The 57671-nt window shown below is 60.5% G+C and carries 49 protein-coding genes and 2 tRNA genes (2 of these 51 only partly in view); 12 read left to right on the plus strand and 39 right to left on the minus strand.

Going from position 1 to position 57671, the window contains the following annotated elements:
- Both BFQ03_RS08550 and BFQ03_RS08555 read left to right on the plus strand, forming a co-directional pair.
- Positions 1-561, plus strand: partial view of a HupE/UreJ family protein gene (locus tag BFQ03_RS08550; protein ID WP_065942869.1) — the 3' portion only. Its footprint begins 12 nt before the window's first position; only the last 561 of its 573 coding nucleotides appear in the window; the start codon falls outside the window, past its left edge; its stop codon occupies positions 559-561.
- Between the two features lie 137 nt (positions 562-698).
- Positions 699-1820 carry an AGE family epimerase/isomerase gene (locus BFQ03_RS08555; RefSeq protein ID WP_032862399.1) on the plus strand — a complete coding sequence of 374 codons (1122 nt, stop codon included), beginning with the start codon at positions 699-701 and terminating at the stop codon, positions 1818-1820.
- A 110-nt stretch (positions 1821-1930) separates the two neighbouring features.
- On the opposite strand, the gene BFQ03_RS08560 is transcribed toward BFQ03_RS08555, so the two are convergent.
- From BFQ03_RS08560 to BFQ03_RS08600, 9 genes are all read right to left on the minus strand, one after another.
- A complete protein-coding gene (locus tag BFQ03_RS08560) occupies positions 1931-2836 on the minus strand; it encodes a cation diffusion facilitator family transporter (RefSeq protein WP_065942870.1) in 906 nt (301 codons plus the stop codon).
- A gap of 185 nt (positions 2837-3021) precedes the next feature.
- Positions 3022-3786 (minus strand): SDR family oxidoreductase, encoded by a 765-nt coding sequence (locus BFQ03_RS08565; RefSeq protein WP_032862006.1) that lies wholly within the window; start codon positions 3784-3786, stop codon positions 3022-3024.
- An 803-nt stretch (positions 3787-4589) separates the two neighbouring features.
- On the minus strand, positions 4590-5306 hold the full coding sequence (locus tag BFQ03_RS08570) for an ABC transporter ATP-binding protein (RefSeq protein WP_032862008.1): 717 nt from the start codon (positions 5304-5306) through the stop codon (positions 4590-4592).
- Positions 5303-6178, minus strand: coding sequence for an ABC transporter ATP-binding protein (locus BFQ03_RS08575; protein WP_029300504.1), 876 nt, complete (start codon positions 6176-6178; stop codon positions 5303-5305). Before BFQ03_RS08575 ends, BFQ03_RS08570 begins: the two co-directional genes overlap by 4 nt.
- On the minus strand, positions 6175-7452 hold the full coding sequence (gene livM, locus BFQ03_RS08580; protein ID WP_032862010.1) for a high-affinity branched-chain amino acid ABC transporter permease LivM: 1278 nt from the start codon (positions 7450-7452) through the stop codon (positions 6175-6177). The genes BFQ03_RS08575 and livM overlap by 4 nt, the downstream gene beginning before the upstream one ends.
- A 2-nt stretch (positions 7453-7454) precedes the next feature.
- Entirely contained in the window at positions 7455-8369 is a 915-nt protein-coding gene (locus tag BFQ03_RS08585) for an ABC transporter permease subunit (RefSeq protein ID WP_029300506.1), read from the minus strand.
- Positions 8370-8572: 203 nt separating this feature from the next.
- Entirely contained in the window at positions 8573-9709 is a 1137-nt protein-coding gene (locus BFQ03_RS08590) for a branched-chain amino acid ABC transporter substrate-binding protein (protein ID WP_032862014.1), read from the minus strand.
- Positions 9710-10097: 388 nt separating this feature from the next.
- Complete coding sequence (locus BFQ03_RS08595) at positions 10098-11381, minus strand: L-pipecolate oxidase (protein WP_065942871.1); 1284 nt, start codon at positions 11379-11381, stop codon at positions 10098-10100.
- A gap of 152 nt (positions 11382-11533) precedes the next feature.
- On the minus strand, positions 11534-13024 hold the full coding sequence (locus tag BFQ03_RS08600; protein ID WP_032862018.1) for an L-piperidine-6-carboxylate dehydrogenase: 1491 nt from the start codon (positions 13022-13024) through the stop codon (positions 11534-11536).
- A gap of 150 nt (positions 13025-13174) precedes the next feature.
- Between BFQ03_RS08600 and BFQ03_RS08605 the strand changes: the two genes are divergently transcribed.
- The 3 genes from BFQ03_RS08605 to nadE all read left to right on the plus strand — a co-directional run bounded on the left by BFQ03_RS08605 (position 13175) and on the right by nadE (position 16229).
- Entirely contained in the window at positions 13175-14065 is an 891-nt protein-coding gene (locus BFQ03_RS08605) for a LysR family transcriptional regulator (RefSeq protein ID WP_032862020.1), read from the plus strand.
- A 118-nt stretch (positions 14066-14183) separates the two neighbouring features.
- Positions 14184-15398, plus strand: a complete 1215-nt coding sequence (pncB, locus tag BFQ03_RS08610; RefSeq protein ID WP_029300515.1) for a nicotinate phosphoribosyltransferase — start codon at positions 14184-14186, stop codon at positions 15396-15398.
- A gap of 3 nt (positions 15399-15401) precedes the next feature.
- A complete protein-coding gene (gene nadE / locus BFQ03_RS08615) occupies positions 15402-16229 on the plus strand; it encodes an ammonia-dependent NAD(+) synthetase (RefSeq protein WP_032862022.1) in 828 nt (275 codons plus the stop codon).
- A gap of 133 nt (positions 16230-16362) precedes the next feature.
- On the opposite strand, the gene azu is transcribed toward nadE, so the two are convergent.
- Entirely contained in the window at positions 16363-16809 is a 447-nt protein-coding gene (azu, locus tag BFQ03_RS08620; protein ID WP_032862023.1) for an azurin, read from the minus strand.
- 382 nt (positions 16810-17191) lie between these two features.
- On the opposite strand from azu, the gene BFQ03_RS08625 reads away from it, so the two are divergent.
- A complete protein-coding gene (locus BFQ03_RS08625) occupies positions 17192-17374 on the plus strand; it encodes a hypothetical protein (RefSeq protein ID WP_032862024.1) in 183 nt (60 codons plus the stop codon).
- A gap of 99 nt (positions 17375-17473) precedes the next feature.
- Here the strand turns inward: BFQ03_RS08625 and BFQ03_RS08630 are convergent, their stop codons facing one another.
- From BFQ03_RS08630 to BFQ03_RS08650, 5 genes are all read right to left on the minus strand, one after another.
- A complete protein-coding gene (locus BFQ03_RS08630) occupies positions 17474-18364 on the minus strand; it encodes a transglutaminase family protein (RefSeq protein ID WP_032862025.1) in 891 nt (296 codons plus the stop codon).
- Complete coding sequence (locus BFQ03_RS08635; protein ID WP_065942872.1) at positions 18364-20850, minus strand: circularly permuted type 2 ATP-grasp protein; 2487 nt, start codon at positions 20848-20850, stop codon at positions 18364-18366. The genes BFQ03_RS08630 and BFQ03_RS08635 overlap by 1 nt, the downstream gene beginning before the upstream one ends.
- Positions 20851-20947: 97 nt before the next feature.
- A complete protein-coding gene (locus tag BFQ03_RS08640) occupies positions 20948-24232 on the minus strand; it encodes a transglutaminase family protein (protein WP_065942873.1) in 3285 nt (1094 codons plus the stop codon).
- Positions 24233-24433: 201 nt separating this feature from the next.
- Positions 24434-24907, minus strand: a complete 474-nt coding sequence (locus tag BFQ03_RS08645) for a hypothetical protein (RefSeq protein ID WP_065942874.1) — start codon at positions 24905-24907, stop codon at positions 24434-24436.
- A complete protein-coding gene (locus BFQ03_RS08650; RefSeq protein ID WP_065942875.1) occupies positions 24904-25818 on the minus strand; it encodes an Ssp4 family T6SS effector in 915 nt (304 codons plus the stop codon). The genes BFQ03_RS08645 and BFQ03_RS08650 overlap by 4 nt, the downstream gene beginning before the upstream one ends.
- A 181-nt stretch (positions 25819-25999) precedes the next feature.
- Between BFQ03_RS08650 and BFQ03_RS08655 the strand changes: the two genes are divergently transcribed.
- Complete coding sequence (locus BFQ03_RS08655) at positions 26000-26488, plus strand: Hcp family type VI secretion system effector (RefSeq protein ID WP_032862028.1); 489 nt, start codon at positions 26000-26002, stop codon at positions 26486-26488.
- Positions 26489-26529: 41 nt separating this feature from the next.
- Here BFQ03_RS08655 and BFQ03_RS08660 read toward each other — a convergent pair whose 3' ends face one another.
- The 11 genes from BFQ03_RS08660 to rnr all read right to left on the minus strand — a co-directional run bounded on the left by BFQ03_RS08660 (position 26530) and on the right by rnr (position 38363).
- The gene (locus BFQ03_RS08660; RefSeq protein ID WP_032862030.1) at positions 26530-26979 is read right to left on the minus strand and encodes a hypothetical protein; all 450 of its coding nucleotides are present in this window, start codon (positions 26977-26979) and stop codon (positions 26530-26532) included.
- Positions 26980-27048: 69 nt separating this feature from the next.
- The gene (locus BFQ03_RS08665; protein ID WP_032862032.1) at positions 27049-27489 is read right to left on the minus strand and encodes a hypothetical protein; all 441 of its coding nucleotides are present in this window, start codon (positions 27487-27489) and stop codon (positions 27049-27051) included.
- Complete coding sequence (locus BFQ03_RS08670; RefSeq protein WP_032862033.1) at positions 27489-28406, minus strand: Ssp4 family T6SS effector; 918 nt, start codon at positions 28404-28406, stop codon at positions 27489-27491. The genes BFQ03_RS08665 and BFQ03_RS08670 overlap by 1 nt, the downstream gene beginning before the upstream one ends.
- A 250-nt stretch (positions 28407-28656) precedes the next feature.
- The gene (locus tag BFQ03_RS08675) at positions 28657-30960 is read right to left on the minus strand and encodes a YgiQ family radical SAM protein (RefSeq protein WP_032862035.1); all 2304 of its coding nucleotides are present in this window, start codon (positions 30958-30960) and stop codon (positions 28657-28659) included.
- Positions 30961-31091: 131 nt separating this feature from the next.
- Positions 31092-32486 carry a replicative DNA helicase gene (dnaB, locus tag BFQ03_RS08680; RefSeq protein ID WP_032862036.1) on the minus strand — a complete coding sequence of 465 codons (1395 nt, stop codon included), beginning with the start codon at positions 32484-32486 and terminating at the stop codon, positions 31092-31094.
- Positions 32487-32595: 109 nt separating this feature from the next.
- Positions 32596-33042, minus strand: coding sequence for a 50S ribosomal protein L9 (rplI, locus tag BFQ03_RS08685; RefSeq protein WP_003171376.1), 447 nt, complete (start codon positions 33040-33042; stop codon positions 32596-32598).
- Between the two features lie 18 nt (positions 33043-33060).
- The gene (locus tag BFQ03_RS08690; RefSeq protein ID WP_032862038.1) at positions 33061-33954 is read right to left on the minus strand and encodes a YybS family protein; all 894 of its coding nucleotides are present in this window, start codon (positions 33952-33954) and stop codon (positions 33061-33063) included.
- Between the two features lie 36 nt (positions 33955-33990).
- Entirely contained in the window at positions 33991-34221 is a 231-nt protein-coding gene (rpsR, locus tag BFQ03_RS08695) for a 30S ribosomal protein S18 (RefSeq protein WP_003171373.1), read from the minus strand.
- Between the two features lie 29 nt (positions 34222-34250).
- A complete protein-coding gene (gene rpsF, locus BFQ03_RS08700) occupies positions 34251-34673 on the minus strand; it encodes a 30S ribosomal protein S6 (protein WP_003217491.1) in 423 nt (140 codons plus the stop codon).
- A 307-nt stretch (positions 34674-34980) separates the two neighbouring features.
- Positions 34981-35736: a 23S rRNA (guanosine(2251)-2'-O)-methyltransferase RlmB gene (gene rlmB / locus BFQ03_RS08705; protein WP_032862039.1), complete on the minus strand. Its 756-nt coding sequence runs from the start codon at positions 35734-35736 to the stop codon at positions 34981-34983.
- Positions 35733-38363: a ribonuclease R gene (gene rnr / locus BFQ03_RS08710; RefSeq protein ID WP_032862040.1), complete on the minus strand. Its 2631-nt coding sequence runs from the start codon at positions 38361-38363 to the stop codon at positions 35733-35735. Before rnr ends, rlmB begins: the two co-directional genes overlap by 4 nt.
- Before the next feature lie 224 nt (positions 38364-38587).
- Between rnr and BFQ03_RS08715 the strand changes: the two genes are divergently transcribed.
- The 4 genes from BFQ03_RS08715 to BFQ03_RS08730 all read left to right on the plus strand — a co-directional run bounded on the left by BFQ03_RS08715 (position 38588) and on the right by BFQ03_RS08730 (position 41672).
- Positions 38588-38674: transfer RNA gene (locus BFQ03_RS08715), tRNA-Leu, on the plus strand.
- A gap of 177 nt (positions 38675-38851) precedes the next feature.
- Positions 38852-38938: transfer RNA gene (locus BFQ03_RS08720), tRNA-Leu, on the plus strand.
- A gap of 143 nt (positions 38939-39081) precedes the next feature.
- The gene (locus BFQ03_RS08725; RefSeq protein ID WP_032862041.1) at positions 39082-40107 is read left to right on the plus strand and encodes an extracellular solute-binding protein; all 1026 of its coding nucleotides are present in this window, start codon (positions 39082-39084) and stop codon (positions 40105-40107) included.
- Positions 40107-41672, plus strand: coding sequence for an ABC transporter permease (locus tag BFQ03_RS08730; RefSeq protein ID WP_032862042.1), 1566 nt, complete (start codon positions 40107-40109; stop codon positions 41670-41672). Before BFQ03_RS08725 ends, BFQ03_RS08730 begins: the two co-directional genes overlap by 1 nt.
- Before the next feature lie 90 nt (positions 41673-41762).
- On the opposite strand, the gene BFQ03_RS08735 is transcribed toward BFQ03_RS08730, so the two are convergent.
- The 12 genes from BFQ03_RS08735 to BFQ03_RS08790 all read right to left on the minus strand — a co-directional run bounded on the left by BFQ03_RS08735 (position 41763) and on the right by BFQ03_RS08790 (position 56114).
- On the minus strand, positions 41763-43697 hold the full coding sequence (locus BFQ03_RS08735; protein ID WP_065942876.1) for a methyl-accepting chemotaxis protein: 1935 nt from the start codon (positions 43695-43697) through the stop codon (positions 41763-41765).
- A 139-nt stretch (positions 43698-43836) separates the two neighbouring features.
- Entirely contained in the window at positions 43837-45126 is a 1290-nt protein-coding gene (locus tag BFQ03_RS08740; RefSeq protein WP_032862045.1) for an adenylosuccinate synthase, read from the minus strand.
- Between the two features lie 54 nt (positions 45127-45180).
- Positions 45181-46368, minus strand: a complete 1188-nt coding sequence (locus tag BFQ03_RS08745) for an ATP phosphoribosyltransferase regulatory subunit (RefSeq protein ID WP_065942877.1) — start codon at positions 46366-46368, stop codon at positions 45181-45183.
- Positions 46369-46664: 296 nt separating this feature from the next.
- Positions 46665-47531: a protease modulator HflC gene (gene hflC, locus BFQ03_RS08750; protein WP_017849753.1), complete on the minus strand. Its 867-nt coding sequence runs from the start codon at positions 47529-47531 to the stop codon at positions 46665-46667.
- A complete protein-coding gene (gene hflK / locus BFQ03_RS08755) occupies positions 47531-48709 on the minus strand; it encodes an FtsH protease activity modulator HflK (protein ID WP_032862048.1) in 1179 nt (392 codons plus the stop codon). Before hflK ends, hflC begins: the two co-directional genes overlap by 1 nt.
- Positions 48710-48805: 96 nt before the next feature.
- Positions 48806-50107 (minus strand): ribosome rescue GTPase HflX, encoded by a 1302-nt coding sequence (hflX, locus tag BFQ03_RS08760; protein ID WP_029299582.1) that lies wholly within the window; start codon positions 50105-50107, stop codon positions 48806-48808.
- 12 nt (positions 50108-50119) lie between these two features.
- Positions 50120-50380: an RNA chaperone Hfq gene (hfq, locus tag BFQ03_RS08765; protein ID WP_010221594.1), complete on the minus strand. Its 261-nt coding sequence runs from the start codon at positions 50378-50380 to the stop codon at positions 50120-50122.
- Positions 50381-50475: 95 nt separating this feature from the next.
- A complete protein-coding gene (gene miaA / locus BFQ03_RS08770) occupies positions 50476-51447 on the minus strand; it encodes a tRNA (adenosine(37)-N6)-dimethylallyltransferase MiaA (RefSeq protein WP_065942878.1) in 972 nt (323 codons plus the stop codon).
- Positions 51447-53345 carry a DNA mismatch repair endonuclease MutL gene (gene mutL, locus BFQ03_RS08775; protein ID WP_175403888.1) on the minus strand — a complete coding sequence of 633 codons (1899 nt, stop codon included), beginning with the start codon at positions 53343-53345 and terminating at the stop codon, positions 51447-51449. Before mutL ends, miaA begins: the two co-directional genes overlap by 1 nt.
- 14 nt (positions 53346-53359) lie before the next feature.
- Positions 53360-54781 carry an N-acetylmuramoyl-L-alanine amidase gene (locus BFQ03_RS08780; protein WP_032862336.1) on the minus strand — a complete coding sequence of 474 codons (1422 nt, stop codon included), beginning with the start codon at positions 54779-54781 and terminating at the stop codon, positions 53360-53362.
- A gap of 17 nt (positions 54782-54798) precedes the next feature.
- Positions 54799-55266: a tRNA (adenosine(37)-N6)-threonylcarbamoyltransferase complex ATPase subunit type 1 TsaE gene (gene tsaE, locus BFQ03_RS08785; RefSeq protein ID WP_065942880.1), complete on the minus strand. Its 468-nt coding sequence runs from the start codon at positions 55264-55266 to the stop codon at positions 54799-54801.
- Positions 55254-56114 carry an NAD(P)H-hydrate dehydratase gene (locus BFQ03_RS08790; protein WP_065942881.1) on the minus strand — a complete coding sequence of 287 codons (861 nt, stop codon included), beginning with the start codon at positions 56112-56114 and terminating at the stop codon, positions 55254-55256. The genes tsaE and BFQ03_RS08790 overlap by 13 nt, the downstream gene beginning before the upstream one ends.
- Positions 56115-56177: 63 nt before the next feature.
- On the opposite strand from BFQ03_RS08790, the gene queG reads away from it, so the two are divergent.
- Positions 56178-57257 carry a tRNA epoxyqueuosine(34) reductase QueG gene (queG, locus tag BFQ03_RS08795; protein WP_032862054.1) on the plus strand — a complete coding sequence of 360 codons (1080 nt, stop codon included), beginning with the start codon at positions 56178-56180 and terminating at the stop codon, positions 57255-57257.
- Here queG and BFQ03_RS08800 read toward each other — a convergent pair.
- Positions 57239-57671: the 3' portion of a trimeric intracellular cation channel family protein gene (locus BFQ03_RS08800; protein ID WP_169851492.1), read on the minus strand. 182 nt of this gene lie beyond the right edge of the window; 433 of the gene's 615 nt are visible here — the last part of the coding sequence; the start codon falls outside the window, past its right edge — the gene reads right to left on this strand; its stop codon occupies positions 57239-57241. The genes queG and BFQ03_RS08800 overlap by 19 nt on opposite strands.

Genomic DNA, 57671 nt, shown 5'->3' on the forward strand with positions numbered 1-57671 from the left:
AAACTGTTTGCCACCCTCGCCCTGCTACTGGTCCCGGCCCTGGCCTTTGCCCATCCGGGTCACGGCGACAATGGTCTGGTAGCCGGCATCAGCCATCCCCTCGGCGGTCTCGACCATTTGCTGGCGATGCTGGCCGTCGGCCTGTGGGCGGCGCAGCAACAAGGCGCGGCGCGCTGGGCCCTGCCTTGCACCTTTGTCGGCACCATGCTGCTCGGTGGCGTGCTCGGTTTTGAAGGGTTGGCCTTGCCGGCCCTGGAAAGCGGGATTGCCGCGTCGGTACTGGCCCTGGGCCTGGCGGTGGCTTTGGCGATTCGTCCGCCGGTGGCGGTGGCGGTAGCTGCAACAGCCGTGTTTGCCCTGTTCCACGGCGTGGCTCACGGCCTGGAACTGCCGGATATGACCAGCCCGTGGGCGTATGCAGCCGGGTTCGTGGGGGCGACGGCTGTGCTGCACGCGGCGGGTTATGCAGTGGTGCGCTTTCTGCCGGCTGCGGCGGCGCCGCTGGTGCGGGTGGCAGGGGCCGCTTCGGCGGCGACTGGGGGTTGGTTGCTCGTCGGGTGACGAGAGCAGCAAGCTTCAAGCGTTCAGCGGCAAGTAAAGAGCTGTTGAGCTTTCACTTGCCGCTTAAAGCTTGAAGCTTGCCAGTGCCCCTCTGCTACCATGCGCGGCAAACACCCCTGCCGTGACGACGCCAGCCGATGCCCATCGCTCCAAGCTCTGCCAACAAGCCTCAACTGAACGCTGTGCTCACGCACTTCAACGACCTGATCGTGCCGCTCTGGCAGGGCCCAGGCTGGAATGCCGAGTTGGCGTTGCCCTATGAAGCACTGGATGCCGATCACCAGCCATTGGCCCCGCAGCGCTACCGCGCCATGGCCTGCGCCCGGCAGCTGTATGTGTTTGCCAGCCTGATCGGCGAGCCCGGCAAGGACTTTGCGCAAGAACGTGCAGCGGCGTTGTTCCGCTCGCTGCAACGGCACTTCCACGACGCCGAGCACGGTGGCTGGTTCTACAGCATCGACCCCCACGGCAAGCCGCTGGACAAGCGCAAAGACCTGTATACCCACGCGTTTATCATCTTCGCCTGCGCCCATTACTGGGCCAAGGTCCGCGAGCCGCTGGTGGAGTCGGTGCTCAACGCCGCCCTGGAAGTGGTCGCCGAGCGCTTTGCCACGGGCGACGGCTTGTATGAGGCCGTATTGGAGCGCAACTGGTCGTCCCTCAAGTCCGGCCCGCTGCAAAACCCGCTGATGCATCTGGCCGAAGGTTTCCTCGCCACCCTCGCGGTACGTGAAGACCCTGCGGTGCAACAGGCCCTGCTGGCACTGGCGACGGCCATGCAGCAACGCTTTATCGACCGTCAGCACGGCGTGATGATGGAAAAGCCCCTGGGTGCTGTGGATAACTGGTTCGAGCCGGGGCACCAGTTCGAGTGGTTCTTCCTGCTGGAGTCCTCGCCTGTGCTGCGCGGCACGCCCCTGCACGCTTCGCTGAGCCGGGCGTTTGCCTATGCCGAGCAGATGGGTGTGGATAACGTGAGCGGCGCAGTCAGCGGGATGCTGGCACTCGATGGCAGCGTGCGCGACGGCACCCAGCGGATCTGGGCCCAGGCCGAATATCTGCGCGCGCTGACGCTGCGGCCAGGCAGCGAGGCGGTGCTGGAGCGCCAGTTGCTGGCGTTGCAGCAGCATTTCCTGCATGCAAAGGGCTGGAATGAGTGCCTGGATGCCAAGGGTGAGGTAAGCCGGCGGGATATGCCGTCGACTACGCCCTACCATTTGGCGACGTGCTATCAGGGCCTGATCGAATTTTTCGGCTGATCTTTCCGGCCCCATCGCGAGCAAGCCCGCTCCCACACTTGAATGGGTTCACACATCAAAATGTAGGAGCTGGCTTGCCTGCGATAGCCTCACCTCGGTCTAACTGACTATCAGGCAATCCACTTGCGATCCCCGGTAAAGCTGATGGTCAACCAGCGCGCCTTGTCCGCCGCGCCCAGCCCTGTGGATATCTCTTCACGCAGCTCATCGAGTGTCGCAACCTTATCCACCGGGTAATCGGCCGGCAACACCACATGAATCTCGATAAACCGCGCCCGCCCGTGTTTCTGCACGTAGGACACATAGTCATCGAAGCCATGCCGGGCCTGGGCCGCATCCATCACTTCGCGCACCTTGTCGTCCAACTGGTCCGGGGCAATCCCCAGCACATCGCGCAAGGCCGGGCGCAGGATCTTCAAGGCCGGCGCCAGCATGCTCAGGGCCAGCAGGATCAGGATCAAGGGGTCGACATACACCGCCCACTCGCCATAGCCCTGGGACTTGAGCAGCAACGCAGCGAGGAAGCTCACCAGCAGGCCCACGGAGAGCATGGCGTCCACCAGCCAACTGATGTTGTCGAACTGGATCAACGACGACTTGAGCGTGCGATTGCGGTAGCGCACGTAGAAGAAATAGGCGAACTCGACCACGGTAAACACCGCGGCATAGATGATCACCAGCCCCAACTCGATCTCGCGCCCGCCATTGATAATGCCGAACACCCCGTTGAGAAACGCGTAGATAGCAATCAGTAGCAGGAAACTGCCCTCGATCAGCAACACCATGGGCTCCAGGTGCCAGTAGCCGAACTGGAAGCGCTCGTTGCTTTTCTTGGCGATCAGCTTGGCCGTGATCAGCATCAGCACCTTGATAAAGGTTGCGATCAGCGAGAAAAAGCCATCGAACAAAATGGATTGGGCGCCTGATATCACACCCGTGACAATCCCGGCGATCGCCACGGCGAACATCAGGATGGTCGATTGTTTGAGCAGTGCCTGCTCACCTCGGTTACTCACATATCCTCCTGTCAAAACCTTTAAACCGCTGGGTGCGGTGGGGTTTTCAGGAGTGGAGTGTACCTTATGCCCTGTTTTGACCGATCTGACGCCTTCGCGAGCAAGCCCGCACACATTTGGATTTGTGAATGCAGTCGAATGTGTGTGTGGGTTTGCTCGCGAAACAGGCGGCGCGGTCTCAAGCCTTACTTGGCCCCACGCTCAATCGCAAACCCAGCCCAGGTCTGGCTCACCGGCATCAGTTCCAGGCGGTTGATGTTCACGTGCGCCGGGGTGTTCATCACCCAAAAGATGGTGTCGGCAATGTCCTGCGGCTGGATCGGCTCGGCGCCGGCGTAGGTGGCGTCGTAACGCGCCTGGTCACCGCCAAAGCGCACCAGGGAGAACTCGCTTTCGCACAGCCCCGGTTCGATGTTGGTCACGCGCACGCCGGTGCCTTGCAGGTCGCAGCGCAGGTTCAGGGAGAACTGTTTGACGAACGCCTTGGAGCCGCCATACACGTGGCTGCCCGGGTATGGGTAATTGCCGGCGATGGAGCCCAGGTTGATGATCCCAGCGCCACGGCCATGGGCGATCAGGCGCGGCAGCAGCAGGCTGGTGGTGGTCAGCAGGCCTTTGATATTGGTGTCGACCATGGTTTCCCAATCGTCGAGGCTGCATTTGGGCGCAGGATCCGTGCCCACCGCCAGGCCCGCATTGTTGATCAGCCCGCGCAGCTTGCTGAACGACGGTGGCAGGCTGGCAATCGCCTCTTCCATGCCCTTGCGGTCACGCACGTCCACCACCAGGCCATGCACCTCGGTCTGCTTGGAAAGCTCTTCGACCAGGGCATTCAAGCGCTCGGCACGACGACCGGTGAGCACCAGTTTCCAGCCGGCCTCGGCAAAGCGACGGGCACAGGCTTCGCCGAAACCTGAGGTTGCGCCAGTAATAAACAGCGTGTTGGACATGGTGTTCTCCTTGCAGGCATCGGGAAAAAATCAGCCAGCAGAATGCCCTTACCCCGCCGTCCCGGCAACCGCTAAGCGCACAACTTGATACACCCTTGATCATTTTTTAACCATCTTGACCAATGCCCTATGAACCGTGGCTTACAGCCATGTGCGCGCAGGTTATCCACAGCTGCGCCCACAGTCTTTGGGGGCAAGTACGAAACCCTGCAGGCCGCTGAGTACGAGGCTTTCAGGGCGATTCAAAAAGTTTTTTGCTTGACCTTGGACCGGCCATATGTAGGCCTCTGCAAAAGGATGTGTCGAGGGGCATGGCTCCAGGCCAGTAAAACCGGCCTCTACGGAGGTCTTTCCAGAGTTTAACCACAGACTTATCCACAGGCCTGAGCGTCATCTTTCGGTCATTCACCTGTGTCTTTGAACAGGTTGACAAAACCTGCCGGGCCCCACAAAAAAGCGCCTGTTCAAAAAACAACCACCGCGCTGTAAGCCTCGTAAATAAAGGCTTGCAGCCAGCTACTCCCATGTTACCCACAGCCGGTTCCACAGCGGATGGGGACAAGTCATTTGTGTGACAAAACAGGGATTTGCGGCGGCTATATGTCGCGCTTTCGGAGGTGTGTGGATTTGTTTTCCACAATTTGCCGGAGGGTCTGCGCACGCCCCAAGAATGTAAGAGCCAACTTTATGTGGGAGCCGGGCTTGCCCGCGATGGCATCACCTCGGTTTACCTGAAATACCGAGGTGTATGCATCGCAGGCAAGCCAGCTCCCACACAAGCTGGCGCCTAGGGTGGTGGCGGATTAATGCCCGCCGAGGTAGGCGTTGCGCACTTCCTCGTTGACTAGCAGCTCCTTGCCGCTGCCTGTGAGGCGAATCTCGCCGTTGACCATCACATACGCCCGGTCAGACAGGCGCAACGCGTGGTTGGCGTTCTGCTCCACCAGGAAGATGGTCATGCCGGTGGCGGCCAGTTCGCGCAGGGTGGCAAAAATCTGCTTCACCACGATCGGCGCCAACCCCAGGCTCGGCTCATCGAGCAGCAACAGCTTGGGCCGGCTCATCAGCGCCCGGGCGATGGCGAGCATTTGCTGCTCGCCACCGGACATGGTCATTGCGCGCTGGTTGCGCCGTTCCTTGAGCCGTGGAAACAGCTCGAACATGCGTTGCATATCTTCGCTGGCGTGCTTGTCACCGATGGGGATGGTGCCCATCAGCAGGTTTTCCTCGACGGTCATGTCGGGGAACACTCGCCGCCCTTCCGGAGACTGGGCGATACCGTTGGAAGCGATGTAGTGGGACGACTTGTGGGTAATGTCCACGCCCTGGTACAGGATCTGCCCCGACTCGGCCCGTGGCTGGCCAAAGATCGACATCAATAGCGTGGACTTGCCCGCGCCGTTGGAGCCGATCAGGCTGACGGTTTCGCCTTCGTCGATGTGCAACGAGACTTTCTTCAAGGCCTGGATCGGGCCATAAAACACGTCCAGGTCCTTCATTTCGAGGATAGGTGTACTCATACCAACTCCTCTTCATCGGCGCCCAGGTAGGCCGCGATCACTTTCGGGTCGTTGCGGATCGCTTCCGGCCCGCCCTCGGCGATGACGTTGCCGTGGTCCAGCACCACGATGTGGTCGGAAATACTCATCACCATGCCCATGTCATGTTCAATCAAGACCACTGTGAGGTCGTGTTCGTCGCGCAGCAGGCGAATCATCGCGCTGAGGGCTTCGGTTTCCTGGGGGTTGAGGCCCGCAGCCGGTTCGTCGAGGCAGATGATCTGCGGCCGGGTGCACATGGCGCGGGCGATTTCCAGGCGGCGCTGCTGGCCGTAGGACAACTCGCCAGCCAGGCGGTTGGCACAGTCCACCAGGTCCACCACCTCCAGCCAGTAGAATGCATGGTCGAGGGCATCGCTTTCCGCCTTGCGGTAGCCCTTGGTGTTGAGAATGCCTGCCAGCATGTTGCGGTTGACCCACATGTGCTGGGCCACCAGCAGGTTTTCCACCACCGACATTTCCTTGAACAGGCGAATGTTCTGGAACGTCCGGGCCAGGCCGGCGCGGTTCACCAGGTGGGTACCGCCGAACATCTTGTAGTACACCCGACTGAAAAAGCTCTTGGGCGAAACAAAGTCGGTGGGTTTGAAGCGCTCGCCAAGCAACTGGATCACATTGGTCTGCTTGCCACGGATGTTGAGTTCGATCTTGCCGCCGCTGGCCGTATAGAAACCGGTCAGGCAGTTGAACACCGTGGTCTTGCCAGCACCGTTGGGGCCAATCAGGGCGAAGATCGAGTTGCGCTCGACCTTGAGGCTCACATCGCTCAAGGCCTTGATGCCACCGAAGTGCATCATCAGGTGTTCCACGTTGAGAACGACTTCCTTGCTCATGGCGCCACCCCCTTGCGTGGTGTCACCCCGGTTCGGCTGATCCGGATCAAGCCGCGTGGGCGCCAGATCATCATCACCACCATCAGCACGCCAAACAGCAGCACGCGGTACTCGGAGAAGCTACGCAGCAGTTCAGGTGCCACGGTCAGCACGAACGCGGCAATCACCACGCCCACCGTCGACCCCATGCCGCCCAGCACCACGATGGCGAGGATCAGCGCCGACTCGAAGAAGGTAAACGACGACGGGTTGACGAAGCCCTGGTAGCTGGCAAAAAACACCCCGGCCAGGCCAGCAGTGGACGCACCAATGGTGAACGCCGAAAGTTTCACCAGCACGTGGTTCAGGCCCATGGAGCGGCAGGCGATCTCATCCTCGCGCAAGGCTTCCCAGGCGCGGCCCACCGGCATGCGGGTCAGGCGGTGCTTGATGTACAGCACCAGCAGCACCACCAGAAACAGCACGATGTAGATGAACAGGAATTTCACGTTGGGGTTGTAGGCAATGCCGAAGAACTCATGGAACGGCACCCCGCCTTCCTTGGCACGCCGGCCGAATTCCAGGCCGAGGAACGTCGGCGATGGCACCGGCATACCGTTCGGCCCGCCGGTGAACGACAGCCAGTTGTTGAGCACCAGGCGGATGATTTCACCAAAACCCAGGGTCACGATGGCCAGGTAGTCACCGTGCATTCGCAACACCGGGAAGCCCAGTATGCACCCCGCAAGCGCAGCAGCGATGGCCGCCAGTGGCAGCACCGTCCAGAACCCCAGGCCCAGGTATTGATAACCCAGGGCCAGGCCATAGGCGCCGATGGCGTAGAACGCCACGTACCCCAGGTCGAGCAGCCCGGCCAGGCCGACCACGATGTTCAGGCCCAGGCCGAGCAACACGTAGATCAGCCCGAGGATCACCACGGTCAGCAGGTACTTGTTGGCAAAAAACGGAAAGACGATGGCGATCACGATCAGCGCCGGGATGATCCAGCGCAACCGCGACTTGTAGTCCGGCGCCAGCACATGCACGCCGGAGCCCGAGGTTTCAAAACCCTGGAGAATCTTCAAGCCCTTGGGGGTTTGCAGGAACAGGCTCATGACCAGGCGCCCGACCATCACGATGGCCACCAGCAAGCCCACGCGGGCCGGTTCCAGGTTGAAGCTGTAGCCGTCCAGGACCACGCCGACGATGGGCCCGAACACGATCAGGGAAATCAGCCCGGCGAGGACTGCATCGACCACACTTTTCTTGATATCGATAGATTTGGCTGCAGACATGTTTACACCTTCGCCACGAGTGGGCGACCAAGCAGGCCCTGGGGACGGAAAATCAGAATCACCACCAGCAGGGAGAAACTGAACACGTCTTTGTAGTCAGAGTTGATCAACCCCGAGAACAGCGACTCGGAAATCCCCAGGATGATCCCGCCCAGCATCGCCCCGGGCAGGGAGCCGATGCCGCCAAGTACTGCGGCGGTAAATGCCTTGATGCCGATGATGAAGCCGGCATAGAAGTCGAACGTGCCGTAGTTCAGGGTGATCAGCACACCGGCCAGGGCCGCCATGGCGGCACCGATGACAAACACGTAGGAGATCACGCGGTCGGTGTTGATCCCCAGGATCGAGGCCATCTTGCGGTCTTGCTGGGTCGCGCGGCACATGCGGCCGAGCTTGGTGTACTTGATGATGTAGGTCAGCAGTGCCATGCCGGCAAAGGCCGCGACCAGGATAAAGACCTTGGTGTAGGTCAACTGCACGAACCCAGTGCCGATATCGACGCGCCAGGCGCCGGCCAGCAGGGTCGGAATGCCTTGTTGCTTGGCGCCCTGGGCGATCTGCGCGTAGTTCTGCAGGATCAACGAAATACCGATAGCGCTGATCAGCGGGGCCAGGCGGGTGGAGTTACGCAACGGTTTGTAGGCGACACGCTCGATGACCCAACCGTAGACGCCGGTGACCACCACGGTGAATATCAACGTGCCAAGGATGAGTAGCGGGAAGGATTCGAGGCCGAAGTAAGCCAGCAGTGCCAGACTGATCGCCGCGAGGTAAGCGGAAATCATATAAACCTCGCCGTGGGCGAAGTTGATCATGCCAATGATGCCATAGACCATTGTGTAGCCGATGGCGATCAGGCCATAGACCGACCCGAGGGTCAGGCCGTTGACCAGTTGCTGCAGGAAAATACCATCCATAACGCAATCTCACGCGGTGAGGACCTGCACACCGTTGGGTGTGCGGCCCTTCTGGAGGAAAACAGAGGCTTAGCAACGCTCCTTGTAGGAGCAAGCTTGCTCGCGAAAAACCCGAGAGCGATGCGGCATTCAGGATGCCTGCGTCATCGTTAACGCTCTTCGCGAGCAAGCTCGCTCCTACAGGAAGATGCCGTCAGTTCGGATTACTTCTGCTTTTCCAACTGGTGGTATTTGCCGTCCTTGTCCCACTGGTAAACCACGTAATCGGAGACCTTCAGGTCGCCCTTGGTGTCCCACTCCTTCTTGCCCATCACGGTTTGCACCGGGTTGGCTTTCAGCCACTTGGCCGCGTCTTCGCCCTTGTTGGACTTGGCGCCGTTGAAGCCAGCTGCCAGGGCCTGGATCGAAGCGTAGGCGTACAGGGTGTAGCCTTCTGGCTCAGTGCCATTCTTGCGGAACTCTTCCACCACCGCCTTGCTGTCGGGCAGCAGGCGCGGGTCAGCACCGAATGTCATGTAGACGCCATTGACGTACTGCGCACCACCGGCAGTGGCGACCAGTTCATCGGTCACTACACCATCGTCGGACATGAACTTGACGTCCTTGAGGCCCGCTTCACGGATCTGGCGCACCAGTGGACCGGCTTCCGGGTGCAAGCCGCCGAAGTAGACGACGTCGGCGCCCAGGGAACGGATCTTGGTGACCAGGGCGCTGAAGTCTTTCTCGCCACGGGTCAGGCCTTCTTCCAGCACCGGCTTGACGCCGCGCTTGGTCAACTGTGCCGCAGTGGCATCGGCCAGGCCTTTGCCGTAGGTGTCCTTGTCGTTGATGACCGCGACTTTCTTGCCCTTGAGCACATCGACGATGTAGTCACCGGCCACGATGCCTTGCTGGTCGTCACGCCCGCACATGCGGAACATGGCGCCCAGGCCACGCTCGGTGACTTGTGGGTTGGTGGAGCCTGGAGTGATTGCGATGATGCCCGCTTCGTCATACACCTCGGAGGCAGGAATGGTGTTCGACGAGCAGAAGTGCCCGACCACACCGATCACTTTGTCCTGGTCGGCCAGGCGGTTGGCCACGGCCACGGCCTGCTTGGGCTCGCACGCATCGTCGCCGGCCACCAGCTTGATCTGCTCGCCGTTGATCCCGCCGGCCTTGTTGATAACGTCAGCTGCCGCCTGGGCACCTTTCATGTACTGCTCACCGAAGGCAGCGTTGGCGCCGGTCATCGGCCCCGCTACGCCAATCTTCACATCAGCTTGAACAAACGTAGAAACACCCAGCGCGGCAGCTACCGCGAGGGCCAGGAAACCTTTCTTGTAAAACGTCTGGGACATGAGTGGTGCTCCGAGTTTTTTGTTGAATGGGCACTGCAATTTCACTTCAAACTTTCACTTGAAACCTTCACTAAAAGCTCAGAGCAAGCAGCGTGCCATTGCGTTTTTTTATTTCAGAAAGACACGGTGTCATTGTTATTACAGGTGTTTCGGTGCCTTTTTGGCGGGACGTGCAACCGTCTAGCCCGCAAAGGTGCAACCAATGGGTAAAAAGGGTGAAACCCGCTCGAAAAACTGATGTCAGCCAGCCATCAAGCGAACCCTTGTTCATCTGTAACCATGGGCGTAACGGAAGTGCACATTTACAGTGCGTCACTGCTACGACTCGCACCAATACAGATTAGTAGCCGGCTAAGAAAATGCCGGCTTTTGAGGGGTATTTCGCTGATCAGATGACAATTCGCAGACATTGGCCGGCGTGGTACAGCGAAAACCCAGCCTCGTACAGGCAACTGCGCAGGCCCACCCCGGCCAGCGGTTGCATGGGGGCGAACGGAATTGGCAGGGCCTGGGGATCCTGGTGGCACAAATAATCGGCAAATGCCTTGCCCACTACACTGCCCGTGGTCACACCACGCCCGTTGTAGCCAGTGACCGCCACCAAGCCGGGCGCAGGCTCGAAAAGGCGCATCAAGTGGTCCGGGGTGAAGGCGATGCAGCCGGTCCAGGTGTATTGCCAATCCACCGCCTTGAGAAACGGGAAATAATGCTGCTGCACACGGTCAGCCCAGGCCTTGAGGAACCACGCCGGCTTCTGGTTGCCATTGCCCAGGCTGCCCAGCAACAAACGCCCCTCGGCATCGCGGCGGATGCTGCTCAGCACCTGGCGCGTATCCCAGGAACCCTGGCCGCCCGGGAGGATTTGTTGCGCGGCGTCATCGCTCAATGGCGCCGAAGCCACTTGGTAGTAATAGCCGGGGAAAAAATTGCGCCGCAAATCCGTCCACTCACCTTCGGTGTAGGCATTGGAGGCGATCACCACTTGTGCAGCCTGCACCGCGCCCTGGGCAGTTTGCACAGACCAGTGCTGGCCCTGGCGCTCCAATTGAGTCACTGGGGAATGGTCGAACAACTGCCCGCCCAGGCCCACCGCCGCATTGGCCAGGCCGCTGGTGTAGGCCATCGGGTTCAAGGTACCGGCGCGCCGGTCGAGCAAGGCGGCGGCGATCTTTTTGGTGCCGGTGGCCTGCTCGCACGCAGCACCGGTCAACAGTTCGACGGGCGCGCCGCGGCGCTTCCATTGTTCCTCGCGGCTGCGCAGGTCGGCTTCGCCACGGGCGTTGTGCGCCATGTGCAAGGTGCCCTCACGGCGCAACTGGCAATCAATCTTGTACTTGTCGATCAGGCTGAACACCAGGGACGGTGCCGCACCGAGCATGCGGTTGAGCTGGCTACCCACCGCCGTGCCGAAACCGGCCTCGATCTCGTCCGGGGGGATCCACAGCCCGGCATTGACCAAGCCAACGTTACGCCCCGAACCGCCATGGCCGGTGCGATGGGCCTCCAGCACGCACACACTTTTACCTTGCTCCAGCAGATGGATGGCCGCTGACAAACCGGTGATACCGGCGCCGATCACGCACACATCGGCTTTTACTTCGCCCTTGAGCGCGGCGCGATCCGGCCGGCCAGGGGTCAGTAGTTCCCACAAACACGCTTCGCGTAATGGCATTGCCAGACTCCGGGATGAGACCTAACAAACAATTGTTGAACGGCAAACCCGATCAACTGTGGGAGCTGGCTTGCCTGCGATAGCGGTATTGGATTCGCCATCGCCATCGCAGGCAAGCCAGCTCCCACATTGACCGCATTTGGGCTGGAGGCTCAGTCGAAGGTAATGCCCTGCGCTAGCGGCAACTCCAGCGAATAGTTCACGGTATTGGTCTGGCGGCGCATGTACCCGCGCCACGCATCCGAGCCCGATTCACGCCCGCCACCGGTTTCTTTCTCGCCACCAAACGCGCCACCGATCTCTGCACCGCTCGGGCCGATATTGACGTTGGCGATCCCGCAGTCGCTGCCTACCGCCGACATGAATTGCTCGGCTTCGCGCACATCAGTGGTGAAGATGCATGACGACAGCCCCTGGGGCACTTCGTTGTTCAGGCGCAGGGCTTGGGCAAAATCGCGGTAGCCGATCACGTAGAGGATCGGCGCGAACGTTTCGCTGCGTACCACATCGCTCTGCTCGGGCATCTCCACAATCGCTGGCGAGACGTAGTAGCCATGGGGGAACTTATCTTCCAACTGGCGCTTGCCACCGAACACCCGACCACCTTCGCTCAAGGCCTGTTCCAGGGCGTCCTGCATGTTGTCGAAGCTGTGCTTGTCGATCAGCGGGCCGACCAGGTTGCCTTCCAGCGGATGGCCGATGCGCACCTTGGAATACGCCGCCTTGAGACGCGTGACGATCTCCTCCTTGACCGATTCATGGGCGATCAACCGACGCAGGCTGGTGCAACGCTGACCAGCGGTACCCACCGCGCTGAACAGGATGGCGCGCACGGCCATGTCCAGGTCGGCGCTTGGGCCGAGGATCATCGCGTTGTTGCCGCCCAGTTCAAGAATGCTGCGGGCAAACCGCGCGGCGACCTTGGGCGCCACTTCACGGCCCATGCGCGTGCTGCCGGTGGCGCTGATCAGCGCTACGCGCGGGTCGTCCACCAGGGCCGCGCCGGCATCGCGACCGCCAATGACCACCTGGCTGAGGTACGGTGGCGCGTCGCTGAAGTTCTTCGCTACCCGCTCGAACAAGGCCTGGCAGGCCAGGGCGGTGAGCGGGGTCTTTTCCGAGGGTTTCCAGATCACCGCGTTGCCGCACACCAGCGCCAGCGCGGTGTTCCACGCCCACACCGCGACCGGGAAGTTGAAGGCGCTGATCACGCCAACCACGCCCAGCGGGTGCCAGGTCTCACGCATATGGTGGCCCGGGCGCTCGGAGGCGATGGTCAAGCCGTACAACTGGCGCGACAGGCCCACGGCGAAGTCGCAGATGTCGATCATTTCCTGCACTTCACCCAGGCCTTCCTGGGTGATCTTGCCGGCTTCCCAGGACACCAGTTCGCCCAGGTCGGTCTTGTACTCACGCAGCAAGTCGCCGAACTGGCGCACCAGCTCACCGCGACGGGGTGCCGGCACCTTGCGCCAGGCGTCGAATGCATGCTCGGCGCGACTGACCTGCTGCTCGACCTCGGCGGCCCCTTCCCAGTGCACACTGGCGATGCGGCTGCCATCGATGGGTGAATGCACAGGCTGTTTACCGGCCTGGTACAACGCTGGGTCTACGCCGAGACGATCAAGCAATGCGGCAACCATGGGTCACTCCTTCAATCCACACAAAAATTGCGCCGCGGCCAACACGGCGATCCAGGCCTTATTTGTAGCCGGCCCGGGACTTACCAACAAACGACGATTAGGCGAGATATCATTCCGTTTATTCATGCCAAAACAAAAAAGAGGCAGGCCGTGCTCAATAAAAGACATTTGCCCTCGATCACCGCCCTGCAGTGCTTCGAGGCCGTGACCCGCCACCTGAGTTTCACCCGCGCCGCCGAGGAGCTGAACCTCACGCAGAGCGCCGTCAGCAAACAGGTCGCGCAGTTGGAAGAGTTGCTGCAGCACCTGCTGTTTCGCCGGGTGCGCCGCCGCTTGCAGATGACCCCTGCGGGCGACCTGTATCTGGTGGAAGTGCGCAAGATCCTCAGCCAGGTGGAAATGTCGACCCACTACCTGCGCTCCTACGGCGGCGAGACCGAAGTACTGCGGGTGTCCACGCCCTACACCTTCGGCGCGCGCTGGCTGGTCCCACGGCTCAAGGGCTGGCGCCTGCGCCACCCGCAGATCCACCTGGACCTGTGCAACGAGCAGACGCCGGATGAACTGCTGCAAGGCAAGGCTGACCTGGCCTTCTACTTCGGCGCAGGCTCGCGGCCGGGCACCGAGAGCCTCAAGCTGTTCAGTGAGGAACTGGTGCCGGTGTGCGCCCCAGAGAGCCTGCCCACCCAGCCTTTCACTGACCCCACGCAACTGAGCAACCTGGTGCTGCTGCAAAATGCCTCGCGCCCCCAGGGCTGGCACGACTGGTTCGCCAGCCTCGGTTACCAGACCGAGCACAGCTACCATGGGCCGCGCTTTGATACCTTCTATATGTGTATCCGCGCGGCCCAGGTGGGTTGTGGCGTGGCGCTGTTGCCACGGTTTTTGGTGGAAGAAGAGCTGGCGGATGGCAAGTTGGTGATCCCCTGGCAGCATGCAATGCCCAGCCAGGATGCGTACTACCTGGCGTACCCGGAGCATTCGGCGGAGGTGCCCAAGGTGCGGGACTTTGTGAAGTGGATGATGGAGCAGGTTGATTGATTCCCCCGCAGGAGCTGGCTTGCCAGCGATAGCGCCAGAGGCCACAACAAAAAAACCTCTGGCAAAACAACACAGGTCTATGCGCCACTAGCGCCATTCTTGTTTGGAGATTCCCGTTATGAGCGAGAGTGTGTTTGCCGATCGCATCGTGCAGAACCTGCTCGACACCGACTTCTACAAGCTGACCATGATGCAGGCGGTGCTGCACAACTACCCCAATGTGGAAGTTGAATGGGAATTCCGTTGCCGTAACAGCGAAGACCTGCGCCCTTATCTGGCAGAAATCCGCTACCAGATCGAGCGCCTGGCCGAGTTGAGCCTGAGCCCGGATCAACTGGGCTTTTTGGAACGTATCAGCTTCATGAAGCCGGACTTCCTGCGCTTCCTCGGTCTGTTTCGCTTCAACCTGCGCTATGTGCAGACCGGCATCGAGAACGGCGAGCTGTTTATCCGCCTGCGCGGCCCGTGGCTGCATGTGATCCTGTTTGAAGTGCCACTGCTGGCCATCGTCAGCGAAGTGCGCAACCGCTATCGCTACCAGACCATCATCCTGGAGCAGGCGCGCGAACAGCTGTATCGCAAGTTCGACTGGCTGAGCGCCAACGCCAGCAGCGATGAGCTGGCCGAATTGCAGGTCGCGGACTTCGGCACCCGGCGGCGCTTCTCCTACCGCGTGCAAGAGGAAGTGGTGAATGTGCTCAAGCACGACTTCCCCGGCCGTTTCGTCGGTACCAGCAACGTACATCTGGCCCGCGAGCTGGACATGAAGCCGCTGGGCACCATGGCCCACGAATGGATCATGGCCCACCAGCAACTGGGCCCGCGGCTGATCGACAGCCAGATCGCCGCCCTCGATTGCTGGGTCCGCGAGTACCGTGGCCTGCTGGGTATCGCCCTGACCGATTGCATCACCACCGATGCCTTCCTCAGCGATTTCGATCTGTACTTCGCCAAGCTGTTCGACGGCCTGCGCCACGACTCTGGCGATCCGGTGCAGTGGGCCGAAAAGGCCATCGCCCATTACCACAAGCTGGGCATCGAGCCGATGAGCAAGACCCTGGTGTTCTCCGACAGTCTGACGCTGCCCAAGGCCCTGGAGATTTTCCGGGCGCTGCGCGGGCGGATCAATGTCAGCTTTGGCATCGGTACCAACCTGACCTGTGACATTCCAGGTGTGGAACCGATGAGCATCGTGCTTAAAATGACCGCCTGCAATGGCCAGCCCGTGGCGAAGATCTCCGATGAAGCGGGCAAGACCCATTGCACGGATCCGAACTTCGTCGCCTATTTGCGCCACGTTTTCAAAGTACCTGCCATCTCTAGCGAGGAGTGAATCATGCAAGCCGTACAGCGTGAGATTGCCCAACAGCTCAAGGTTCAACCACCGTTCCAGGACCACGCCGCCCTTGCAGCGGAAGTGGCCCGGCGGATTACCTTTATCCAGGACTGTCTGCTCAATTCGGGGCTCAAGACCCTCGTGCTGGGCATCAGCGGCGGCGTCGACTCCCTGACCGCCGGCCTCCTGGCCCAACGGGCAATGAAAGAGCTGCGCGCCCTCAAAGGCGATGACGCTTACCGCTTTATCGCGGTGCGCCTGCCTTACGAGACCCAGTTCGACGAACACGATGCCCAGGCCAGCGTCGACTTTATCAACCCGGACGAGCGCCACACCGTCAATATCGGCCCGGCGGTCAAGGCCCTGGCCAATGAAGTGGCGGCCTTCGAAGGCAAGGCGGCGGTGTCCCGTGACTTTGTGCTGGGCAATACCAAGGCGCGGATGCGCATGGTCGCGCAATACACCATCGCCGGCGCGGCGAGCGGCCTGGTGATCGGTACCGACCATGCGGCGGAAGCCGTGATGGGCTTTTTCACCAAGTTCGGGGACGGCGCCTGCGACCTGGCACCGTTGAGCGGCCTGGTGAAAAACCAGGTACGCGCGATTGCCCGGCACTTTGGTGCGCCTGAGTCGCTGGTGGAGAAGATCCCGACCGCCGACCTGGAAGACCTGTCACCGGGCAAGCCGGATGAAGCGTCCCATGGCGTGACCTATACCGAGATCGATGCGTTCCTGCACGGTGAGCCGGTGCGTGAAGAGGCGTTCAGGATTATCTGCGATACCTATCGCAAGACTGAACACAAGCGGGTGATGCCGTTTGCGCCGTGAGGTAGGCCGGGTGGTTGTGTATTGATTGTCAGACCGCTATCGCGGGCAAGCCCGCTCCCACATTTGAATGTATTCACACATCAAAATGTAGGAGCTGGCTTGCCTGCGATGAACGATAACGCGGTCTTGAGCCTTACTTCAGGGTCACAGTGCCTTTCATCATCGAGATGTGGCCTGGGAACGAGCAGAAGAACATGTATTTGCCATCAGCCTTGAGCTTGGACACGTCGAAGGTCACCGAGTCAGTCTCGCCAGCGCCGATGATCTTGGTATGGGCGATGATGCGGGTATCGCCTTCTTTCAAGTAGTTCTTGTCGATACCGGCGGCCATGCCATCGGTTGCAACCGGCTGCATATCAGCCTCAGTGGTCAACACCCAGTTGTGACCCATGACGTTCTTCGGCAGGTTGCCGGAGTGTTTCAGATCAACGGTGAACGTCTTGCAGCTCTTGTCGATTTCAATGGCTTTGGTGTTGAAGGACATCTGGTCGGTGGAGTCGACGGTGACCTTGCACTCTGCAGCAAGCAACTGGCCGCTAGCCAGAGTCAGCAGGGAAACAGCAACGATTTTGGCAAACATGTGAATCTCCAAGGCAGGGTTTAGAAAACGCATATGCGACAAGGGTGCCTGAGGCAGGCAGATGTTCCAATGATCTGAATCAACAAATTGTATACAACTTTAGGCTATCAGACTGATCGACAGAATCAACCAGCCAAAGTGCCGCACGCCGCCTAAGATCGGTCCATCACCCCCTTTTGGAGTCCGAGCCATGCACCTCAATAGCCTGTTGCGCAGCCTGCTTGCCACTTACGCCTGTGGCGCCAGTGGTACTTACGAAACGGTTAATGTCGACTAACGTTTAATCTTGAGAGGCGATTCTGAAACCCGATTACCCCTTGGGGCGCGTTTAAAGGCAGAATAGCCGCCGCTCAACCTCACCTTCGACCCCAGAGGATCGCCCATGGCAAAACCTAATTACTCCTTCGCCAAACGTCAGAGAGACTTGGCCAAGGAACAGAAGAAAGAGGAAAAGCTGCAACGCAAGAAAGCTGCAGCTGACGAAGAAGCTGGCGCACTGAACCCGGATGCCGAAGGTGAAGTGGCTGCTGATGACACCGAGACCGCGAAAGACCCGGCTGAATAACACCTGTAGGAGCGAGCTTGCTCGCGAAGCGTTACAACGATAACGCGGACATCCTGGCTTTATGCGGTGCCCTTGCGTTTTTCGCGAGCAAGCTCGCTCCTACATTAATGGCATCACCGTTACCCGCACTTCCGGGTCATGGTTCCCTCCCCCCAGAATCACCCCCCGCAACGGCGAGACATCGGAAAAATCCCGGCCCCAGGCCAGGGTGATGTGCTCCAGTGCCGGCTGCACGTTGTTGGTCGGATCAAAATCCACCCAACCTGACACCGGGCAAAATACCGACACCCACGCGTGCGACGCATCGGCGCCGATCAGCCGTGGCTGGCCAGGCGGCGGCTGGGTCAGCAGGTAGCCACTGATGTAACGCGCCGCCAGGCCCCGTGAGCGCAGGCAAGCGAGCATCAGATGGGCAAAGTCCTGGCAAACCCCCCGTCGGCGCTCCAGCACCTCCACCAGCGGCGTGGCGACCTGGGTGGCTTCGGCATCGAAGGTGAACTCGCTGAAAATCTTCTCCATCAACGCCTGCACGCCCAACAACAGCGGACGACCGGCAGGAAAACAACTCTCGGAGAACTCGACGAAGGTTTTCTTCAGATGCACGTAGGGCGATTCAAAACGATAACGGCACGCCTCGATGGCCTCTGCCGACAACGGCTGGCTGCTGTAGGTCAGGCTGTCGCGAGTCTGGTCCCAGGGCGGTGACTGGCTGAAATCCAGCACCGGCCGGGCCAGCACTTCGACGGTCAAGCCGGCATTGACCAACAATTCATCATGGGGCCGCTCGAACGCCAGCCGGGTGATCGGGTTGCCAAACACGTCCAGCTCATCGCGGCGCGCAGTCGGTTCGGGGCTGATCTCCAATTGCCGCGAAGTGCAGCGCTGCCAGGCACAGGGGCGCGGCCACAAGTGCGCCAGCTGCTGGGCCAGGGACACCGGGCTGTCGTAGTGGTAATGGGTATCGTGGAAAATCTGGTAGCGCGCACTCATCACACAGACACCGTTTGCTGGCTGACATCATCCACATGGGCAAAATGGCGCAAGGCCAGGCGATCGGAAACTTGCCCGCTTTCATCGGCGACGGCCTGCAACAGGTCCGCCAGGCCATCGAGGGCCGCACGTACGCCGGCGTCGCCAAACAGCGGGTTCTCCAGGCAACCCAGGTCAAAGCGCGACAGGCGCTCCACCAGCGGCGCCAGGCCGGTCTCCCGCGGCACACCGAAGTCATCGTTGAGCCGGCGCAGGGTGCGGCTCACCAGTTTGAGCTGGAACAGCACTGCGTGGGGGTTCTGTTCATCCAGTAGCAACAGGTCCAGCACCGGAATCAATTGCGGCACCGCCAGGTAGCGCGAGCGGTAGGTGATGCTGCTGTTGCCCAGCTCCAGCAACCACTCCAGCCCGGCCTGATCGAACACCGCCACGCCGCGCAGGAAGGCCGCGAGGCTGCTGCTGAGAAATTGCAGGCGCTCGATACGCCGGCCCATCATCAAGAAACGCCAGCCTTCGTCGCGGGTCATGTCGTCCAGGGCAAAACCGGACAAGGCCGCCAGGGACATCACCAGACGGTTGAGGAAGTCCAGTAACTGGCCAAAGTCCGGGGTCTCGCTTTCCAGCTCCATGGCCTCGCGCTGCAACTCCACCAGAGCCTGCCAGTTCTCCCGGGACAACTTGCCGCGCACCTGGGACGCCGCCCACTGCAAACGCTGCAAATTGGCACGCAGGCTCGACGGCCAGTCATCACCGAGCAGGGCTTCCAGCAGCCGCTCTGGCAACTCACCCTCCTCCGGCAGCAGGCGCAGGCTTTCTCCAAGCTCCACGGCGGCCTGCAAGGCCAGCGGATCGTCACCGTCGACATAGCGGGCGAGGACGATCCGCAGCCAGCGTGCACTGTCATCACAGCGCTCACAGTAACGGCCGAACCAGAACAGGTTTTCCACCACCCGCGAGGGCAGGTACGGGTCGCGGCGCACCAGGTCGTGAGCGCCAATCACTCGCTGCGCCCGCCATTGTTCGCCACCTGGGGCGCGCTCGCCCAGGACCCAGGTGTCCTTGCTTGCCCCACCACGTTGCATCGACACCACTTCTGCGTCCGCCTGCGCCGCCACACGGGTCAGGCCGCCCGGCAACACCCGGTAGCCGTCTTCGCTGGCCACCGCGTACACGCGCATGCCGATGGCGCGATGCTGTAGATGATCGTCCACCGTGTGCCAGACCGGCGCCTGGGACAGTTGCGCCAACTCTTGCGCGACGTAGGCATAGGGGCGCGCCTGTATTCGTTCAGCCAGAGCCTGGCGTTGTTCCTGGTTCAGGTCGCGACCAAACACCGGAGCAAAACTTTGCGAGGGAAACGCCGGCTTGATCAGCAGCTCCGGGAGCTTTTCCAGGGCTTCAGCCAGCACCGGCGCCTCGCCGCACCACCAGGTGGCGATGGACGGCAGGATCAGTTCTTCGCCAAACAGAAACTGATTGATCTTCGGCAAAAAACCCAGCAAGCCGGGAGACTCCAGCACGCCGGCGCCCAAGGCGTTGGCCACCAGTACATTGCCCTGGCGCACCGCATCCAACAGGCCGGGCACGCCCAGGGCCGAGTCGGTGCGCAGCTCCAGCGGGTCGCAAAAATCATCGTCCAGCCGCCGCATGATCGCGTGTACACGGCGCAGGCCGCTGAGGGTCTTGAGGTACACCGTACTGTCGCGCACCGTCAGGTCGCCGCCTTCTACCAGTGGGTAACCGAGCTGGCGGGCCAGGTACAGGTGTTCGAAATAGCTTTCGTTGAACCGTCCCGGGGTCAGCAGCACGATCAGCGGCGGCTGGTCATCGCCCGGCGCCTGGCGGGCCAGGGTTTCCTGCAGGGTGCGGAAAAAGCCGGTGAGGTGCTGCACTTGCAAGTCGCGATACAGGTCCGGGAACGCACGGGACACGATGGTCCGGTTTTCCAGGGCGTAGCCGGCGCCGGACGGCGCCTGGGTGCGATCCGCCGTGACCCACCAGCGACCGTCCGGGGTGCGCGCCAGGTCCACCGCATACAGGTGCAGGAACACGCCATCGGGCGGCTGGATGCCCTGGCACGGCCACAGGTAATTGTTATGCCCGAACACCAGCTCTGCTGGCAGCAAACCTTCGGCAATCAGACGTTGCGGGCCGTACAGGTCGGCCAGCACGGCGTTGAGCAACCGTGCGCGCTGGGCGATGCCCGCGGACAAATGCGCCCACTCATCCGCCGCCAATACGTGCGGCAGCAAGTCCAGCTCCCAGGGGCGGTCCGCGCCCTTGGGGTCGGCGTAGACGTTGTAGGTCACGCCGTTTTCCTGGATCTGGCGGGTCAGCAACGCCTGGCGCTGGGCCAGTTGTGCCGGGGTGCTGCGCTGCAGATGGTCAAGCAAGCGCCGCCAATGGGTACGGACGGCACCGCTGTCGTCCAGCAGTTCGTGATAAGTGCCCGCAGTCAGCGGGTAACGGTCGAGCAAGTCGGACATGGAACGCTCGGCAGAGGCAAGGGGGCTCAGATTAACTCACAAACACTGCAAATCTACTGTAGGAGCTGGCTTGCCGGCTCCTACAGTAGGATTGTATTTAGTCATTTTTATGGGGAAACCGCCGCAGATCCAGGGTCATTGGCAACTCGTCGTTCACGACCACCGGCGGTACTGGCAGCGTCCCGGGGCTATGCCCCAAGCGGAAAAACCGCGCCATGCGCCGGCTCTCGGCTTCATTGGCATTGACCGGCAGGCTGTCGTAATTGCGCCCGCCCGGATGGGCCACATGGTATTGGCAGCCGCCCAGGGAACGCTGCATCCAGGTATCGAGCAGATCAAACACCAGCGGCGCATGCACCGGGATGGTCGGCTGCAAGCAATTGGCCGGTTGCCAGGCGCGATAGCGCACGCCGGCGACAAACTCACCCACACGCCCGGTGGCATGCAGCGGCACGGCCACGCCGTTGCAGGTCAGCACATAGCGCTGCGGCGGCAAGCCGCTGAGTTTCACCTGCAAACGCTCAAGGGATGAGTCCACATAACGCACCGTCCCGCCCGCCGCGCCCTCCTCGCCCAGCACATGCCAGGGCTCCAGGGCCTGGCGCAGTTCCAGTTCGATACCGCTGACGGCATAGTCGCCGACCTTGGGAAAGCGGAACTCCAGGTGCGCGGCGAACCACTCGGCGCGCAGCGGGTAGCCGGCCGCGTTGAGGTCGACGATAACGTCGGCAAAGTCCTGCTCGATAAAGTGCGGCAGCAGGAAACGGTCGTGCAGTTCCGTGCCCCAGCGCGCCAGTTTCGGCGGCGCGTAGGGCTCGCGCCAAAAACGCGCCACCAGTGCCCGCAGCAGCAACTGCTGGGTCAGGCTCATGCGCGCGTGGGGCGGCATTTCAAAGGCACGCAGTTCCAGCAGGCCCAGGCGCCCGGTGGCGCCGTCGGGGGAGTAGAGCTTGTCGATGCAAAACTCGGCGCGATGGGTGTTGCCGGTGACGTCAATCAGCAGGTTGCGCAACAGCCGGTCCACCAACCAAGGTGGGCATTCCTCCCCAGGCTCGGGCATCTGCGCGAAGGCGATTTCCAGTTCATACAGCGCATCGTTGCGCGCCTCATCCACCCGTGGCGCCTGGGAGGTCGGGCCGATAAACAGGCCGGAAAACAGGTACGACAAGGACGGATGGTTGTGCCAATAGCTGATCAAACTGCGCAACAGGTCCGGGCGACGCAGGAACGGTGAGTCCTTGGGCGTGGCGCCGCCGAGCACAAAGTGGTTACCGCCACCGGTGCCGGTGTGACGCCCGTCGATCATGAATTTTTCGGTAGTCAGGCGGGTTTGCCGGGCCTCTTCATAGAGGAACTCGGTGCGCTCCACCAATTCATCCCAGGTCGCGGACGGCTGCACATTGACTTCGATTACGCCGGGGTCGGGCGTGACGCGGAAGTTGCTCAGGCGCGGATCGCTTGGCGGCTCGTAGCCTTCCAGCAGCACCGGGCAATGCAGTTCTTCGGCGCAGGCCTCGATGACCGCCACCAGCTCCAGGTAATCCTGGACCCGCTCCAGGGGCGGCATAAACAGATAGAGCCGACCTTCCCGCGCCTCGGCACACAAGGCGGTACGCGTCAGCCAGTCAGCCGACTCGTCGATCCTGGGCACCCGCTCTTCACTGGGAGCAGGCTCGCCAGGGGCCGGCGCCGTGACAGGCAATGGCGGCAGATCCTGATTGGGATCGGTCGGATGCACGAAGGGGTAGTCGGCCGCCGTCACCCACGGCTGCGAGGCCAATGGCAAACGATAGCCCAGCGGCGAATCCCCAGGCACCAGCCGGCAATGGTTGTCGCGCAGGTACCAGCGGCCGCTTTGCCAGCGATCATTGGCCGCCGTGCGCGCCAGCGGTAAAACCTGGCCAATGACTTTATCCAGGCCCTGGGTAAACACCTTGCGCAGTCGCGCACGCTCCAGTTCGTCGTCCAGTCGCGGGTCTTGGACACTGACATTCTGTGCCAGCGCACCCTCGCGCCACAGGTAGTAGAAATTGTCTTCGTAGGCCGGGAACACAAAGCGCGCCGGCAACTTCAGGCGCTCGGCGACACTGGCCAGAAAGCGCCCGGCCATCACCTCATCGGCGCCGTAGTCCTGCTGTTCATCGGCGATCAACGCGCTGTTGTGCCAGACCGGCACGCCATCGCGACGCCAATGGCAGTTGAGGGACCAACGCGGCAATTGCTCGCCGGGGTACCACTTGCCCTGGCCGAAATGCACCAGCCCCTTGGGCGCATAGTGCTTGCGCATGCGCTGGAACAACTCGGCAGACAGCCGACGCTTGTCCGGGCCCAGGGCGGCGGTGTTCCACTCGGCGCCGTCGGGGTCGTCGATGGAGACAAATGTCGGTTCGCCGCCCATGGTCAGGCGCACGTCGTCCTTGAGCAGGTCGCCATCAATCTGCCGCCCCAGCGCCTGGATCGCCAGCCACTGCTCTTCGGTGTAGGGCTTGGTGACACGTGGCGCTTCCCAGATACGCTCCACTGACATCTCGTGGGTAAATTCGCACTCGCAGGGCTCGACCAGACCACTGATAGGCGCCGCTGACGATGGATCAGGACTACAGGCCAGCGGGATATGCCCTTCACCAGCGAACAACCCGGACGTAGCATCCAGGCCAATCCAGCCCGCGCCCGGCAAATACACTTCGCACCAGGCGTGCAGGTCGGTGAAGTCCACCTCGGTGCCCGAGGGGCCGTCGAGGGCCTTGACGTCGGCGGTGAGCTGAATCAGGTAACCGGAAACAAACCGCGCCGCCAAGCCCAGGTTGCGCAGCAACTGCACCAGCAGCCAGGCCGAATCGCGGCACGAGCCGCTGGCGTTTTCCAGAGTGAACTCCGGGGTCTGTACGCCGGGCTCCATGCGGATCAGGTAGCCGATATCGGCAGCCAGGCGCTGATTGAGGCCAACCAGGAAGTCCACGGCTGGCAGTGGCGTGCGGTCGATACCGGCCAGGTACGCGGCGAACTTCGGCGTCAGCGGCAAGGTTTCCAGGTACGGCGCCAGCTCGCGCTGCTCATCGGCAGCGTAACTGAAGGGGATTTTTTCAGCGTAGGGCTCAAGGAAGAAATCGAACGGGTTGAACACCGCCATCTCGGCGACCAGATCCACCTCGATGCGCAGCTCATCGGTCTTTTCCGGGAAAACCAGCCGCGCCAGGTAATTGCCCTGGGGGTCTTGCTGCCAATTGATGAAATGCTGCTCGGGCAGCACTTTCAGCGCGTAGGACAGGATCCGCGTGCGGCTATGGGCCGCCGGGCGCAGGCGCACAATCTGCGGGCCAAGCTCCACAGCGCGGTCGTAGCGGTAATGCGTAACATGGTGCAACGCGACATGAATCGACACGGCGGCCTCCTGCGAGCCAGGGCATGGAAACAAAGCGCGCAAGACTTATGCCAGAGCGGCGGTCATTGCGTTTTATCGAGGGAGCCGGTGCAGTACAGCACCAAAACGGCGCCACGGCTGCGGTAATGGTGCAAGGGTTGCACACTATTGTGGCGAATGTGGGTGGGGCGGTATCGGTTTGGCGGCCAATGGGGTGGGGAATCACCTCGACTTCCTTATTATTGCCCGCTCATGTTTACGTCGCTTGCTAATGGCCGCCGATACTTTCCGGCGCATATGGTGAAGCTCTACGGCTTTTGCACACATTTCTCGATGGCGTTTACTGCGCAGCAGCAGCAGCCCAAGTACCGGCCAAAAGAAGCTTTCTGCGTAAATGAATGGGTGCGGCGAGAACTGAAAACCTGGCAAGGCAACCAATAGACAGGCGATGAAAAGGCCATACATGCCCCAGGCCCACTTCGGTCGCCCATAGGCGATCATGAAGTTGCAGTGTGTGATAAATAAAGCCAAGACCACGCAGGCATTTTCAGCAGCAGCATTTGATAACGATGGTAAATAATAATTTTCCACCAACACGACAACAGCAGTACTGCCGAAGAAACCTGAAAAAATTATGCCAATAAACACGGGGAAATTACGGACCAAAAAAGGACGAAGTGGCACGAGAAACTTCATTCTGATGTCTCCTCGTAGAGTCCGACCGCAATAGTCCGGATGTTGCCGGAACGCATGCTGCCAGTAATGCCCGATACGGCGCCAAGGGCATCAAGCATCTGCATGATGGTCCCGCGCCTTACTTCAGCCGAGGTGTAGCGCTTTGGCATCTCTCCAGCCATTTGTTTCAGCTTGATCATTTTCCGGGTCAATTCCGGATGGTTGATACTGAGTAACTCCCTGGTGAGCTTTACCCGCTCCTGTCGACTCAGCCCCTTGAGTACCTGGTGTGTGTTTTTCCCCGTTGCCTTTTTGAGCATGCTGACGAACCGAATCGTCGACAGCGCTGTGCTACCAGCACCTAACAACGAAGCAGCATCCAATCCGGTCGTTACGGCCTGATACCATTGATCGCTATCCAGAGCGTCATTACGGGCAGGGTCAGTCATTTCATTCCTGGTCCGGCGAGCGCCAATCACGCACTGGATCGAACTGGCTACTACTGACGTATAACTAATCACAGCAACCACACCCGTCGCCCCGAAGGTAAAAGGACTCAGCACCGAGCCCCCCAATATCACCAACCAACTGATCACCGCCGAACTACACGCCAACGCCGCATTAACCGCTTCAAACGCCACCTGCGACTCTCGCGGCTCGTTCTCCAGCCGCCGAGCGAACTCCACCCGCCCGACATATCTCGGCGCCTCCCGCAAAATCACCTTCTTCGGCGCAATGCTGCAAATCGGCTGAAACTCACGCAACACCACCACGCGCATTTGCGTATCGAGATACACCACCCCGGCCCCGACAATAGCGGGATCAGCGTCGATGGCCGCAAACAATCGGCGTAGGTCGATACTGCTTTCAACCCGTTGCCGCGTCATGGAATGGTCGATGGAGAAACCATCCCTCAATACACTGGAAGTCATCCTTTTACTCCTGAGTACACAAGAGCGCCGAGCGTAAAGACAGTGCATCGCTCAAGAATGTCGGATTTTTTCCTTTCTTCAGACAGCCACTTCCTGAACGTACCTCAAGGCCTTGCGGGCCTTACCGAGGATGGGAAAAAGTGCGCGTCCTTAACGACAAATACTGAGGCAGGGAGCAACGATGGCAACGGATATGTTTTTGAAACTGGGGGACATCAAGGGTGAATCCGGGGACCAGGCGCATCGCGATGAAATCGACGTCAGCGAATGGAGCTGGGGGATGTCGCAATCCGGATCCATGCACAGCGGAACCGGTGGTGGCGCGGGCAAGGTCAACATGCAGAACCTGTCCATCACCAAAACCGTGGACAAATCCTCGCCCAACCTGATGATGGCCTGCGCCACCGGAAAGCATTATCCAGAGGCCAGATTAACCGTGCGCAAGGCCGGCGGGGCCAGCGCTGTGGAGTATCTGGTGATCACGATGAAAGAAGTCATGATCGCGTCCTATCAGAGCGACGCGGTCACCACCAAGGATGTACTGAGCGAAATGATCAACCTGAACTTCGCCAAGATCGAAGTCAGCTATCAGCCGCAGAAGTCCGATGGCGGCAAGGATGGTGGGGCTATCAAGTTCGGCTGGAATATTCGCGAAAACATCAAAATCTGAAGGTATGAGCCAAGGTGTTTGCCCCCCTCAGTTGGTCTTGCCTACCGTGTTTTTTGCCTGGCGATTGCAGCCTTGCGCAATTGACGAATGTCGAAAAACTTCTGACGCATTACGCGATGGAGCTTGCTATTGAGCAGCAGTAGCGCCAGCAATGGAAACAGTAGGCTCAAACCATAGATTAACGAATGCTGCCGATCACTGATGGCGGGTAACACACCCAGGAAACACAGCCCCAAAAGCACCACCAGCGGCCACACCCATTGTGGACGCCCGCGCGCAATCATAAAGTTGCAGTGCACGATGAACAGAGTGAGCGCTATGCCCCCCAGGAAGGAATACTTGGTGTTGTCTGCCATGGAAAGGCTTGGCAAATAGCTGTCGAAAAACAACGGGACCGCAAACACCAGAGTAAAAATGGACGCGAATATAGCCCCCATAAAGACCGGAAAATACTTCGACAGAAAACTACGAATGCTGGGCAGCTCATTCATTGCTCGCGTTCCTAGTGCAGGCCACAGCAGTTGCTACCTTCTGAATAATGTTGAGGTTGTGAGGGGGCATCATTTTTTGCGCTGTGATTTCAAGGATTGGCGCAGACGACGGATCTCCAGAAGCTGACGGCGCATTTCCCTATGACGTTGACTATTGAACAACAACAGCCCCAGCAACGGAAACAACAGCCCTATTACATACGCAGCCATATGTGGCCGATAGCTATAGGTCGGCAGCACGACCAGAAAACAGACAACGTAGAAGGCTGCGATGGCCCAAGCCCCCCACTCTCGCCCTCTAATCATGACGAAATGGCTGAACGCCAAGAGCAATCCCAAGAAAACTGCCGCCAGAAAAGAATAGCGCGCCCGCTCTGGGTCACTGCGAAAAAATGTACTTGATGCCAGTGAAATTGCGACAGAGAGAGAGAAGCAGGCAAGGAAAAATGCGCATATAAACGCTGGAAAATACTGGGCTAAAAAAGCTTTCAGCGAACCTTGGCGATCCATCACTCAAGCTCCTCATACAGGCCAACTGCAACAGTTCGAATGTTGCCTGATAAGGCGCTCCCGGTAAAACCAATGGCAGCGCCCAGGGAATCTCTGATCTGCGTCACAGTAGCGTGATTGATCTCGGTCGCCGAATAGCGCTTGCTCAACTCACCGGAGCGCTGGCGCAGTTTCAAGAGCTTATTGCTCAAGCTTGGATCTTTCAGGCTTAGCAACTCCTTGGTGAGCGCCTTGCGTTGCTGACGGGTCAACCCCTTGGACAACTCGTACCAACTTCTGCCAGTCGTCACCTTTCGAGCCTGCAGCAGCCGAAGAGTCGTCAGAGTTGAGGCGCCGGCACCCAGCAGTGAAGCGGCGTCCAATACCGGCATTGCATAGCGATACCAGTCTTCGCTATCCATATCGTCGTTGGCTGCCGGGTCATTTAGTTCGTTGATAGTTCTCATGCCCCCGACTACACATTGCGCAGTACTGGCCGCTGCAGCAGTCGCGCCGATGCCCGTCACCACCAGGCTCGCGCCCCCCGTGAAAGGCACGGCGACTGTGCCGCTGAACACGACAATCCAACCGAGGATTGCACCCGCACAAGACAGGGTCGTATTGACCGCTTCCCCCACCAACCGAGACTCACGCGGGTTGTTTGTCACCTGCTGGGCAAACTGCGCCGGCGCAATGTACCTCTGCGCCTCACGTAAAATGATGCGCTTGGGCTTGATGCTGCAGATCGGCTTGAACTCGCGCAGAGTCACGACATTGAAGTCCGCATCGATATACACCACGCCCGCACCGACGATGCCGGGGTCGGCGTCGATGGCGGCGAACAGGCGGGGCAGGTTGATCTGGCTTTCGATGCGCTGGCGCGCCATGAACTGGGAGCGGTTGGAGTCCATGCCGATGTTGAGCAGGGGGTTGCTCATGGGGTGTTCTTCCTTGACGGGTTCGAGTGGCCGCAGAGGCCTCATTTCTGTAGGAGCGAGCTTGCTCGCGAAAAACTCACAAGCGCCGCGTTTGTCCAGGCAGCTCGCGTTATTGTTGACGTTTTTCGCGAGCAAGCTCGCTCCTACAGGTATGGCGGTTTAACGGGCGCCACCTTAACAAACAGGTTTCCCTGCCGCTAGAAAGCAAAACGCCAGCACGGAGGCTGGCGTTTGGCATTTCAGGCTGCAATCAACGCGGCACTACCGGCTTGCGCGCAGGCTTGCCGCCCTTGCCCTTGGCCGCATCAGCGCGCTCCTTGGCCGCCTGCTTGTTACGCGCCTGAGCTGCGGCCTTGGCCTGTTCGCGCTTGTCCCACGGGTTGCTACCGTCGCTGCCACGGGGTGGCAGGCCGGTGTGCTGGGTGAGGATCTTGGTGGTGGTTTCCTTGGCGACCTTATGGCTGCCCACCGGCGTCGAGTTCTTGCGACGGGCGCTCTGGTAGCTGTCAGTGCTCGGCTGGTGCAGCGGGATCAACTGGTCCTTGCCCGGCCCGATCAGGTCGGCGCGGCCCATGCGGGTCAGTGCTTCACGCAGCATCGGCCAGCCCTTCGGGTCGTGGTAGCGCAGGAAGGCCTTGTGCAGGCGGCGCTGGTCTTCGCTCTTGACGATGGTCACCGCATCGCTCTTGTAGGTGACCTTGCGCAGCGGGTTCTTGCCCGAGTGGTACATCGCGGTGGCGGTGGCCATCGGCGAGGGGTAGAACGCCTGCACCTGGTCGGCACGGAAGCCATTGCCCTTGAGCCACAGGGCCAGGTTCATCATGTCTTCATCGGTGGTGCCCGGGTGGGCGGCGATGAAGTACGGGATCAGATACTGTTCCTTGCCCGCTTCCTTGGTGTACTTCTCGAACATGCGCTTGAACTTGTCATAGCTGCCAATGCCCGGCTTCATCATCTGGTTGAGCGGACCTTCCTCGGTGTGTTCCGGGGCGATCTTCAGGTAGCCACCGACGTGGTGGGTCACCAGCTCCTTGACGTACTCCGGCGACTCGACAGCCAGGTCATAGCGCAGGCCGGAAGCGATCAAAATCTTCTTCACACCCGGCAACGCACGGGCGCTGCGGTACAGCTGGATCAAGGAGGAGTGGTCGGTGTTCAGGTTCGGGCAGATGCCCGGGAACACGCAGGATGGCTTGCGGCACGCAGATTCGATTTCCGGGCTCTTGCAGGCGATGCGGTACATGTTCGCGGTCGGGCCGCCGAGGTCGGAAATCACACCGGTGAAACCCGGGACCTTGTCACGGATCTCTTCGATCTCGCGAATGATCGACTCTTCGGAACGGTTCTGGATGATCCGGCCTTCGTGCTCGGTGATCGAGCAGAAGGTGCAGCCGCCGAAGCAGCCACGCATGATGTTCACCGAGAAGCGGATCATGTCGTAGGCCGGGATTTTCTCCTTGCCGTACACAGGATGCGGGACACGCGCGTAAGGCATGCCAAACACGTAGTCCATTTCTTCGGTGGTCATGGGAATGGGCGGCGGGTTGAACCACACGTCCACTTCACCATGCTTCTGCACCAGGGCGCGGGCGTTGCCAGGGTTGGTTTCCAGGTGGAGCACACGGTTGGCGTGGGCATACAGCACGGAGTCGCCACGGACTTTTTCCACGGACGGTAGACGAATGACCGTCTTGTCACGGGTCATGCGCGGGCTGGCCAGGATCTGTACGACCTTGGCCTCCTCCGGATCTTCAACCGGTCCCTTTTCCTGCTCGATGGCGCAGGCCTGGGTGTCCTGGGTATTCACGTACGGGTTGATGATCTTGTCGATCTTGCCCGGACGGTCGATACGGGTGGAGTCCACCTCGTACCAGCCTTCAGGCGTATCACGGCGAATGAACGCAGTGCCGCGCACGTCGGTGATGTCTTCGATCTTGTGGCCCCACGACAGGCGCTGGGCGACTTCGACAATCGCCCGCTCGGCGTTACCGTACAGCAGGATATCGGCGGTGGCGTCGATCAGGATCGAGTTGCGCACCCGGTCCTGCCAGTAGTCGTAATGGGCGATGCGGCGCAGGGAAGCCTCGATGCCGCCGAGTACGATCGGCACGTTCTTGTAGGCTTCCTTGCAGCGCTGGCTGTACACCAGGCTGGCGCGGTCCGGACGCTTGCCGGCCATGCCGCCCGGGGTGTAGGCGTCGTCGGAACGGATTTTCTTGTCGGCGGTGTAGCGGTTGATCATCGAGTCCATGTTGCCGGCCGCGACGCCGAAGAACAGATTCGGCTCGCCGAGCTTCATGAAGTCGTCTTTGGACTGCCAGTTGGGCTGGGCAATGATCCCGACGCGAAAGCCCTGGGACTCCAGCAGCCGGCCGATGATTGCCATGCCGAACGACGGATGGTCAACGTACGCATCACCGGTGACGATGATGATGTCGCATGAATCCCAGCCAAGCTGATCCATCTCCTCCCTGCTCATCGGCAGGAATGGCGCTGGGCCGAAACATTCGGCCCAGTACTTGGGATAGTCAAATAACGGCTTGGCTGTTTGCATGACGGTGACCGGTGTTGAGATGAAAAATCGCGGGCGCGGAATATAGCACAAATTTTGACCAATTCCGACGGTAATGGTCGGAATTGTGGAGCGCCCTGAATTGTGAATACATTTGAAATGTGGGAGCGGGCTTATTCGTCGTCGAAGTTATAGCTGCCCGGCGCAAGGTTTTCGAAACGCGTGTACTTGCCGATAAACGCCAGGCGCGTGGTGCCGATCGGGCCGTTCCGCTGCTTGCCGATAATGATCTCGGCGATGCCTTTATGCTCGGTCTCCGGGTGATAAACCTCATCCCGGTAAACGAACATAATTACGTCAGCATCCTGCTCGATCGCTCCGGATTCGCGCAAGTCAGAGTTGATCGGGCGCTTGTTCGGGCGTTGCTCCAGGGAGCGGTTGAGCTGCGAGAGCGCAACCACAGGGCAGTTGAATTCCTTGGCCAGGGCTTTGAGGGAGCGCGAGATTTCAGAAATCTCGTTGGTCCGGTTGTCGCCGCCAGAGCCAGGGATCTGCATCAGTTGCAGGTAGTCGATCATGATCAGGCCGACGTCGCCGTGTTCACGGACCAGGCGCCGAGTACGCGCGCGCATTTCCGACGGGCTGATGCCAGCGGTGTCGTCGATGAACAGCTTACGGTCGTTGAGCAGGTTGACCGCCGAGGTCAGGCGCGGCCAATCGTCGTCTTCGAGGCGACCGGCACGCACCTTGGTCTGGTCGATGCGGCCCAGGGACGAGAGCATCCGCATGATCAGCGATTCACCTGGCATCTCCAGGGAGTACACCAGTACGGCTTTCTCGCTGCGCAGTACCGCGTTTTCCACCAGGTTCATGGCAAAGGTGGTCTTACCCATGGACGGACGACCGGCGACGATGATCAAGTCAGCCGGTTGCAGGCCACTGGTCATGCCGTCGAGGTCGGTGTAGCCAGTGGACAGGCCGGTAATGGCGTTGTCGGTGTTGAACAGGGTATCGATTCGGTCGATGGCCTTGGTCAACAGGTCGTTGACGCTGACAGGGCCGCCAGTCTTCGGTCGCGCTTCGGCGATCTGGAAGATCTGCCGTTCGGCCTCATCGAGAATCTCTTCTGCCGTACGCCCTTCAGGGTTGAAGGCGCTGTCGGCGATTTCCGTAGCGATGCCAATCAACTGCCGCAAGGTGGCCCGTGCACGGACGATCTGCGCATAGGCCTTGATGTTGGCGACGGACGGTGTGTTTTTCGCCAGTTCACCAAGGTAGCCGAGACCGCCCACCTGTGAGGTCTGACCTTCCTTGTCCAATTGCTCGGCAAGGGTCACGACGTCGATGGGGGAGTTCAGATCGGCCAGCTTGGCAATGGCACGGAAGATCAGGCGGTGGTCATGGCGATAGAAGTCACCGTCCGAGACTTGATCGAGCACACGTTCCCAGGCGTTGTTGTCCAGCATCAAGCCACCGAGCACGGCCTGTTCGGCCTCGATGGAATGCGGCGGCACCTTCAGGGCAGCGGTTTGCAGATCGTATTGCTCAGGAGCGGAGATATCGTTCATGGCCACTTGAAATTAGGGGGTCTGAAAAAACAAAAGGCACGACCTGTAAACAGGATCGTGCCCGATGTTAACTGGCTGACACGCGAGGTGCCAGTCAGTTAGGTGCTTCTTAAGCTGCTACCACGACAACGCGTACGGTGGCTTCAACTTCAGCGTGCAGGTGCACGGCTACGTCGAATTCGCCTACGTTGCGGATGGTGCCGTTCGGCAGACGAACTTCGCTCTTCTGCACTTCAACGCCGGAGGCGGTCAGTGCGTCAGCGATGTCGTGAGTACCGATCGAACCGAACAGCTTGCCTTCGTCGCCAGCGGTGGCAGTGATAGTCACTTCCAGCTCGGCCAGTTGGGCAGCACGGGTTTCAGCCGAAGCTTTCTTGTCTGCTGCAGCTTTTTCCAGCTCAGCGCGACGCTCTTCAAACGCGGCCAGGTTGGCAGCGGTTGCAGCGGTGGCTTTGCCGTATGGCAGCAGGTAGTTACGACCGTAGCCGGCCTTAACGTTTACTTTGTCGCCCAGGTTGCCCAGGTTGGCGACTTTTTCCAGAAGGATCAGTTGCATGTGAAAATCCTCTAACTTTTAACCTTCACCGTTCGCGTTATCGGCGTCTTTCGGCGCCAGACGACCGCGAAAATCAATCAGGCCGTCGACAATGGCCAAGACCACGAGTAACGGATAGATCAGCTGCATAAACAGCAACAGCGTCACGTACAACCCCACCAGCCAGAACTTGGCCAGGCGCTTCTGCGCCACCAGCCCGTGTATCAGGGCCAGCCCGGCAATCACCAGCGGTACGCTGCACAACGGCGTCAACATGGCCATTTGCGGGCCGAAGTTCGGCCCTACAAGCATGCACGCCAGCAGCAACATCGCTGGGCCTGCGGGGATTCTGATACTGCGAAACTCGCGACCAAAACCACCCGGGTTATACAACAACGCCTGCCAGTAGCGCCCAAGAATCAGGCTCAGCACACTGACGATCTGCAACAGTGCCGCTATCAGGCCGGTCAGGACCGGGGCAATCAGTGTGGCCATGCGCGCTCGCTCATCTACCGACAATTGCTGGTAGAGATCCCCGAGGGCCAGTGGCAGGATTTTTACCAAATCCTGCGACAGCGCCTCGATTTGCGGGCGGAAAGCCGCGCCAAGCACCACTGAATACACCACTCCCAATGCCACGCTGACCAGCAGCGTACGGACCCAGGACTCACTTGCGCGCAGAACCAACGCAAGGCTCGACGACCCCAGCAGTACCAGAAGTACCCGTGGATCGTCGAATTGCAGCCACCAGATCAAGGCCGGCAGCAACCCCAGGGCAAGGACGCCCAAGGCGTCCTTCAAACCGCGCCGCAGCAGCACAAGGCTTCCTGCGGCAGCACCCAACCAATACAACAACGGCAACGCTGCACATCCAGCCACTACCAGAGTGGCCTGCACACGACCGCGCATGATGAACTCAGCTAAGGCGCGCATGCATTCAATCCCTTACTACTTGTCGACTGCCCGGTCTCAGCGGCCGTGGCTGTCGGTGTAGGCCAGCAGGGCCAGGAAGCGGGCGCGCTTGATAGCGGTGGCCAGCTGACGCTGATAACGAGCTTTGGTACCGGTGATACGGCTTGGAACAATTTTGCCGGTCTCGGATACGTAGGCTTTCAGAGTGTTGAGATCTTTGTAGTCGATCTCCTTCACTTCTTCAGCGGTGAAGCGGCAAAACTTACGACGACGGAAGAAACGTGCCATTTGATAGGCTCCTTAATAAGGTCCGTGGATTACTCGTCAGCGTTATCGCTGTTGTCGCTGTCATCACTATCAGCGCTTTCAGCGCCTTCGTGCTCAGGACGGTCGCGACGCTCACGGCGCTCACTGCGGTTTTCTTCAGCCTTGAGCATCTCGGATTGGCCGGTAACGGCTTCTTCGCGACGGATGACCAGGTTACGGATCACTGCATCGTTGTAGCGGAAGTTGTCTTCCAGCTCGGCCAGGGCCTTGCCAGTGCACTCAACGTTCAGCATCACGTAGTGAGCCTTGTGAACATTGTTGATTGCGTAGGCCAGTTGACGACGGCCCCAATCTTCCAGACGGTGGATTTTGCCGCCGTCTTCTTCGATCAGCTTGGTGTAACGCTCAACCATGCCGCCGACTTGCTCGCTTTGATCCGGGTGGACCAAAAAGATGATTTCGTAATGACGCATGAATGCTCCTTACGGGTTGTAGCCTGCCGCTCAAAAACGGTCAGACAAGGAGTGAATGACACTTAGGAATCTTGCCACTGGGAGGCACATGCGTGCCCGCCGGGAAGGCAAGGGGCGCAATTGTAGAGAAGGGGGAGAAAGGGCGCAAGGCAATTGGTGATTATTTGAACAATCTTTCAAACACTGCAAAACCAGTGTGGGAGCGGGCTTGCTCGCGAATACGTTAGGCCAGCCAACATTTATGGCGACTGACACTGCGCATTCGCGAGCAAGCCCGCTCCCACATTTGGACCTGCGCCAGACCGGATTACTTCTTGGTCTTGGCCTTGGCGCCACGCTGGCGCTGGGCTTCGAACAGGCAGACGCCCGTTGCGACTGAAACGTTGAGGCTGCTGACGCTACCGGCCATCGGCAAGTGCACCAGGTAGTCGCAATGCTCGCGGGTCAGGCGACGCATGCCCTTGCCTTCGGCGCCCATGATCAGGATGGTCGGGCCAGTGAGGTCCTGGTCATAAATGCTGACCTCAGCCTCCCCCGCCGTGCCCACGACCCACAAACCGCGCTGCTGGAGTTTTTCCAGGGTGCGCGCCAGGTTGGTCACGGCCACCAGCGGAATTACTTCCGCCGCGCCGCAGGCAACTTTACGTACAACCGGCGTCAAGGTAGCAGACTTGTCTTTAGGCACGATCACCGCCAACGCGCCGGCAGCATCTGCCGAACGCAGGCAGGCGCCGAGGTTGTGTGGGTCGGTCACGCCGTCCAGCACCAGCAACAGCGGCGCGCCTTCGGTACGGTCGAGCAGCTCGTCGAGCATCGCCTCGCCCCAGACCTGGCTCGGACTCACGTCCGCAACCACACCCTGGTGCACGCCTTCGACCCAGACGTCCATTTCACGACGCTCGGCCTGGCCGATGGCAACCTTGTTTTGGTTGGCCAGTTCGACCAGCGCTTGCACGCGCGGCTCACTGCGACCTTCCGCCAGCCATACCTGCTTGACGCGCTTAGGGTGGTGACGCAGCAACGCTTCTACGGCGTGCACGCCGTAGATTTTTTCCAGACTCATGACTTGGCCTTAGGTTTGCGCGACCCGCCGCTTTTCGCGGGGGCCGAACCCGCTTTAGGCGGGCCTTTACGGTGTTTACTCGGTTTGCTCGACGGCTTGTCGGCGCCCTGGGACTTTCCCCCAGACGCCGCTTTACCACCGCTTTTGGCTTCGTTGAGCAACTGTTGCTTCAACTCACGGCTTTTGCGCAGCTCGGCGTTTTTCGCCGCGGCATCGCTAGGACGGTAGGCGTCGCTGGCTTTTTCCTTGGTCGAAGAGCGACGAGCAGGCTTGGCAGCTGCTGGCTCGGCGGCGGCAGCCTTTGCAGGCGCGCCTTTTTTTGCCGGAGCGGTGGTTTCAGCGCCGCGCTTTTTGCGACCAATCGGCGCCTCGATGGTTTTTTCGGCCATCTCGAAGTCGATCTTGCGCTCATCGAGATCGACGCGCATGACCCGTACTTCCACGGTATCGCCCAAACGGAAGCTACGACCAGTGCGCTCGCCCGCCAGGCGGTGATGCACAGGGTCGAAGTGGTAGTAGTCACCCGGCAAGGCAGTGACGTGCACCAGGCCTTCGACGTAGATATCGGTCAGCTCGACGAACAGGCCAAAACCGGTCACGGCGGTGATCACGCCCGGGAACGACTCGCCCACGCGATCCTTCATGAACTCGCACTTGAGCCAGTTCACCACGTCACGGGTGGCTTCGTCGGCACGGCGTTCGCTCATGGAGCACTGCTCGCCCAACTGTTCCAGGGCCGCTTCGTCGTACGGATAGATCCGCGCCTTCGGAATGGTCATGGCACCGGCGCGCTTGACGTGCGGGGTGTTTTGCTTGGAGTGGATCACGCTGCGGATTGCGCGGTGCGTGAGCAGGTCCGGGTAACGGCGAATCGGCGAGGTGAAGTGGGTGTACGCCTCGTAATTCAGGCCGAAGTGGCCCTGGTTATCGGCGCTGTACACCGCCTGGCTCAAGGAGCGCAGCATCACGGTCTGGATCAGGTGGAAATCCGGACGGTCCTTGATGCTGGCCAACAGAGCCTGGTAGTCCTTCGGCGACGGACCGTCCTTGCCTTTGTGCAGGGACAGGCCGAGCTCACCGAGGAAGGCGCGCAGTTTTTCCAGACGCTCCGGCGGCGGGCCATCGTGGACCCGATACAGCGCAGGAATCTCGTGCTTTTTCAGGAACTCGGCGGTGGCCACGTTGGCCGCCAGCATGCATTCCTCGATCAGCTTGTGCGCGTCATTACGGGTAGTCGGCGTGATCTCGGCGATTTTGCGCTCGGAACCGAAGATGATCCGGGTTTCCTGGGTTTCAAAATCGATCGCGCCACGCACATGACGTGCGCCCAACAGCACCTTGTACAGCGAGTAGAGCTGCTTGAGGTGCGGAACTACGTCTGCATACTGGGTGCGCAAAGCCTTGGCTTCGCTGGTTTTCGGCGTTTCCAGGATGGTGCTGACCTTGTTGTAGGTCAGGCGCGCCTGGGAGTGGATCACCGCTTCGTAGAACTGGTAATCGGTCATTTCACCGGTTTTCGAGATAGTCATCTCGCACACCATGGCCAAACGGTCGACTTTCGGGTTCAGGGAGCACAGGCCGTTGGACAGCTGCTCAGGCAGCATCGGGATCACGCGCTCAGGGAAGTACACGGAGTTGCCGCGCACCTGGGCTTCGTTATCCAGGGCCGAACCGATCTTCACGTAGCTGGATACGTCGGCAATCGCGACGAACAACTTCCAGCCGCCGGAGAACAGGCGCAGCTTGCCAGGCTTGGCTTCGCAGTAGACCGCATCGTCGAAGTCGCGGGCATCTTCGCCGTCAATGGTGACGAACGGCAGATGGCGCAGGTCGATGCGTTTTTCTTTGTCTTTTTCTTCGACTTCCGGCTTGAGTTTGGCGGCTTCTTTAAGCACGGCCTCAGGCCAGACGTGGGGGATATCGTAGGTGCGCAGCGCAACGTCGATTTCCATGCCCGGCGCCATGTAGTTGCCGACCACTTCGACGATATCGCCCTGCGGCTGGAAGCGCGGGGTTGGCCAGTGGGTGATTTTCACCTCGACGAACTGACCGACCTTGGCGGCGCCATTACGGCCCGGGGTTACCAGCACTTCCTGCTGGACCTTCGGGTTGTCCGGAATCACAAAGCCGATGCCGCCTTCTTCGAAGTAACGACCGACGATGGACTCGTGGGCACGGGACACCACTTCGACGATCACGCCTTCACGGCGACCGCGACGGTCCAGGCCCGACACGCGCGCCAGGGCACGGTCGCCATCGAACACCAGGCGCATTTGCGCCGGGCTCATGAACAGGTCATCGCTGCCATCGTCAGGGATCAGGAAGCCGAAACCATCACGGTGACCGGCAATGCGGCCAAGGATCAGGTCGAGCTTGTCCACCGGCGCGTAAGTACCGCGACGGGTGTAGATCAACTGTGCATCGCGCTCCATGGCGCGCAGGCGGCGGCGCAGTGCTTCGAGTTGGTCTTCGGTGGTCAGACCGAATTCTTCAACCAGCTGCTCGCGGCTAGCAGGCGAACCCCGATCGGCGAGGTGCGCCAGGATCAGTTCACGGCTAGGAATAGGGTTTTCATATTTTTCCGCTTCACGAGCGGCCTCGGGATCGAGGGACTGCCAATCGGCCATTAGAGAGTTTTCACCTTGTCTATATGCGGGTTAGTTTGGCATACGCGTATTGAAACGGGAAATTTCCAGCAATAACTAGCCGGGAAATGCGTTTTATAGCCCCGGGAAACCACCTTGCGCGACCGCCTGCGAATTTTTCCAGGCTTTTTTGATGACGGGGGTTTACAGCTCAAAAGGCACTCCGTATAGTGCGCGCCATCGACGACGGCAACGTTGAAGATACTGCCCAGATGGTGAAATTGGTAGACACGCCAGCTTCAGGTGCTGGTGGCCGCAAGGCCGTGGAAGTTCGAGTCTTCTTCTGGGCACCAATTCAAAACTCAAGGTCATCCTTGAGTTTCACAAAAACCCGCGAAAGCGGGTTTTTGCGTTACAGGCCTTTGATTTTTAACTGAAAAGTTGATTTATAAAATCAAATCAGGGGTTTACAGATCAAAAAGCCCTCCGTATAGTTCGTCCCATCAACAGCGGCAACGTTGCTTGATAATGCCCAGGTGGTGAAATTGGTAGACACGCCAGCTTCAGGTGCTGGTGATCGCAAGGTCGTGGAAGTTCGAGTCTTCTCCTGGGCACCAAATTCAGATCAAACCCGCGAAAGCGGGTTTTTTCGTTTCCGGGGTTTAAAACCCCCGCCAGCCATTCCAGCCCTACCAGACTTGAGAAGGTTTATCGTTTATCCTTGTAAGAATTTGTTGCATACAAGTGAGGAACACCCCGGATGATGATCCGCGATACCCGTCTCAAGACATCCCTTCTGCGTGGCCTGACCATCACTCTGCTCGGCCTGAGCCTGCTCTCGCCCACCGCCTATTCCGCCGACAAGGTTGAACTGACCCTGTACAACGGCCAGCACAAGGAGGTCGGCGATGAACTCGCCAAGGCCTTCGAAGCCAAGACCGGCATTCACATCAATGTGCGCAAGGGCAGCAGCAATCAGCTGGCCAGCCAGGTCGTCGAAGAAGGCGAACGCTCCCCCGCCGATGTGATCTACACCGAAGAATCGCCACCACTGAACAAGCTCGGCGAACAAGGCCTGCTCGCGACCATCGATGCCAGCACGCTTGATGTCCTGCCCAAGGAATACGTAGCCGCCGACGGCGCCTGGATGGGCGTAACCGCACGTACCCGCGTCGTGGCCTTCAACCCGAAACTGATCAAGGAAGAAGAGCTGCCCAAGTCGGTACTGGATTTTGCCGGGCCAGAGTGGCAAGGCAAGGTTGGCTTCGTTCCCACCAGCGGTGCCTTCCAGGAACAAGCCGTCGCCATCCTCAAGATGCACGGGCGCGACGCCGCCGAAGAATGGCTGACCGGCCTGCGCGCGTTCGGCAAGGTCTACAGCAACAATATGGTTGCGCTAAAAGCCGTGGAAAATGGCGAAGTAGCCACAGTGCTGGTGAACAACTACTACTGGTTTGCCCTGAAAAAGGAAAAGACCAACCTGGATTCGCAACTGCACTACTTCACCGATGGCGATGCTGGCGGTCTGATTACCGTATCCGCAGCGGCAGCACTGAAGTCCAGCAAACATCCCAAGGAAGCCCAGCAGTTGCTGGCGTTCATGGCCAGCGAAGAAGGCCAGCGCGTGATTACCAACACGTCCGCCGAATACCCGTTGCGCAAAGGCATGGAATCCAATCGCGGCCTCAAGCCTTTCAGCGAACTGCAACCACCGAAAATCACCCCTGCCGACCTGGGCAATGCCGAAGAAGCCCTGGAGCTGGAACGTGAGGTTGGCCTGAACTGATGAACCCGCCGCTACCAACCCCCGCCTTGCGCGGGGGTTTTAGTCCAAGGCGCAAGCGCCCGTCAATCTGGTTGCTGTTGCCGGTTTTGCTATTGGTGGGCCTGAGCCTGTTGCCATTGGTGTATGTCGGCCTCAAGGCCTGGCAAGCCGGGTGGGCCGAGGCAGTGCATCTGCTGTGGCGACCGTATGTGTTCGGATTGCTGCGCAACACTTTGGCACTGATGATCGGCGTAACCGTGGCCTGCGCCGTGATCGGCCTGTCCCTGGCCTGGCTGCTGGAACGCAGCAATCTGCCGGGACGGCGGATCTGGGGGGTCATTCTGTGCCTGCCGTTTGCCGTACCGGCATTTGTCAGCAGCTTCACCTGGGTGTCATTGAGCGCCCAGTTCGAAGGCCTTGGCGGGGCGATCCTGGTGATGACCCTGTCCAAGTACCCACTGGTGTTCCTGCCGGTGGCGGCCACCCTGCGCAACCTGGATCCGTCCCTGGAAGAGTCGGCGCGCACCCTGGGCCTGAATCGCTGGAGCGTGTTCTTTCGCATTACCCTGCCGCTGCTATGGCCATCGCTGCTGGCTGGCGCCCTGTTGATTGCCTTGCATATGCTGGTGGAGTTCGGCGCCCTGTCGATCATCGGCCTGCAAACCTTCACAACGGCGATCTACCAGCAGTTCGAGCTGGAGTTCAGCAATGCCAATGCGGCGATGCTGTCTGCGGTGTTGCTGATGATGTGCCTGACTCTGCTCTGGCTGGAATTGCGCGTGCGCGGCAAGGGCCGCCATGTGCGCACCGGGCAAGGCGCGGCGCGGCATGCCGAGCAGGTTCGACTGGGTAAATGGGCACCACTGGGTCAGCTTTATTGCTTGATGCTGGCGATCATTGGCAGCGGCATTCCACTGGGGATGCTCGGTTACTGGCTGGCCGTGGGGTCTTCGGCCGCCTTCCCGGTTGCGCAAATCAGTGAGGCGTTGCTGTCCTCCCTGGCCTTGTCCCTGGGCGGCGCCGCACTCTGCCTGGCGCTGGCAGTGCCAGTCGGCTTGCTGGTGGTGCGCTACAAGGGCCAACTGGCGCTCTGGGCTGAACGTCTGCCCTACCTGCTGCACGCCCTGCCCGGCCTGGTGATTGCCTTGACCCTGGTGTATTTCGCCCTGCATTACGTGCCGGCGCTGTATCAGACCTCGGCACTGCTGTTGATCGCGTATGCATTGCTGTTCTTGCCGCTGGCCCAGGCGCCGATCCGCACCGCGCTGAACAAGGCGGCGCCACAACTGGAGGAAGCTGCGCGGACATTGGGGGCGTCTTCGTTCAGCGCGTTCTGCCGGGTGACCCTGCCGATTATCTTTCCCGCATTGGGGGCGGCGTTTGCGCTGGTGTTCCTGGATGCGATGAAGGAGTTGACGGCAACACTGCTGCTGAGCCCGACCGGGCTGAACACCTTGGCCACTGCCGTATGGGCGCATACCTCGAATGTGGAGTTTGCGGCGGCGGCGCCTTATGCGGCGTTATTGATTGTGGTGTCGGGGTTGCCCGTGTATCTGCTCACGACGCGGATGTATCTGAGCCGCTGAGACCGCAATCGCGGGCAAGCCCGCTCCTACAGGTGTGTGCGATCTCTTGTAGGAGCAGGCTTGCTCGCGATAACACCAGATCAGACAACACTAAGCCCGAAACTGCCCCAGGCTGGCCTTCAACTGCGCCGCCAACCCATCCAGCACCTTGCCACTGGCCGTAGTCTCCACCACCGCCTGCGCCGCACGCTCGGCCTGGGCGTGGATCACCTCGACCCGACCACGCACCGCATGCGCGCCCTGGGCCTGATGCTCGGCAGCCCGAGTCGCCAGGCCAATCGCCGCATGCACCTGCTCCACCGAGGCCTGCACCGTTTGCTGCAGACGCACGCTGTCACGCAGCACCAACAAACCTTCGCTAGCCTGGCGCCCGGCCTTGCCGATGGTTTCCACCGCCTCACGCGCGCCCTGCTGCAACGCCACGATATGCGCCTGGATGTCGCCAGTGGAGCTTTGGGTTTTACTGGCCAGCGCCCGCACTTCGTCCGCCACCACCGCAAAACCACGCCCGGTCTCGCCGGCACGTGCCGCTTCGATGGCCGCATTCAACGCCAGCAGGTTGGTCTGCTCGGCAATGCCGTGGATCACCGTCAGCACCACTTCAATCTGCTCACTTTGCTGGGCCAGACGCTCAATCACCTTGGAGCCGGCCTGCACCTGGCCTGCCAATGCCTCGATCAGACTGCCGACCTCGGCCGAGGTGCGGGAATTTTCATCGGTGGCCTGGCGGATATCCACCACCTGCTGCAACGCGGCCTGCATGGCATGACTTTCGGCCTGAGCCTCATCGGCCATTTGCGACAGGGCCCGCAGGCTTTCGGCCACTTCATCGCGCTGCAACCCCGCCGCCGCATCGGCACCGGCATTGCGCAGGGTCATCGCGCCGATTTCCACCCCGGTTCGCTGGGCCACATCGCCCGCCTCACGCACAATCGGCTGCAACTTATCCACAAAGCGATTGACCGCCGAGGCCATGGCGCCGATTTCATCCTGGCTGTTGATCTGCACGCGCTTGGTCAGGTCGCCCTCACCCGCCGCCAGATCATCCATGGCCGCAATCAGCAGTTTCAAGCGGTTGACCACACGCCGCCCAAGCACCACGGCAATCAGCAACAACACGCCCAGGCCAACCACCGCCAGGCCCAGGCCGATGCGCCAGCGCAGGGCTTGCGCAGCCTCTTGTACGGCGCTGGAGGTATTGGCGGTCATTTCGGTGGCCGTGACCTGTGCTGACTGCAAACGAGCCCCCATGGCCGCCGCACTGTCAGCCGCAGCGCCCTTGAGGCTGTCCCCGACCAATTGACCGCCACTGGCGATCAACGCGGCAAAGCGCTGGTCCAGCGCCGTCAGGTCAGCCTCCACCGCCGCGGTCGAAACGCCCATGAGGACCTTGCCGATCTCTACGCCATTGGGGCTGATGGACGCCTCAACGTAGTACACCGAAGGGTCGTTTTTCGCGGCGCTCAACACTTTGTCCAGCGCACGTTCGCCCTCACCCTTTTCCAACAGCGCCTTGTTGATCGGATTTTCCCGATTCAAATAGCGGGTCAGGTGCTGGCCGGCGGCATCGTCATACACCACAAACAGCACATTAGGATTGCGCTGGGCGCGCCGGGCGAATTCCGACAGCGCCGGAACATCACTGTCCCACATCGCACGCGGGGCAACCGAGGCCAGCAACTGCGCCATGTCGTTGGCGGAGTCCTTCAGGTCCTTTTCCAGGGTCGTACGCAGTTGCTGCTGCTCTTGCTTCAACCGCGCAGAAAGCCCGGCAGTCAGGCGATCACTGGTGCTGGTCGACAGGCTGTCCAGGCTGGAGGTCACTTCCTTGCCCGCCTGGGTCAATTCGCCCGACAGTTTCTGGCTGTCCACACCCAGGCGCTTGCCCAAATCGGCTTCCAGGGCCGTGCCGGTGCTCCGGGTCAGGGCGACCGCCACCAGCACTTGCACCAAAAGAGCGATACCAAGGGTAACGAACACCGGCCGCAATAGACGGCTTTGTAACAATGAGAGAACGGCAGACATCGGGAATCCCTCCACCACGGGTGCCATTAAATTGATGGCACCGCGAAAGAGAGAAACATAGCAAGGGTCGTGCCGTGCCCGAGACAGAAACGACAAAGGGCCCCCGAAGGGGCCCTTTGCTTTTTACATCAACAGCTTATTAAGCGAACGGGTGACGCAGAACGATGGTCTCGTTGCGGTCCGGGCCTGTCGAAATAATGTCGATTGGCGCGCCGATCAGCTCTTCCACGCGCTTGATGTAAGCACGGGCGTTGGCTGGCAGCTCTTCCAGGGTCTTGGCACCCACGGTCGATTCGGTCCAGCCAGGCACTTCTTCGTAAACCGGCTGCAGGCCGACGTAGCTGTCAGCATCAGTCGGGGCGACATCATTGCCATTTGCATCTTTGTAGCCGACGCAGATGTTGATGGTTTCGAGGCCATCGAGTACGTCCAGCTTGGTCAGGCAGATGCCCGAGATGCTGTTCACATCGATAGCGCGACGCAGGATAACGGCGTCGAACCAGCCACAACGACGAGCACGGCCGGTAGTCGCGCCGAACTCGTGACCTTGTTTGGCCAGGTGCGCACCAACTTCGTCGAACAGTTCAGTCGGGAACGGACCCGAACCAACGCGAGTGGTGTAGGCCTTGGTGATGCCCAGGATGTAGTCCAGGAACATCGGGCCAACACCCGAACCGGTCGCCACGCCACCAGCGGTGGTGTTGGAGCTGGTCACGTACGGGTAGGTGCCGTGGTCGATGTCCAGCAACGAACCCTGGGCGCCTTCGAACATGATGTCTTTGCCAGCGCGACGCAGGTCGTGCAGCTCGGCAGTCACGTCCAGCATCAGCGGCTTGAGCAGTTCAGCGTACTCTTTGCACTCAGCCAGGGTCTTGTCGAACTCAATGGCAGGCTCTTTGTAGTAACCGACCAGCATGAAGTTGTGGTAATCCACCAGTTCACGCAGCTTGTCTTCAAAGCGCGGCATGTTGAGCAGGTCGCCCACACGCAGGCCACGACGTGCAACCTTGTCTTCGTAGGCCGGGCCGATGCCGCGACCGGTAGTACCGATCTTCAGCTCACCACGGGCCTTTTCACGGGCCTGGTCCAGCGCCACGTGGAAGGACAGGATCAGCGGGCAGGATGGGCTGATACGCAGGCGCTCGCGCACCGGTACGCCTTTCTCTTCCAGCTTGATGATCTCGCGCAGCAGGGCGTCAGGTGCAACCACCACGCCGTTGCCGATCAGGCACTGCACGCCTTCGCGCAGGACGCCCGACGGAATCAGGTGCAAGACGGTTTTTTCGCCATCGATGACCAGGGTGTGGCCTGCGTTGTGGCCACCTTGGTAGCGCACTACGGCGGCAGCATGTTCGGTCAGCAGATCAACGATCTTGCCTTTGCCCTCATCACCCCATTGGGTGCCCAGGACTACGACATTCTTACCCATAACACTTGTCCTCATTCGCGCAAACTTGGTGCCGGCGTTGGCCGGCAGGAAAACTCAAGAAGCCAGTGGCGATACTTGCCAAAGCCCGTTCTGCTGAATCAATTGCCGGTCGCAGTCCGCTTCACGGGCGGCGGCCAATGGCTGCCCAGGCAAGGCCTGGACGACACGCTGACCCTCGCTGCGCAACTGGCAGACCTGCTGCCAGAGTGCCGCGTCCGTACTGTCTGGCATCCAGATACCGCCAGACGGTAACTCGACTTCAGCACGCCCCAGGGTCACCAGGGTTTTCAAATCGGTAGAAAAACCAGTCGCCGGACGGGCACGACCGAAGTCGGCGCCAATATCGTCATAACGACCGCCCTGGGCGATGGCTTGGCCAACACCCGGCACAAACACCGCGAACACCACACCGGTGTGGTAGTGGTAGCCGCGCAACTCACCCAGGTCAAAATACAGCGGCAACTGCGGGAAGCGCGCCGACAGCTGCTCGGCAATCGCCAGCACGTCGTCCAGCGCCGCCAATACAGGCGCTGGCGCTTTGGCCAGGCGATCACGGGCGGCGGCCAGTACTTCGCGACCACCACACAGATCCACCAGCGCACGCAGCATGTCAGCCAGATCGGCAGGCACACCTTCGGTCAGGGCGATCACTTCATCGATGGCCTTGCGTTGCAGGGCATCGAACAACTGTTGTTCCACTTCACCGGACAAACCAGCCGCACGGGCCAGACCACGGTAGATACCGACATGTCCCAGGTCCATGTGCACATCCGGCACATCGGCCAATTGCAGCATCGCCAGCATCAGGCTGATGACTTCGACGTCGCTGCTCGGGCTCGCATCGCCGTACAACTCGGCACCCAGCTGGATCGGGCTACGGGACGACGACAAGGCGCGCGGCTGGGCATGCAGCACGCTGCCGGCGTAGCACAGGCGGCTCGGCCCTTCACGGCGCAGGGTATGCGCATCGATGCGCGCCACTTGCGGCGTGATGTCGGCGCGAAAGCCCATTTGCCGGCCCGACTGCGGATCGATGACCTTGAAGGTGCGCAGATCCAGGTCCTGGCCCGCGCCGGTCAGCAAGGATTCCAGGTACTCGATATGGGGAGTCACGACAAACTCGTAACCCCAGCTCTGGAACAGATCCAACACCTGGCGGCGCGCGATTTCAATACGCGCAGCCTCTGGTGGCAGTACTTCTTCGATGCCATCTGGCAGCAGCCAGCGGTCTACCGTTGCCATTACGCCATTCCCCTATGACCCGGCCAGCCCTTGGGCGAGCCTTGAGTGAAGCAGAAAATACCCGGCCCCTGCATAAACCACGCGCAAGAGCGACGTGACGAATGGCCTGTAAACGGCCTCGTCGGGCACTTTCCTCGAAAAACCTGTCACGCCTGCATCGCACAACAACAATCAAACATGCAGACGCAAAAAAGCCGGGAATTTCCCGGCTGCCGCATCATACACCCGTTTTCCGAAAGGATCACCCCGCCGAGCGTTTTAGCCGCCCGACGGAGTGGAACCAGCCAGTCAGCGGGTTACTTGGACTTTTCCAGGTAGCGGAAGAAATCGCTACTTGGGTCCAGCACCATGACGTCGGTTTTGTTCGCAAAGCTTTCACGGTAGGCGCGCAGGCTACGGTAGAACGCGTAGAACTCCTGGTCCTGGCCATAAGCCTTAGCGTAGATCGATGCGGCTTGAGCATCACCGTCACCGCGAGCCTCTTCAGACTCACGATAGGCTTCTGCCAACAGTACGCGACGCTGACGGTCGGCATCCGCACGGATACCTTCAGCCAGTTCGTTACCCTTGGCGCGGTGCTCACGAGCCTCACGCTCACGCTCGGTGCTCATACGCTCGAACACGCTGCGGTTCACTTCCTTGGGCAGGTCAATGGCCTTGACCCGAACATCGACTACTTCGATGCCCAGCTCTTTTTCCGCCATGGTGTTCAACGAACGCGTGATGTCAGCCATCAGCGCATCACGTTCACCCGATACCACCTCGTGCAGGGTGCGTTTACCAAACTGGTCACGCAGGCCCGATTCCAGACGACGGGACAAACGCTCGTCGGCAATCTGCTTGAGGCCGGAAGTTGCGGTGTAGAAGCGCTCGGCATCCTTGACGCGCCACTTGGCGTAGGCGTCAACCATCACGGCTTTCTTTTCCAGGGTCAGGAAACGCTGTGTCGGTGCATCCAGGGTCATCAGGCGGGCGTCGAACTTGCGCACCTGGTTGACGTAAGGAACCTTCACATGCAGACCTGGCTGGACATCCGCCTGGACCACGCGACCGAATTGCAGCAACACCGCACGCTCGGTCTGAGCCACGATGTAGAAGCAGTTCCAGGCAGCGATGACCACGACGACACCCACAATCAGGGCGGTCAGCGATTTATTGCTCATCAACGACTCTCCCTGGAACGTGTTTGCTGTTGCTGCAAGTCAGCGGCCGCACGGGCGCTCGCTTCGTTGGCAGCGGCAGTCGAACTGGCGGAAGACGAAGTACTGCCGGCACTACGACCACCTTCGATCATCTTGTCCAGCGGCAGGTACAGCAGGTTGTTCTGCCCACCCTTGTTGCCGGTCACGAGAACCTTGCTGGTGTTACTGAAGACTTCCTGCATGGTGTCCAGGTACAGACGCTCACGGGTGACTTCCGGTGCCTTGCGGTACTCGGCCACCAGCTTGGTGAAGCGGTCAGCCTCACCCTTGGCGCGGGACACGACTTCGTCGCGGTAACCGTTGGCATCTTCGATGATGCGCTGGGCCTGACCACGGGCTTCCGGCACGACGCCGTTGGCGTAGGTTTCAGCCTGGTTGCGCGAACGCTGCTCGTCTTCACGGGCACGGATCACGTCATCGAAGGCTTCCTGCACTTCACGCGGTGCCGCTGCGCTCTGTACGTTGACCTGGGTAACGGTGATACCGGTGCGATAGGTATCGAGGAACCGTTGCAGGCGCTCCTTGATCTCGCTGGCCATCAATTCACGACCTTCGGTCAGCACCTGGTCCATCGCAGTGGAGCCCACGACGTGGCGCAGGGCGCTTTCGGTCGCGTGCTGCAAGCTGATTTCCGGCTGGTCGACGTTAAGCACGAAGTCCTGCAGGTTGCTGATCTTGTACTGCACGGTCAGCGGCACTTCGACGATGTTCTCGTCTTCGGTCAGCATCTGGCCCTGCTTGGTGTAGGCACGCTCACGCGTGACGTTCTCCATGTACTTCTTGTCGATCGGCGGGAAGTAGATATTCAGGCCGGGGCCGACAGTCTCGTAGTACTTGCCGAAGCGCAGCACCACGGCTTGCTCCTGCTCGTCAACTACATAGACCGCGCTGTACAGCCAGACAGCCGCCAGCGCCACGAGGCCGAGGCCAAGCAGGCCGTAGCCGCCGCCCTTGCTCGTGCGACCGCCGTCGTCACCACCACGTTTTTTTCCACCACCGAACAACCCATTCAGGCTTTCCTGCAGCTTTCGGAAGGCCTCGTCGAGATCTGGTGGCCCCTTGCGGTCGCCATTATTGCGGCGTTTACCACCCCAAGGATCCTGATTATTCGAGTTGCCACCCGGCTCATTCCAAGCCATAGCGCTCTCCATCTGATAAAGCAAAGACGCACCCACGGCGCGCCGACCAATGCTACAGAATGCCTGCCACAGCGGCACAACCGCTTTCTCAGGCTTTTATTGCAAAGTGTGTTGTTCGAGGAACTCTGTCGGTACAACACCCTCACGGCTCACCAGCCGATTGAGCTCCGAACGAGGCAAACGAACAGCCAGCAGGCTGACACCTTCTTCGTCGTGTTCTTCTTTCTGTACGGCGCCCAACTCAAAAAACTGAGCACGCAGTCGAGCAAAACGCTGCGGCAAGCGCAAGGTGCCGACAAACAAATCGCCGCCCAGCAACTCGGCAATCGCCTGTTCGAGCAGTTCCAGACCGCTACCGTCCCGCGCCGAGAGCCAGACCCGCTGGGGCCTGCCGTTTTCGTCGCGCTGGATTTGCGGCTCTACACCCTCAAGCAAATCGAGTTTGTTATAGACCTCAAGGATCGGCAAGTCCTGGGCACCAATCTCGCCCAGTACCACCATGACCTGTTCGATCTGCAACATCCGGTCAGGCTCGGCCGCATCGATGACGTGCAGCAGCAGGTCGGAGTTGCTCGACTCTTCGAGCGTAGACCGAAACGCCTCGACCAGCTTGTGGGGCAAGTGGCGAATGAAGCCCACGGTGTCGGCCAGCACAATCGGCCCCAGGTCGTCGAGCTCCAGACGGCGCAAGGTCGGGTCGAGGGTGGCGAACAGTTGATCCGCCGCGTACACGTCCGACTTAGTCACGTTGTTGAACAGCGTGGATTTACCGGCGTTGGTATAGCCCACCAGGGACACGGTCGGGATATCCGCACGCGTACGACCACGGCGCGACTGCTCACGCTGGCTGCGTACTTTTTCCAGGCGGCCCTTGATCTGGCGCAGGCGAACCCGCAGCAGGCGCCGGTCGGTTTCGAGCTGGGTTTCACCCGGGCCACGCATGCCGATACCGCCACCCTGACGTTCAAGGTGCGTCCAGCCGCGAACCAGGCGGGTGCTCATGTGGTCAAGCTGGGCCAGTTCGACCTGGAGCTTGCCTTCATGGGTACGAGCGCGCTGGGCGAAAATATCGAGAATCAGACCGGTGCGGTCAATCACGCGACACTCGAAAACACGTTCGAGGTTACGTTCCTGACTGGGCGTGAGGATGTGATTGAAGATCACCAGATCGGCTTCTTCGGCATGAACCAGGTCGCGTAGCTCTTCGACCTTGCCGCTGCCAATCAGAAATTTGGCGGTTGGCCGATGACGCGGCACGTTAAAAAACGCGACGGTCTCGGCGCCGGCCGAATTTGCCAGCTCCTGAAACTCCTGCGGATCTTCGCGCGCCTCAGGGTCCTGTCCATCCAAGTGAACGAGGATCACTCGCTCACCACCACCGTGGCGCTCAAAGAACAAAGGAGACTCCTATCAGGCGTTACCTGGCTCAGCGTCACCCTGTTCGGATTCGGTTGCGCTAGGCAGACGAATTGGACGAACCGGCACTACTGTCGAGATAGCGTGCTTGTAGACCATCTGGCTGACGGTGTTTTTCAGCAGGATAACGAACTGGTCGAAAGACTCGATCGTACCTTGCAGCTTGATGCCGTTGACCAGATAGATGGAAACCCCAACTTTCTCTTTACGTAAAGTATTCAAGTAAGGGTCTTGTAGCGAATGCCCTTTTGACATGTGCCGCACTCCTTTAAGGATCAATAATAAAAAATCGGAAAAATAGATAGTTTGTGACCGTCACACCCCCAAGGATAGACGGCAATTGCAAGGACTCAGCTCAATATGGAGACCGTTCCCAAGTATTTCAAGGCGCGTGACAGATTGTCGCAATCCAGACTGTCCAGCCAATGCAAGTCAGTCCAGCTGCGCAGCCAAGTGAACTGGCGCTTTGCCAATTGGCGCGTGGCAATAATGCCGCGCTCCTGCATTTCGGCTGACGTCAGCTTGCCATCCAGATGATCCCAGACTTGGCGGTAGCCTACAGCACGTATCGAAGGCAATCCCGGATGCAGATCACCTCTTGAACGCAGTGCTACGACCTCGTCCACGAACCCCTGTTCCAACATAATTGTGAATCTTTGTGCAATTCGCTCATGTAGCACCTGCCGATTCGCCGGAGCGATAGCCAGATTTGCGACAGTATAGGGCAATTGTCCCGGTCCAGAGGTGCCTGCATCAGTACTTTGCGCAGATTGTCTGAGGCGGTGGGCTGTCATGGTCTGGCCGCTCACGCGCCAGACTTCCAGGGCCCGGCTCAGGCGCTGGGGGTCGTTGGGGTGAATACGTGCCGCAGACACCGGGTCAATCGCCGCCAATTGCTCGTGCAGGGCCTGCCAGCCAAGGCGTGCAGCCTCTTCTTCAATGTCGGCGCGCACCTGTGGATCGGCCGGTGGCATGTCTGCCAGGCCTTCCTGCAATGCCTTGTAGTAGAGCATCGTGCCGCCCACCAGCAGCGGGATATTGCCCCGCGCAGTGATTTGCGCCATGGCCGCGAGGGCGTCGGTACGAAAATCCGCCGCCGAGTAGCTTTGCGACGGATCGATAATGTCGATCAGACGATGGGGATGGGCGGCCAACAGTTCTTTGGACGGTTTGGCGGTGCCGATGTCCATGTCCCGGTAAACTAGGGCCGAATCGACGCTGATCAACTCGCAGGGCAGGACCTTGGTCAGCTCGATAGCCAGGTCGGTCTTGCCGGCGGCCGTCGGGCCCATCAGGAAGATGGCGGGAGGTAGAGAGCTCATCAGCGGCCGCGCAAGAACAGTTTGTCCAGATCGTCCAGGCCCATTTGGGTCCAGGTCGGTCGGCCGTGGTTGCATTGGCCGCTGCGCTCGGTGTTTTCCATGTCCCGCAGCAGGCCGTTCATTTCCGGCAGGGCCAGGCGCCGGTTGGCGCGGATCGCACCGTGGCAGGCCATGGTGCCAAGCAGTTCGTTGATATGCGCCTGGATCCGGTCACTGGTGCCGTACTCCATCAGGTCCGCCAGCACGTCAGCCACCAGCCGATTGGCTTCGGCCTGCTTGAGCAAAGCCGGGATCTGGCGGATCGCCAGGGTTTCCGGCCCCAGGCGCTGCAATTCAAAGCCCAGCTTCTGGAACACCGCCAGATGCTCTTCAGCACAATCGGCTTCACGCTGACTGACCGCCAGGGACTCCGGCACCAGCAACGGCTGGCCGCTCAGGCCTTCGCTGGCCATGGCGATCTTCAGGCGCTCGTACATGATTCGCTCATGGGCCGCGTGCATGTCCACCAGCACCAGGCCGTGGGCGTTTTCCGCGAGGATATAGATGCCCTTGAGCTGGGCCAGGGCATAACCCAGGGGCGGGATATCACCGCCACCTTCGGGTAAAGCCACTGCGCCCGGCTCGGCACCGGGCAGCGGCGCAAAGAATTCGCGATAGGCCGCCTGGGCCTCGGCCACCGGCACCGCCGATTGCGGGCGCGGGGTGTACTGATATTGATAACCCGCACCCGCGCCAGAACCCGGCGCCGGGTAACTCGGCTGGGCTTGCGGCGATTGCAGCAGGTTGGCCGCCAGGCTCATTTCGCCCTGGGGCCCGAATTCACCGGCCTCTGGCCCCGTCGGGCGGACGACGGCCGTGACAATCGGCGCGCCCAGTTGATCATCCGGGCGCACGTCGCCCAAAGCACGGTGCAAGGTGCCGTAGAGGAAGTCATGAACCATGCGCCCATCACGAAAGCGCACTTCATGCTTGGTCGGGTGCACGTTGACGTCGACTACCGCCGGGTCCACTTCAAAAAACAGCACAAAGGTCGGGTGCCGGCCATTGAACAGCACGTCGCGATACGCCTGGCGTACCGCATGGGCCACCAGTTTGTCGCGTACCGCCCGGCCATTCACAAAGAAATACTGCAAGTCCGCTTGGCTGCGGGAGAACGTCGGCAAGCCGACCCAACCCCACAAATGCAGGCCATTGCGCTCGATTTCAATCGGCAGCGCCTGCTCCAGGAAGCCCGCGCCACAGATCGCCGATACGCGTCGGGCGCGCGCGGCATCGTCGTTGGCCTCGTGCAGGCTGAGGATGGTCTTGCCGTTGTGGCGCAAATGGAAGGCCACGTCGAAACGGGCCAGGGCCAGGCGCTTGATGACTTCTTGCAGGTGATCGAATTCGGTTTTTTCGGCCTTGAGGAACTTGCGGCGCGCCGGAGTATTGAAGAACAGGTCGCGCACTTCCACCGAGGTGCCCACCGGATGAGCCGCCGGCTGGACCCGCGGCGCCATGTCACGGCCTTCGGTCTCTACTTGCCAGGCCTGTTCGGCGCCACGGGTGCGGGACGTCAGGGTCAGGCGCGCCACGGAGCTGATCGACGCCAGGGCCTCACCCCGGAAACCCAGGCTCATCACCCGCTCAAGGTCTTCCAAGTCACGAATCTTGCTGGTGGCATGTCGCGCCAAGGCCAGTGGCAGGTCATCGGAAGAAATCCCGCTGCCGTCGTCGCGCACCCGCAGCAGCTTGACACCGCCCTGCTCGACATCCACGTCAATGCGCTTGGCGCCGGAGTCGAGGCTGTTTTCCAGCAGCTCCTTGATCACCGAAGCCGGGCGCTCAACTACCTCGCCCGCAGCGATCTGGTTGGCCAGTCGCGGGCTGAGCAGTTCGATGCGCGAGGCGCTGTTCAATACCGATTCACTCATTACTGGGCTGCCAATTCAGTGCCGGGGATGGTCAACACCTGGCCGACTTTCAGCTCGTCGGTTTTCAGGCTGTTGGCGCTGCGCAGCGTGGCGGCCGACACCTGGAAGCGTACGGCCAGCATGGCCAGTGTGTCGCCGGGCTGCACCCGGTGGTCACGCGGGCCCTGGGCAATTTTCCCGGAGTCGCGCAGCCAGGCGATATAGGTGCCCGGTGGCGGATTCTGCTGGAAGAACTGACGCACGCCAGAGCTGATGGAGCGCGCCAGGGCCTGCTGGTGGCTGGCACTGGCCAGCTTGTTGGCTTCGTTGGCGTTGGAGATAAAGCCGGTTTCCACCAGGATCGACGGGATATCCGGCGACTTGAGCACCATAAAGCCGGCCTGCTCCACGCGCTGCTTGTGCAACGGCGTGACCCGGCCCATGTTGCTCAGGACTTTCTGCCCGACGTTCAGGCTGGAGGTCAACGAGGCGGTCATCGACAGGTCCAGCAACACACCGGCGAGCATGCGGTCCTTGTCATCCAGGGACACGTTGCCCGCGCCACCGATCAAGTCGGAACGGTTTTCACTGTCAGCCAGCCAGCGGGCGGTCTCGGACGTGGCGCCGCGATCCGACAGGGCAAATACCGAGGCACCAAAGGCGGCCTTCGACGGTGCGGCGTCGGCGTGGATCGAAACGAACAGGTCGGCGCCCTTCTTACGAGCGATTTCGGTACGTCCACGCAATGGAATGAAGTAGTCACCGGTACGGGTCAATTCGGCGCGATAGCCTTTCATCCCGTTGATCTGGCGCTGCAATTCACGGGCGATGGCCAGGACCACGTCCTTTTCATGCTGACCACGGGAGCCAGAGGCACCCGGGTCTTCGCCGCCGTGGCCGGCATCGATCACTACGATAATATCGCGCTTGCCGGCAGGCGCAGGCGGCAGCGGTGGCAACTTGACCTGGGGTTGCGCCGGGTTGACCGGCACCGCAGGGGTCGTGGCGACAGCCGGTGTCGGCGCTGGGGCTGGCGCGGCGTCGGCCGGGTTGTCAAACAGGTCGACCACCAGGCGGTTGCCATACTGGGCGTTCGGCGCAAGGGAAAAGCTCTTGGGCGTGACGACCTTCTTCAGGTCGATGACCACCCGCAGGTCGGTCGGCGTACGCTGGGCCGAGCGCATCGCGGTAATCGGCGTGTTGGCGGTGGAGACCTTCAAGGGCGCCGCCAGGGTCGCACCGTTGATGTCGATCACCAGGCGATCGGGCGCCGTCAGGGTAAAGACACTGTGCTGGACCGGGCCAGACAGGTCGAACACCAGTCGCGTGTTATCCGGCGCTCGCCACAGGCGCACACTTTTTACCTGTGAAGCGGCCAGAGCATTGACAGTCATTGCCGCAAGCAACACCCCCACGACAGCAACCAACGCGCGAAAGCGCATACCTAACCCACCCATTATTAGAATTCCAAAGCCAAAGCGACGCACCAGGACTCACTGCGCGCGCTCTGGGACAACAATTTCAACTGACGTCCATTGTCATGCGGGGTAATGGTAATGGTCAGGTCGGGCTTTGGCAAAAAGCCTGTGCCCTTGTCCGGCCACTCGATCAGGCATAAAGCGTCGCCATCGAAGTAATCGCGGATGCCCATGTACTCCAGCTCCTCCGGATCCACCAGGCGATACAGGTCGAAATGGAACGCCCGCACGTCACCGATCTCGTAAGGTTCTACCAACGTAAACGTCGGACTTTTCACGGCACCGGTATGGCCGAGCCCACGAATAATGCCGCGCGACAGCGTGGTTTTACCGGCCCCCAGGTCGCCGTGCAAAAAGATCAGGCCCGCGCCGCGAGTCACCTCGGCAATACGTTTGCCAAAAGCCACCATGGCCTCTTCATCCGCCATAAACAGTGTTACTTCAGACACGGTGACTGCTCCTCCAACAACTGACGAATGACCGGAATCAGGTCGCTGGCCGCCAGGCCACGACCAAAGCTGCCCTGGCGATCACCCGCCGTGGCGTGCAGCCACACCGCCAGGCTGGCTGCTTCGAACGCCGACATGCCCTGGGCCAGCAACGCGCCGATCAGGCCGGCAAGCACATCGCCCAGACCCGCCGAGGCCATTGCCGGATGCCCCTGATCACAACGCGATACCCGCCCATCCGGGCTGGCGATCAGGCTGCCCGCGCCCTTGAGCACGGTGACCGCATTGAATTTCTGGCTCAGCGCGCGCGCCACCTTAAGCCGGTCGGCCTGAACCTCGGCTGTCGAGATGCCCATCAACCGCGCCGCCTCGCCCGGATGGGGAGTGATCACGCAATCGGCTGGCAGGTCTACATGGCCTGCAGCCAGCAGGTTCAGTGCATCAGCATCCCAGACCTGAGGTTGCCGGGCGTTGGCGGCCACCGACAGCAGGCTTTTGCCCCAGGCCATGTCCCCCAGCCCAGGGCCGATAACGATCACCGAGACTTTTTCCAGCAAGCCCATCAACTGATTGGCTGAGTGCACGCCACGCGCCATGACTTCCGGCAAGCGGGCCAAGGCCGCTGGAATATGTTCACTGCGGGTCGCCAGGGACACCAGGCCAGCACCGCTGCGCTGCGCGCTTTCGGCAGCAAGCAGGGCCGCGCCGCCAAAACCCTGGTCGCCGCCAATCACCAGGACATGGCCGAACTGGCCCTTGTGGGCGTCCGGGGAACGGCCAGCCAGTTGCGGCAAATGGCCAGGCAACAGGGGCTGAACGTCGGTTATTTCGTGTTTTGTCTGCGGCATACGTCTTCAAGCTCCGATGTCTGGCAGAATTATACGCATCTAACCTGCGGTTTCTCTCGTCTCATGCCTGCTATTACCACCGATCTGCCCGCCCTCGCCCAATCGATCAAAGACTGGGGCCGCGAGCTGGGCTTCCAACAAGTCGGCATCAGCGGCCTAGACCTGGCCGAGCATGAGCAGCACCTGCAACGCTGGCTCGACGCGGGCTATCACGGCGAAATGGACTACATGGGCGCCCACGGCAGCAAGCGCTCGCACCCCGACGAACTGGTACCCGGCACCTTGCGCGTGGTCTCGCTGCGCATGGATTACCTGCCCGGCGACACGCAAATGGCGCAATTGCTGGCCCAACCCGAAAAAGCCTACATCTCCCGCTACGCTCTGGGCCGCGACTACCACAAGCTGATCCGCAAGCGCGTGCAGCAACTGGCCGATCGCATCCAGGCGCAGATTGGCCCGTTTGGCTTTCGCGCCTTTGTCGACAGCGCCCCGGTGTTGGAAAAGGCCATCGCTGAACAGGCAGGCCTGGGCTGGATCGGCAAAAACACCCTGGTCCTCAACCGCAAGGCCGGCAGCTACTTTTTCCTCAGCGAGCTGTTTGTCGACCTGCCACTGCCCGTCGACCCGCCCCACACCACCGAACACTGCGGACGCTGCACCGCCTGCCTGGATATCTGCCCGACCAATGCGTTCGTCGGGCCTTATGTGCTGGACGCCCGGCGCTGTATTTCCTACCTGACCATTGAACTCAAGAGCGCGATCCCCGAAGACCTGCGGCCGTTGATTGGCAACCGCGTGTTTGGCTGCGATGACTGTCAGATCGTTTGCCCGTGGAATCGTTTCGCGCGGCCTTCAGGAGAAAGCGATTTCAAGCCGCGCCACAACCTGGATAACGCCGAACTGGCCGCGTTATTCATGTGGGATGAGGATAAATTCCTCAGCAGCACCGAAGGTTCACCGCTGCGCCGTGCCGGTTATGAGCGCTGGCTGCGCAACCTGGCGGTGGGCCTGGGCAATGCGCCCTCCAGTATTCCAGTGCTGGAAGCCTTGAAGGCCCGTCGGGATTACCCTTCGGAGCTGGTTCGCGAACATGTGGAGTGGGCGCTGAACCAGCACGCAACGCGTCAGTGTTCGTCGTTGTAGACGAACTTGGGCATTTCCCAGTGAAAGCGGATCGCCAGCAGGCGCAATAGAAAACCGCTGAACAGGGTGAGCAGGATCGCTTGCTCACTGGGCAGTTCCAGGTAGATGCACAGCATGTAGCACCAGGCGGCCAGGAACGACACGCTGGCATATAACTCGCGACGGAAGATCAGCGGGATATCGTTACAGAAGATATCCCGCAGGATTCCACCAAACACACCGGTAATCACCCCACTGACCGAAGCCACCAGCATGCCGTGCCCCATTTCCAGGGCCGTCATACAGCCGATCAGGGTAAACGCCACCAAACCCACGGCGTCCAGCGCCAGGAACAACGAGCGCAGATGGCGCATCAGTGGGGCGATAAAGATCGTGACCAACGCTGCAACCGAGGTCAGCACCAGGTATTCCGGG

The sequence above is a fragment of the Pseudomonas sp. 25 R 14 genome, from assembly GCF_900004755.1.
GTDB lineage: Bacteria > Pseudomonadota > Gammaproteobacteria > Pseudomonadales > Pseudomonadaceae > Aquipseudomonas > Aquipseudomonas brenneri.

Excerpts from the sequence above, each read along its gene's own strand:
- BFQ03_RS08635 (WP_065942872.1), bottom strand. The coding sequence starts at position 20,850 with ATGTCCGACTTGCTCGACCGTTACCCGCTGACTGCGGGCACTTATCAC.
- queG (WP_032862054.1), top strand. The coding sequence starts at position 56,178 with ATGCCTGCTATTACCACCGATCTGCCCGCCCTCGCCCAATCGATCAAA.
- rnr (WP_032862040.1), bottom strand. The coding sequence starts at position 38,363 with ATGGCCGATTGGCAGTCCCTCGATCCCGAGGCCGCTCGTGAAGCGGAA.
- rpsR (WP_003171373.1), bottom strand. The coding sequence starts at position 34,221 with ATGGCACGTTTCTTCCGTCGTCGTAAGTTTTGCCGCTTCACCGCTGAA.
- hflC (WP_017849753.1), bottom strand. The coding sequence starts at position 47,531 with ATGAGCAATAAATCGCTGACCGCCCTGATTGTGGGTGTCGTCGTGGTC.
- azu (WP_032862023.1), bottom strand. The coding sequence starts at position 16,809 with ATGTTTGCCAAAATCGTTGCTGTTTCCCTGCTGACTCTGGCTAGCGGC.
- BFQ03_RS08670 (WP_032862033.1), bottom strand. The coding sequence starts at position 28,406 with ATGAGCAACCCCCTGCTCAACATCGGCATGGACTCCAACCGCTCCCAG.
- BFQ03_RS08565 (WP_032862006.1), bottom strand. The coding sequence starts at position 3,786 with ATGTCCAACACGCTGTTTATTACTGGCGCAACCTCAGGTTTCGGCGAA.
- rplI (WP_003171376.1), bottom strand. The coding sequence starts at position 33,042 with ATGCAACTGATCCTTCTGGAAAAAGTCGCCAACCTGGGCAACCTGGGC.
- BFQ03_RS08675 (WP_032862035.1), bottom strand. The coding sequence starts at position 30,960 with ATGCAAACAGCCAAGCCGTTATTTGACTATCCCAAGTACTGGGCCGAA.
- BFQ03_RS08780 (WP_032862336.1), bottom strand. The coding sequence starts at position 54,781 with ATGCGCTTTCGCGCGTTGGTTGCTGTCGTGGGGGTGTTGCTTGCGGCA.
- BFQ03_RS08590 (WP_032862014.1), bottom strand. The coding sequence starts at position 9,709 with ATGTCCCAGACGTTTTACAAGAAAGGTTTCCTGGCCCTCGCGGTAGCT.
- BFQ03_RS08650 (WP_065942875.1), bottom strand. The coding sequence starts at position 25,818 with ATGACTTCCAGTGTATTGAGGGATGGTTTCTCCATCGACCATTCCATG.
- BFQ03_RS08665 (WP_032862032.1), bottom strand. The coding sequence starts at position 27,489 with ATGGATCGCCAAGGTTCGCTGAAAGCTTTTTTAGCCCAGTATTTTCCA.
- miaA (WP_065942878.1), bottom strand. The coding sequence starts at position 51,447 with ATGAGCTCTCTACCTCCCGCCATCTTCCTGATGGGCCCGACGGCCGCC.
- BFQ03_RS08725 (WP_032862041.1), top strand. The coding sequence starts at position 39,082 with ATGATGATCCGCGATACCCGTCTCAAGACATCCCTTCTGCGTGGCCTG.
- BFQ03_RS08740 (WP_032862045.1), bottom strand. The coding sequence starts at position 45,126 with ATGGGTAAGAATGTCGTAGTCCTGGGCACCCAATGGGGTGATGAGGGC.
- rlmB (WP_032862039.1), bottom strand. The coding sequence starts at position 35,736 with ATGAGTCTGGAAAAAATCTACGGCGTGCACGCCGTAGAAGCGTTGCTG.
- livM (WP_032862010.1), bottom strand. The coding sequence starts at position 7,452 with ATGTCTGCAGCCAAATCTATCGATATCAAGAAAAGTGTGGTCGATGCA.
- hfq (WP_010221594.1), bottom strand. The coding sequence starts at position 50,380 with ATGTCAAAAGGGCATTCGCTACAAGACCCTTACTTGAATACTTTACGT.
- hflK (WP_032862048.1), bottom strand. The coding sequence starts at position 48,709 with ATGGCTTGGAATGAGCCGGGTGGCAACTCGAATAATCAGGATCCTTGG.
- rpsF (WP_003217491.1), bottom strand. The coding sequence starts at position 34,673 with ATGCGTCATTACGAAATCATCTTTTTGGTCCACCCGGATCAAAGCGAG.
- BFQ03_RS08690 (WP_032862038.1), bottom strand. The coding sequence starts at position 33,954 with ATGCGCGCCTTAGCTGAGTTCATCATGCGCGGTCGTGTGCAGGCCACT.
- BFQ03_RS08745 (WP_065942877.1), bottom strand. The coding sequence starts at position 46,368 with ATGGCAACGGTAGACCGCTGGCTGCTGCCAGATGGCATCGAAGAAGTA.
- BFQ03_RS08655 (WP_032862028.1), top strand. The coding sequence starts at position 26,000 with ATGGCAACGGATATGTTTTTGAAACTGGGGGACATCAAGGGTGAATCC.
- BFQ03_RS08585 (WP_029300506.1), bottom strand. The coding sequence starts at position 8,369 with ATGGATGGTATTTTCCTGCAGCAACTGGTCAACGGCCTGACCCTCGGG.
- BFQ03_RS08630 (WP_032862025.1), bottom strand. The coding sequence starts at position 18,364 with ATGAGTGCGCGCTACCAGATTTTCCACGATACCCATTACCACTACGAC.
- BFQ03_RS08790 (WP_065942881.1), bottom strand. The coding sequence starts at position 56,114 with ATGCCGCAGACAAAACACGAAATAACCGACGTTCAGCCCCTGTTGCCT.
- nadE (WP_032862022.1), top strand. The coding sequence starts at position 15,402 with ATGCAAGCCGTACAGCGTGAGATTGCCCAACAGCTCAAGGTTCAACCA.
- BFQ03_RS08730 (WP_032862042.1), top strand. The coding sequence starts at position 40,107 with ATGAACCCGCCGCTACCAACCCCCGCCTTGCGCGGGGGTTTTAGTCCA.
- BFQ03_RS08660 (WP_032862030.1), bottom strand. The coding sequence starts at position 26,979 with ATGAATGAGCTGCCCAGCATTCGTAGTTTTCTGTCGAAGTATTTTCCG.
- BFQ03_RS08645 (WP_065942874.1), bottom strand. The coding sequence starts at position 24,907 with ATGAAGTTTCTCGTGCCACTTCGTCCTTTTTTGGTCCGTAATTTCCCC.
- dnaB (WP_032862036.1), bottom strand. The coding sequence starts at position 32,486 with ATGAACGATATCTCCGCTCCTGAGCAATACGATCTGCAAACCGCTGCC.
- BFQ03_RS08625 (WP_032862024.1), top strand. The coding sequence starts at position 17,192 with ATGGCAAAACCTAATTACTCCTTCGCCAAACGTCAGAGAGACTTGGCC.
- BFQ03_RS08735 (WP_065942876.1), bottom strand. The coding sequence starts at position 43,697 with ATGTCTGCCGTTCTCTCATTGTTACAAAGCCGTCTATTGCGGCCGGTG.
- BFQ03_RS08555 (WP_032862399.1), top strand. The coding sequence starts at position 699 with ATGCCCATCGCTCCAAGCTCTGCCAACAAGCCTCAACTGAACGCTGTG.
- BFQ03_RS08570 (WP_032862008.1), bottom strand. The coding sequence starts at position 5,306 with ATGAGTACACCTATCCTCGAAATGAAGGACCTGGACGTGTTTTATGGC.
- BFQ03_RS08600 (WP_032862018.1), bottom strand. The coding sequence starts at position 13,024 with ATGGTTGCCGCATTGCTTGATCGTCTCGGCGTAGACCCAGCGTTGTAC.
- BFQ03_RS08595 (WP_065942871.1), bottom strand. The coding sequence starts at position 11,381 with ATGCCATTACGCGAAGCGTGTTTGTGGGAACTACTGACCCCTGGCCGG.
- BFQ03_RS08575 (WP_029300504.1), bottom strand. The coding sequence starts at position 6,178 with ATGAGCAAGGAAGTCGTTCTCAACGTGGAACACCTGATGATGCACTTC.
- pncB (WP_029300515.1), top strand. The coding sequence starts at position 14,184 with ATGAGCGAGAGTGTGTTTGCCGATCGCATCGTGCAGAACCTGCTCGAC.